This is a genomic window from Thermococcus onnurineus NA1, assembly GCF_000018365.1.
Lineage (GTDB): Archaea > Methanobacteriota_B > Thermococci > Thermococcales > Thermococcaceae > Thermococcus > Thermococcus onnurineus.
Genome location: NC_011529.1, coordinates 665012 through 719810 on the forward strand (window position 1 = coordinate 665012; position 54799 = coordinate 719810).

The 54799-nt window shown below is 52.6% G+C and carries 62 protein-coding genes, 2 tRNA genes and 1 pseudogene (1 of these 65 only partly in view); 29 read left to right on the forward strand and 36 right to left on the reverse strand.

What is annotated here, in order from left to right; genetic code table 11:
* Positions 1-1295: the 5' portion of a P-loop NTPase family protein gene (locus TON_RS03660; protein ID WP_012571671.1), read on the reverse strand. The gene continues 436 nt to the left of window position 1, outside the view; only the first 1295 of its 1731 coding nucleotides appear in the window; its start codon is at positions 1293-1295; its stop codon lies beyond the left edge, outside the window.
* Between the two features lie 142 nt (positions 1296-1437).
* Here TON_RS03660 and TON_RS03665 point away from each other — a divergent pair, with 142 nt between their 5' ends.
* Positions 1438-1944 (forward strand): hypothetical protein, encoded by a 507-nt coding sequence (locus TON_RS03665; RefSeq protein WP_012571672.1) that lies wholly within the window; start codon positions 1438-1440, stop codon positions 1942-1944.
* 13 nt (positions 1945-1957) lie between these two features.
* On the opposite strand, the gene moaC is transcribed toward TON_RS03665, so the two are convergent.
* From moaC to TON_RS03690, 5 genes are read right to left on the reverse strand one after another with little or no spacing between them, the layout of a single operon-like run.
* Complete coding sequence (gene moaC / locus TON_RS03670; protein WP_012571673.1) at positions 1958-2428, reverse strand: cyclic pyranopterin monophosphate synthase MoaC; 471 nt, start codon at positions 2426-2428, stop codon at positions 1958-1960.
* A gap of 31 nt (positions 2429-2459) precedes the next feature.
* Positions 2460-3899 (reverse strand): RtcB family protein, encoded by a 1440-nt coding sequence (locus tag TON_RS03675; protein WP_012571674.1) that lies wholly within the window; start codon positions 3897-3899, stop codon positions 2460-2462.
* Positions 3900-3958: 59 nt separating this feature from the next.
* Positions 3959-4405 (reverse strand): methyltransferase RsmF C-terminal domain-like protein, encoded by a 447-nt coding sequence (locus TON_RS03680; RefSeq protein WP_012571675.1) that lies wholly within the window; start codon positions 4403-4405, stop codon positions 3959-3961.
* Positions 4402-5340 (reverse strand): tRNA (cytosine(49)-C(5))-methyltransferase, encoded by a 939-nt coding sequence (locus TON_RS03685; protein ID WP_012571676.1) that lies wholly within the window; start codon positions 5338-5340, stop codon positions 4402-4404. The genes TON_RS03680 and TON_RS03685 overlap by 4 nt, the downstream gene beginning before the upstream one ends.
* 9 nt (positions 5341-5349) lie before the next feature.
* Positions 5350-5778 carry an archease gene (locus TON_RS03690; RefSeq protein ID WP_048055040.1) on the reverse strand — a complete coding sequence of 143 codons (429 nt, stop codon included), beginning with the start codon at positions 5776-5778 and terminating at the stop codon, positions 5350-5352.
* Positions 5779-5835: 57 nt separating this feature from the next.
* On the opposite strand from TON_RS03690, the gene panB reads away from it, so the two are divergent.
* Positions 5836-6693, forward strand: a complete 858-nt coding sequence (gene panB / locus TON_RS03695) for a 3-methyl-2-oxobutanoate hydroxymethyltransferase (RefSeq protein WP_012571678.1) — start codon at positions 5836-5838, stop codon at positions 6691-6693.
* Complete coding sequence (locus TON_RS03700) at positions 6694-7359, forward strand: glycosyltransferase family 2 protein (RefSeq protein WP_012571679.1); 666 nt, start codon at positions 6694-6696, stop codon at positions 7357-7359. It abuts the gene before it with no gap.
* Here TON_RS03700 and TON_RS03705 read toward each other — a convergent pair.
* The gene (locus tag TON_RS03705) at positions 7349-8191 is read right to left on the reverse strand and encodes a DMT family transporter (RefSeq protein ID WP_012571680.1); all 843 of its coding nucleotides are present in this window, start codon (positions 8189-8191) and stop codon (positions 7349-7351) included. The genes TON_RS03700 and TON_RS03705 overlap by 11 nt on opposite strands.
* 251 nt (positions 8192-8442) lie before the next feature.
* Between TON_RS03705 and TON_RS03715 the strand changes: the two genes are divergently transcribed.
* Positions 8443-8868 (forward strand): hypothetical protein, encoded by a 426-nt coding sequence (locus TON_RS03715; RefSeq protein ID WP_012571681.1) that lies wholly within the window; start codon positions 8443-8445, stop codon positions 8866-8868.
* A 215-nt stretch (positions 8869-9083) separates the two neighbouring features.
* Here the strand turns inward: TON_RS03715 and TON_RS03720 are convergent.
* Positions 9084-9160: transfer RNA gene (locus TON_RS03720), tRNA-Thr, on the reverse strand.
* A gap of 40 nt (positions 9161-9200) precedes the next feature.
* Complete coding sequence (locus TON_RS03725; RefSeq protein ID WP_012571682.1) at positions 9201-10016, reverse strand: phosphatase PAP2 family protein; 816 nt, start codon at positions 10014-10016, stop codon at positions 9201-9203.
* Between the two features lie 138 nt (positions 10017-10154).
* Here TON_RS03725 and TON_RS03730 point away from each other — a divergent pair, with 138 nt between their 5' ends.
* Together TON_RS03730 and TON_RS03735 are read left to right on the forward strand one after the other, a co-directional pair.
* Entirely contained in the window at positions 10155-10601 is a 447-nt protein-coding gene (locus TON_RS03730; RefSeq protein ID WP_012571683.1) for an HAD family hydrolase, read from the forward strand.
* A 3-nt stretch (positions 10602-10604) separates the two neighbouring features.
* Positions 10605-11222, forward strand: a complete 618-nt coding sequence (locus TON_RS03735; RefSeq protein WP_012571684.1) for a YigZ family protein — start codon at positions 10605-10607, stop codon at positions 11220-11222.
* 54 nt (positions 11223-11276) lie between these two features.
* Here the strand turns inward: TON_RS03735 and TON_RS03740 are convergent, their stop codons facing one another.
* A complete protein-coding gene (locus tag TON_RS03740) occupies positions 11277-13952 on the reverse strand; it encodes a DEAD/DEAH box helicase (protein WP_012571685.1) in 2676 nt (891 codons plus the stop codon).
* Positions 13953-14099: 147 nt separating this feature from the next.
* Between TON_RS03740 and TON_RS03745 the strand changes: the two genes are divergently transcribed.
* The 11 genes from TON_RS03745 to TON_RS03795 all read left to right on the forward strand — a co-directional run bounded on the left by TON_RS03745 (position 14100) and on the right by TON_RS03795 (position 21903).
* Positions 14100-14315 (forward strand): hypothetical protein, encoded by a 216-nt coding sequence (locus tag TON_RS03745; RefSeq protein WP_012571686.1) that lies wholly within the window; start codon positions 14100-14102, stop codon positions 14313-14315.
* Positions 14316-14409: 94 nt separating this feature from the next.
* Positions 14410-16185, forward strand: a complete 1776-nt coding sequence (locus TON_RS03750; protein WP_012571687.1) for a ribosome biogenesis/translation initiation ATPase RLI — start codon at positions 14410-14412, stop codon at positions 16183-16185.
* Between the two features lie 206 nt (positions 16186-16391).
* On the forward strand, positions 16392-17099 hold the full coding sequence (locus TON_RS03755; RefSeq protein ID WP_012571688.1) for a DUF4405 domain-containing protein: 708 nt from the start codon (positions 16392-16394) through the stop codon (positions 17097-17099).
* Positions 17099-17323: a hypothetical protein gene (locus TON_RS03760; protein ID WP_012571689.1), complete on the forward strand. Its 225-nt coding sequence runs from the start codon at positions 17099-17101 to the stop codon at positions 17321-17323. The genes TON_RS03755 and TON_RS03760 overlap by 1 nt, the downstream gene beginning before the upstream one ends.
* A 225-nt stretch (positions 17324-17548) precedes the next feature.
* On the forward strand, positions 17549-18733 hold the full coding sequence (locus tag TON_RS03765; RefSeq protein WP_012571690.1) for a cell wall-binding repeat-containing protein: 1185 nt from the start codon (positions 17549-17551) through the stop codon (positions 18731-18733).
* Positions 18734-18962: 229 nt separating this feature from the next.
* Positions 18963-19793: a DUF2202 domain-containing protein gene (locus TON_RS03770; protein WP_012571691.1), complete on the forward strand. Its 831-nt coding sequence runs from the start codon at positions 18963-18965 to the stop codon at positions 19791-19793.
* A gap of 53 nt (positions 19794-19846) precedes the next feature.
* On the forward strand, positions 19847-20149 hold the full coding sequence (locus tag TON_RS03775) for a hypothetical protein (protein ID WP_012571692.1): 303 nt from the start codon (positions 19847-19849) through the stop codon (positions 20147-20149).
* A gap of 29 nt (positions 20150-20178) precedes the next feature.
* Entirely contained in the window at positions 20179-20337 is a 159-nt protein-coding gene (locus TON_RS03780) for a hypothetical protein (RefSeq protein ID WP_238516352.1), read from the forward strand.
* Positions 20338-20412: 75 nt separating this feature from the next.
* Positions 20413-20709, forward strand: coding sequence for an ArsR/SmtB family transcription factor (locus tag TON_RS03785; protein WP_012571694.1), 297 nt, complete (start codon positions 20413-20415; stop codon positions 20707-20709).
* A gap of 2 nt (positions 20710-20711) precedes the next feature.
* Positions 20712-20909, forward strand: coding sequence for a hypothetical protein (locus tag TON_RS03790; protein ID WP_012571695.1), 198 nt, complete (start codon positions 20712-20714; stop codon positions 20907-20909).
* 1 nt (position 20910) lies between these two features.
* Positions 20911-21903 (forward strand): AIR synthase family protein, encoded by a 993-nt coding sequence (locus TON_RS03795; RefSeq protein ID WP_012571696.1) that lies wholly within the window; start codon positions 20911-20913, stop codon positions 21901-21903.
* Here TON_RS03795 and TON_RS03800 read toward each other — a convergent pair.
* Together TON_RS03800 and TON_RS03805 are read right to left on the reverse strand one after the other, a co-directional pair.
* Complete coding sequence (locus TON_RS03800) at positions 21900-22772, reverse strand: type I restriction enzyme HsdR N-terminal domain-containing protein (protein ID WP_012571697.1); 873 nt, start codon at positions 22770-22772, stop codon at positions 21900-21902. The genes TON_RS03795 and TON_RS03800 overlap by 4 nt on opposite strands.
* A gap of 1 nt (position 22773) precedes the next feature.
* The gene (locus TON_RS03805; protein ID WP_012571698.1) at positions 22774-23520 is read right to left on the reverse strand and encodes a Rossmann-like domain-containing protein; all 747 of its coding nucleotides are present in this window, start codon (positions 23518-23520) and stop codon (positions 22774-22776) included.
* 67 nt (positions 23521-23587) lie between these two features.
* Between TON_RS03805 and TON_RS03810 the strand changes: the two genes are divergently transcribed.
* Genes TON_RS03810 through TON_RS03820 form a run of 3 tightly spaced genes read left to right on the forward strand, consistent with a single transcriptional unit; the run spans position 23588 to position 26347 of the window.
* Positions 23588-24379 (forward strand): class II glutamine amidotransferase, encoded by a 792-nt coding sequence (locus TON_RS03810; protein WP_012571699.1) that lies wholly within the window; start codon positions 23588-23590, stop codon positions 24377-24379.
* Positions 24380-24422: 43 nt separating this feature from the next.
* Entirely contained in the window at positions 24423-24830 is a 408-nt protein-coding gene (locus TON_RS03815; protein WP_012571700.1) for a CBS domain-containing protein, read from the forward strand.
* A 5-nt stretch (positions 24831-24835) separates the two neighbouring features.
* Positions 24836-26347 (forward strand): metallophosphoesterase family protein, encoded by a 1512-nt coding sequence (locus TON_RS03820; protein ID WP_012571701.1) that lies wholly within the window; start codon positions 24836-24838, stop codon positions 26345-26347.
* Here the strand turns inward: TON_RS03820 and TON_RS03825 are convergent.
* Complete coding sequence (locus TON_RS03825; protein ID WP_012571702.1) at positions 26337-27227, reverse strand: 2-phosphoglycerate kinase; 891 nt, start codon at positions 27225-27227, stop codon at positions 26337-26339. The genes TON_RS03820 and TON_RS03825 overlap by 11 nt on opposite strands.
* Positions 27224-28522, reverse strand: a complete 1299-nt coding sequence (locus TON_RS03830) for a 2,3-phosphoglycerate synthetase (protein ID WP_012571703.1) — start codon at positions 28520-28522, stop codon at positions 27224-27226. The genes TON_RS03825 and TON_RS03830 overlap by 4 nt, the downstream gene beginning before the upstream one ends.
* A gap of 147 nt (positions 28523-28669) precedes the next feature.
* Here TON_RS03830 and TON_RS03835 point away from each other — a divergent pair, with 147 nt between their 5' ends.
* On the forward strand, positions 28670-28849 hold the full coding sequence (locus TON_RS03835; protein ID WP_012571704.1) for a hypothetical protein: 180 nt from the start codon (positions 28670-28672) through the stop codon (positions 28847-28849).
* 70 nt (positions 28850-28919) lie between these two features.
* The gene (locus tag TON_RS03840) at positions 28920-29798 is read left to right on the forward strand and encodes an MBL fold metallo-hydrolase (RefSeq protein ID WP_012571705.1); all 879 of its coding nucleotides are present in this window, start codon (positions 28920-28922) and stop codon (positions 29796-29798) included.
* A gap of 16 nt (positions 29799-29814) precedes the next feature.
* Here the strand turns inward: TON_RS03840 and cas4 are convergent, their stop codons facing one another.
* Both cas4 and TON_RS03850 read right to left on the reverse strand, forming a co-directional pair.
* On the reverse strand, positions 29815-30459 hold the full coding sequence (cas4, locus tag TON_RS03845) for a CRISPR-associated protein Cas4 (protein ID WP_012571706.1): 645 nt from the start codon (positions 30457-30459) through the stop codon (positions 29815-29817).
* A gap of 183 nt (positions 30460-30642) precedes the next feature.
* Positions 30643-30978, reverse strand: a complete 336-nt coding sequence (locus tag TON_RS03850; protein WP_012571707.1) for a hypothetical protein — start codon at positions 30976-30978, stop codon at positions 30643-30645.
* 127 nt (positions 30979-31105) lie between these two features.
* Between TON_RS03850 and taw2 the strand changes: the two genes are divergently transcribed.
* On the forward strand, positions 31106-31945 hold the full coding sequence (gene taw2 / locus TON_RS03855) for a tRNA(Phe) (4-demethylwyosine(37)-C(7)) aminocarboxypropyltransferase Taw2 (protein ID WP_012571708.1): 840 nt from the start codon (positions 31106-31108) through the stop codon (positions 31943-31945).
* A gap of 67 nt (positions 31946-32012) precedes the next feature.
* Here taw2 and TON_RS10430 read toward each other — a convergent pair whose 3' ends face one another.
* Positions 32013-32174 (reverse strand): hypothetical protein, encoded by a 162-nt coding sequence (locus TON_RS10430; protein WP_167711830.1) that lies wholly within the window; start codon positions 32172-32174, stop codon positions 32013-32015.
* Positions 32175-32351: 177 nt separating this feature from the next.
* Here TON_RS10430 and for point away from each other — a divergent pair, with 177 nt between their 5' ends.
* Together for and TON_RS03865 are read left to right on the forward strand one after the other, a co-directional pair.
* Positions 32352-34211: a tungsten-containing formaldehyde ferredoxin oxidoreductase gene (gene for / locus TON_RS03860; RefSeq protein WP_048055154.1), complete on the forward strand. Its 1860-nt coding sequence runs from the start codon at positions 32352-32354 to the stop codon at positions 34209-34211.
* 64 nt (positions 34212-34275) lie between these two features.
* On the forward strand, positions 34276-34506 hold the full coding sequence (locus tag TON_RS03865; protein ID WP_012571710.1) for a MoaD/ThiS family protein: 231 nt from the start codon (positions 34276-34278) through the stop codon (positions 34504-34506).
* 173 nt (positions 34507-34679) lie between these two features.
* Here the strand turns inward: TON_RS03865 and TON_RS03870 are convergent.
* The 17 genes and pseudogenes from TON_RS03870 to eif1A all read right to left on the reverse strand — a co-directional run bounded on the left by TON_RS03870 (position 34680) and on the right by eif1A (position 49489).
* Positions 34680-34766: transfer RNA gene (locus tag TON_RS03870), tRNA-Ser, on the reverse strand.
* An 18-nt stretch (positions 34767-34784) separates the two neighbouring features.
* Complete coding sequence (gene rpsJ, locus TON_RS03875; RefSeq protein ID WP_012571711.1) at positions 34785-35093, reverse strand: 30S ribosomal protein S10; 309 nt, start codon at positions 35091-35093, stop codon at positions 34785-34787.
* A 46-nt stretch (positions 35094-35139) separates the two neighbouring features.
* On the reverse strand, positions 35140-36426 hold the full coding sequence (gene tuf, locus TON_RS03880) for a translation elongation factor EF-1 subunit alpha (RefSeq protein WP_012571712.1): 1287 nt from the start codon (positions 36424-36426) through the stop codon (positions 35140-35142).
* A gap of 187 nt (positions 36427-36613) precedes the next feature.
* Positions 36614-37914 (reverse strand): annotated as a pseudogene (locus TON_RS10715) (ATP-binding protein).
* 149 nt (positions 37915-38063) lie between these two features.
* The gene (locus TON_RS03890) at positions 38064-40262 is read right to left on the reverse strand and encodes an elongation factor EF-2 (RefSeq protein ID WP_012571715.1); all 2199 of its coding nucleotides are present in this window, start codon (positions 40260-40262) and stop codon (positions 38064-38066) included.
* 144 nt (positions 40263-40406) lie between these two features.
* A complete protein-coding gene (locus tag TON_RS03895; protein WP_012571716.1) occupies positions 40407-41471 on the reverse strand; it encodes an HD domain-containing protein in 1065 nt (354 codons plus the stop codon).
* Positions 41472-41497: 26 nt separating this feature from the next.
* Entirely contained in the window at positions 41498-42304 is an 807-nt protein-coding gene (locus TON_RS03900; RefSeq protein WP_012571717.1) for a GTP cyclohydrolase IV, read from the reverse strand.
* Between the two features lie 25 nt (positions 42305-42329).
* Positions 42330-42494, reverse strand: a complete 165-nt coding sequence (locus tag TON_RS10435) for a hypothetical protein (RefSeq protein ID WP_238516356.1) — start codon at positions 42492-42494, stop codon at positions 42330-42332.
* Between the two features lie 6 nt (positions 42495-42500).
* The gene (locus tag TON_RS10665; RefSeq protein WP_012571719.1) at positions 42501-42626 is read right to left on the reverse strand and encodes a hypothetical protein; all 126 of its coding nucleotides are present in this window, start codon (positions 42624-42626) and stop codon (positions 42501-42503) included.
* 94 nt (positions 42627-42720) lie between these two features.
* Positions 42721-43122, reverse strand: a complete 402-nt coding sequence (locus TON_RS03910) for a hypothetical protein (RefSeq protein WP_012571720.1) — start codon at positions 43120-43122, stop codon at positions 42721-42723.
* Positions 43110-43520 (reverse strand): DUF1699 family protein, encoded by a 411-nt coding sequence (locus TON_RS03915; protein ID WP_012571721.1) that lies wholly within the window; start codon positions 43518-43520, stop codon positions 43110-43112. Before TON_RS03915 ends, TON_RS03910 begins: the two co-directional genes overlap by 13 nt.
* Before the next feature lie 4 nt (positions 43521-43524).
* Positions 43525-44772 carry a DUF530 family protein gene (locus TON_RS03920; RefSeq protein ID WP_012571722.1) on the reverse strand — a complete coding sequence of 416 codons (1248 nt, stop codon included), beginning with the start codon at positions 44770-44772 and terminating at the stop codon, positions 43525-43527.
* Positions 44769-45929 carry a DNA topoisomerase IV subunit A gene (locus TON_RS03925; protein ID WP_012571723.1) on the reverse strand — a complete coding sequence of 387 codons (1161 nt, stop codon included), beginning with the start codon at positions 45927-45929 and terminating at the stop codon, positions 44769-44771. The genes TON_RS03920 and TON_RS03925 overlap by 4 nt, the downstream gene beginning before the upstream one ends.
* Complete coding sequence (gene top6B / locus TON_RS03930; protein WP_012571724.1) at positions 45922-47613, reverse strand: DNA topoisomerase VI subunit B; 1692 nt, start codon at positions 47611-47613, stop codon at positions 45922-45924. Before top6B ends, TON_RS03925 begins: the two co-directional genes overlap by 8 nt.
* A gap of 2 nt (positions 47614-47615) precedes the next feature.
* Positions 47616-48320, reverse strand: coding sequence for a KH domain-containing protein (locus tag TON_RS03935; protein ID WP_012571725.1), 705 nt, complete (start codon positions 48318-48320; stop codon positions 47616-47618).
* 5 nt (positions 48321-48325) lie between these two features.
* Positions 48326-49105 carry a serine protein kinase RIO gene (locus tag TON_RS03940; protein WP_012571726.1) on the reverse strand — a complete coding sequence of 260 codons (780 nt, stop codon included), beginning with the start codon at positions 49103-49105 and terminating at the stop codon, positions 48326-48328.
* Between the two features lie 27 nt (positions 49106-49132).
* A complete protein-coding gene (eif1A, locus tag TON_RS03945; protein WP_012571727.1) occupies positions 49133-49489 on the reverse strand; it encodes a translation initiation factor eIF-1A in 357 nt (118 codons plus the stop codon).
* 180 nt (positions 49490-49669) lie between these two features.
* On the opposite strand from eif1A, the gene TON_RS03950 reads away from it, so the two are divergent.
* Genes TON_RS03950 through rnhB form a run of 3 tightly spaced genes read left to right on the forward strand, consistent with a single transcriptional unit; the run spans position 49670 to position 51970 of the window.
* On the forward strand, positions 49670-50464 hold the full coding sequence (locus tag TON_RS03950; RefSeq protein ID WP_012571728.1) for a metal ABC transporter ATP-binding protein: 795 nt from the start codon (positions 49670-49672) through the stop codon (positions 50462-50464).
* Positions 50461-51282, forward strand: coding sequence for a metal ABC transporter permease (locus tag TON_RS03955; protein ID WP_012571729.1), 822 nt, complete (start codon positions 50461-50463; stop codon positions 51280-51282). The genes TON_RS03950 and TON_RS03955 overlap by 4 nt, the downstream gene beginning before the upstream one ends.
* 4 nt (positions 51283-51286) lie before the next feature.
* Positions 51287-51970, forward strand: coding sequence for a ribonuclease HII (gene rnhB / locus TON_RS03960; RefSeq protein WP_012571730.1), 684 nt, complete (start codon positions 51287-51289; stop codon positions 51968-51970).
* Between the two features lie 28 nt (positions 51971-51998).
* Here the strand turns inward: rnhB and TON_RS03965 are convergent, their stop codons facing one another.
* Entirely contained in the window at positions 51999-53384 is a 1386-nt protein-coding gene (locus tag TON_RS03965; protein ID WP_012571731.1) for a membrane-bound dolichyl-phosphate-mannose-protein mannosyltransferase, read from the reverse strand.
* A gap of 59 nt (positions 53385-53443) precedes the next feature.
* Between TON_RS03965 and TON_RS03970 the strand changes: the two genes are divergently transcribed.
* A complete protein-coding gene (locus TON_RS03970; RefSeq protein WP_012571732.1) occupies positions 53444-54592 on the forward strand; it encodes a class I SAM-dependent methyltransferase in 1149 nt (382 codons plus the stop codon).
* Here the strand turns inward: TON_RS03970 and TON_RS03975 are convergent.
* On the reverse strand, positions 54587-54781 hold the full coding sequence (locus TON_RS03975) for a PCNA-inhibitor (RefSeq protein ID WP_012571733.1): 195 nt from the start codon (positions 54779-54781) through the stop codon (positions 54587-54589). The genes TON_RS03970 and TON_RS03975 overlap by 6 nt on opposite strands.
* Positions 54782-54799 lie beyond the last annotated feature (18 nt).

Below are 54799 nucleotides of genomic sequence, written 5' to 3' on the forward strand. Positions count from 1 at the left end.
AGCTCGTTGAGGGGTTCCACCCACGCTTTCTCCGCCGGAACTGGCAGCCCCATGTGGGCGAGAAGCGTTATCTGTGTGATCAGCTCTAGGAGTGAAGTTTTTCCACCGCTGTTCGCACCGGTGAGGATTACTACGGGCTCGTCCTTTACCTTCTCCACGCCGGGGAGATCAAAGTTCTCGGGCTTTCTCCCAACGACGTAGCTCACCGGCTGGGGATTTTCGATGAAGAGATGCCTTCCGTTGATGAACGCGATTCCACCGTTCCAGAGCTCGGGGAAGGTGAAGCCCTCCGCGAACTCCTTCACTGCCCTCAGGAAGTCCAGCTCGTAAACCCCAGCCAGCTCTTCCTTAAGCCTGGCCAGAAGCGGACGGATTTTTCCGAGAACCTCGCGGCTCTTGAGGTAGAGCTCCACCTTGAGTTCCTTCTCAAGTTCCTCTCTCAGCATTTCGACTCTCTCTGGGGGAACTGTGACGGGATAGAGATCCTCGCGGGAGAACAGCTCAACCGTGACGCCGAGCTTTTCGCTCAGCTCTTCCTCGGCCTCGTTGATGAGGTCCAAGATTCCACCCTCAACCTCACCGAAGTGCGAGAAAATCGCCTCGTAGTTCCCGGCTTTAAGCTCGCTCAGGAATTCAAGCAGTTCTTTCCCGCTCAGCGTCAGGCTGAACTTCTCGAGCTTTTCTGAAATCTTCTCGTTCAGCTCGCGCTCCTTGCCGGCTATCAGTTCTTCGAGCCCATCAAGGAGCCTCCTTTTTTCCATGACTTCTTCGAGTTCTTTAAGCGCCTCGAGAATTTCTTTCGCAACGCTCTTCTCTCCTGTGAGCTCACCTATACTCACGAGGGCTTGAAGCGTCTCTTTGTTCTCCCATAGAGGCATGATGTAGAGCTCAGGAGCTATATCGGAAGGTGTAAGCTCAACATCGATGCCGTAGCCAACGGTGCTGAGGACGAGGGGATAGCCTTCGGCATCCTCAAGGCTGGTCGAGACCGCACAGAGGTTTAAATTCTCTGCTTTTTCAAGCTCGCCCTCATCAACTATTAAAACCCTGTCGTGGAGGAAGTCGCGCCTGAACTTTATGGGCCGAACCTTCGAGAGATATTTCCTGAGTTCGGGCCGGATTTTCGGCAGGTTCTCTTTGAAATATGCCTGTCTGCGGAGGATTTCATCCCTCTCAGAAACCGGCCCAAACTCGTCAAGAAAAGCCGAGCTTCCAGGAAGGACTAACCGCCTCTTTATCTCCTCGAGTATCGCCCGGTAGATTGCCTTAGCCTCTGGGTTAAGCTTGAGGGTCATCGTTCAAGAAATGGGCCGAAGTCTAAAAAACCTTCCGACATTCACCGTCTCACACCAGCGCAATCCATCAAGGGAAATCCCGGGAAATTTTATAAGGATGAGTTGCACCAGTACTAACGATAACAGTAACACGGTGTCTTCAATGCTCCTCAAAAGACTCCTTAAGCCCAGCTACAGATTTAGGATATGGGAGCTGGAGTTTGATAGTAAGAAGTTCGTGGAAGGCCTGAGGCGAAAAGGCATTCACGTCGCCGAGCTGAGAGAAGACTGGGACGTCGAGCTGACGGTTGAGGCTTTTCTTGAGTCGACCTTTGGAGAACACGTCTACCTTATAAAGTTCAAGGACGGGATCAAACTGCTTGCGAGGACCACCGACCCTCTTACGAAGGAATTCAAGCTTAAAGAAAACGCATATCTAGTGAGGAACGAGGGAGCACTGAAAAAGCTCATCCTAAGCCAGACTTCAACAATGATGAAGATACTGATGGGCTTCCAACCTCTCGTTATCTGGGCGCCCCTAGTCTTCGGCCTTCAGTATTTAGACGAGAGATATCCGTTCGCAGGCTTCTTCCTCGTGCTCCTGGGCTTCTTCCTCAATGACCTGCTTAAAACCCTCGAATATTTTATCCTGGGATACTGCAGGGAATGAGAAAAGAAAGGCCTCAGCCTTCTTCCTTCACCTTTTCGACTACGTGGATGCCCTCAATTCTCGTGAACGGATACTGACCCTGCTCGTCTTTCTCGACGGCCTTAACCATGTCCCATATGGTCAGCAGCGCGAGGGTTACCCCCATCAGGGCCTCCATCTCGACTCCGGTCTTGTAGGTCGCGCGAACCTCGCAGGTGGCCTCGATGTAGTCCTCGCCGAACTCGAAGGAGATGTCCACGCCCGTGAGCGGTATCGGGTGGCAGAGCGGAATCAGCTCGGGCGTCTTTTTGACGGCCAGAATTCCAGCAATCTGCGCCGTCGCAATAACGTTGCCCTTCTTCGTCTTCCCGGCCTTTATCAGCTCGATAGTCTCCGGTCTGAGCCGTATCCTGCCCTTCGCGACAGCCTTTCTGAGGACCTCCCTCTTATGCCCAACCTCGACCATCTTGACACCTTTTTCATCGACGTGGGTTAGTTCCTTCATTGCAACGCCCCCAAAAGTTGAAAGAAAGGCATCAGCCCTTCGCAACACCCATCGGGCGCATCCTGGCGACGAGCTTGGCAATGCCAGCCTCGTGGACGACGTTAACAACGTTGTCAACGCTCTTGTAAGCGCCTGGGGCCTCTTCAGCGACGACCCTGAGGCTTGCCGCCCGGATATAGACGCCCTTCTGGAGGAGCTCGTTCTTAAGCCTGTCACCGCGATACTGTCTGGTTGCCGCTTTTCTGCTTAGGAGCCTTCCGGCACCATGGCAGGTTGAACCGAAGGTTTCCTTCATAGAACCTTCCGCTCCAGCAAGAACGTAGCTGGCGGTACCCATCGAGCCAGGAATGAGAACCGGCTGGCCAACGTCCCTGTAAGCCTTCGGCACATCTGGATGACCGGCTGGGAAGGCCCTGGTAGCGCCCTTCCTGTGGACGACGACCCTGACCTTCTTTCCATCAACCTCGTGCTCCTCGACCTTTGCTATGTTATGGGCAACGTCGTAAACGATGGTCATCTCCATGTCCTCGGCTTTGCGCTTAAAGACCTCCTCAAAGCTCTCCCTGACCCAGTGGGTTATCATCTGCCTGTTGGCCCAGGCGAAGTTTGCTGCCGCCTTCATTGCGCTGAAGTACCTCTGGCCCTCTTCGCTCTGGAAGGGAACGCTGACGAGCTCGCGGTCGGGCCATGGAACTCCGTACTTCCTGTTGGCCTTCTCCATCACGCGAAGATAGTCGCTTGCGACCTGGTGGCCGAGACCCCTACTTCCGGTGTGAACCATCACAACTACTTGGCCCTCGAAAAGGCCGTAGGCCTTCGCCACTTCCTCGTCGTAGATTCTGTCAATGACCTGAACTTCGAGGAAGTGGTTTCCCGAGCCAAGGGAACCGAGCTGTGGAGCTCCCCTCTGCTTGGCCTTCTGGCTGACGGCATTGGGATCCGCGCCCTCCATCCTGCCGCCTTCCTCAAGGTGCTCAAGATCATCCTTCCAGCCATAGCCGTTGTCAACTGCCCACTTGGCACCGTCGGCTAAAACATCATCCAGCTGGCTCCAGTGGAGCCTCACTCTACCCTTGCTTCCCAAACCGGAGGGAACGTTTTTGAAGAGCGTGTCGACGAGCTCCTTGATCTTCGGCCTGACTTCCTTTTCAGTTAGGTTCGTGCGGATAAGACGGACACCACAGTTTATGTCATAGCCGACTCCACCGGGGCTGATAACTCCTTCCTTAACGTCAAAAGCGGCGACGCCCCCTATCGGGAAGCCATAACCCTGATGACCGTCGGGCATGACTATGGAATACTTGTAGATGCCAGGAAGCATGGCAACATTTGCCGCCTGCTCAAGTGTTCTGTCCTGGCGCATCTTCTCTATGAGTTGGTCGTCAGCATAAACCCTGCCCGGAACGCGCATTCTTTTATCAAACTTCGGTATCTCCCACCTTATCTTGTCAATTCTCTTCAGCGGAATCATCCTCTCACCCCCGTTTTAAATCCCCCCGAAGTTATTTAAGCTTTAGCTGGACTGAAGTGTTACTCCAGCTTCAGTCTTCTCTCCTTCGGCACGTAGTTGATGAGCCTGCCCTCCTTGGCTTTGGCCGAACCGAGGTAGTAGCTCCCCCACTTGACAATGACCCAGCCGTGAAGGTCTTCGTCAATCTCAACGCTCTCGCCGGCAAGATAGCGCTTGGCTCGCTCTTTATCCAGCTCAACAATGTTCTTTGTCGCTTTTGGGCCAACCAGGAAGCTCCCTTCGATGGTGAGCCTTATACCGTCGCTCTCGATCCTGCCAAAATAGACCCCCTGTCTGTCCGTGCTTTTCACCTCAAAGTCACAAGGCTTGTATGCATAGACCTTATGGTATCTGCCGCGTATCTCGTAGATTAACTCCGGGGCGTAGCCATAATTCTCAAGTAAAAGCTTCTTCACAAGCTCGGTATCGTCCGTCTTCCCTATCTCTCCCCTAGGGTTCTCGCTCATGCTTCTCCCTCCCCGGGCTTCACTATCTTCGCAATGAAGAATGCTTCAGTGTCGTTGTCGTTGGGATGAATCCTGAGGGTTTTCCTAAGCTCTTCTGAGTAGGTTCTACCCTCCCACTCGAGAACGGGTTCGCTTGTCTTCACAGGCAGGTCTATATCATCCAGCCTCGCGTCCGTCTTCCTCAGGAGGTAGTCAACCACCTCCTCGTTCTCCAGCGGGTCTATGGTGCAGGTGGAGTAAACGAGCACTCCACCTGGTTTGAGGGCTTTGTATGCTGCAAGGATAAGCCTCTTCTGGATGTTCATGTATTTGACGACTCCCCTGAGCCTCCATCCGGTCAGGAACTTCCAGCTCTTTCTTATCATGCCAACGCTTGAGCAGGGGGCATCGAGTAGAACTCTGTCGAAGGTATTCTCAAACCTTCCGAAGTATGCACCATCGCGCGTCGTCACGCGGGTGTTCAAGACGCCCATCCTGTTGAGGTTCGCTATGAGTATATTTGCCCTGTCTATCTTGGGGTCATTGGCTATTATGCAACCCTCGTTTTCCATGTACTGTGCTATCTGCCCGGTTTTGGAGCCCGGCGCGGCGGCCATGTCGAGAACGAGCTCTCCAGGCTTTGGGTCAAGAACAACTGGCGGAATCATTGAGCTGGCTTCTTGCCCGAAGACCAGACCCAGACTGTGCTCCGGAACTCTGGCGAGGTTATCTACGTTGATAAAGAAGCCCTCCCTGACCCATGGGATCGGCTCGAGCTTGTAATCCTCACTCAGGCGTTCAACTACAACCTCAAGCGGGGCCTTGAGCGTGTTCACCCTTATGCTCTGCCGGAGCGGCTTGACTATGAACTCCCAAAACTCGTCAGTATCCTCTATCTGGGAATAGCGCTCGTAAAACTCCTGGTTGGCCTCCCTGATCTCGTCCCTCACGCTCATCTGACCACCTCATAAATCGGGCACGAGCTGGACCATCCATCTCCCGTCTGACAGTTTTTCAATCCTCATGTCGTGGTAGGTTATGGCCTTGACCTCTTCCTTGGGCTCGTGCTTCTCGTAATTGAGGGGCTCACCGTAGGCCCTGGCCCTGAGCCTATAGCCATCCTCAGTCTTCTCGATTTTGACCTTGAAGTCCCCAAAGACGAGACCGTCCATCTCATGAAGCACCAAGAGCTCCTCAAGGAACAGGTAGAGCAAAGCCTCCAGGTCTTCAGCCTCAACCTCAAGTTCTCTCACTTCCTTCGGCTCGACCTTCCTCACATCGACCATGACATCAAAGAGCGCCAACGCGACAGCTTCAAAGGCCTCCTCAAGGGTCTCACCGTACCCGCGGATTCCAATGTCCGCGGTGTGCTCGTAGTGTTCCCACTCGCGCATACCCTCACCTCCAGAAGACTTATAGGGACGAGGGTTTATTAGGCTAAGGGTGAGAGCATGAGGGAGATAACCCCAAGGACGATTATGGAGATGAAGGGCAAAGAGAAAATCGCCATGATAACAGCTTACGATTATCCTTCCGCGCTCATAGCGGACAGAGCAGGAATGGACATCGTATTCATCGGAGATTCTCTTGGCATGGTCGTTTACGGTGAGCCAAACACACTGGCTGTTTCTATGGATCAGATGGTTCTCCACACGAGGGCCGTTGCCAAAGCCGTCAAGCGGGCGCTCGTTCTGGCCGATATGCCCTTCGGAAGCTACGAGGTTGACGTTGAAGAAGGCATCAGGAATGCCATCAGGCTGATTCAGGCAGGTGCGGATGCCGTTAAAATAGAGGGCGGTTATGATCATAAAAAGCTCGTTAAGAGGCTCGTCCGCATGGGAATTCCAGTTATGGGGCATACCGGCTTAACTCCACAGCGCTACCTCAGGTTGGGAGGCTATCGCCTGATGGGCGAAACCGAGGAGGAGATCGAGGAAATCCTGCGCGATGCCAAGGCCCTCGAAAAAGCCGGAGCATTTGCTGTCGTTCTGGAGTTCACGCTTGCTGATGTTGCCAAGCTTGTAACCGAGGAGGTCTCCATTCCGACCATCGGCATCGGGGCTGGGCCATACGTGGATGGACAGGTTCTGGTCTGGCATGACATCCTCGGGATTTACGAGAACGTCCCGCCTTTCGTCAAGAAGTACGCTGACATAGGTGGGATGATCCGCCTCGCCCTTGAGAACTACCGCGAAGAGGTCAAGAACGGTTCTTTCCCCGCAAAGGAGCACTACTGGGAGTTCCTCGACAAAGAGGACTTCAGGAGAAAAACCAGGAATGTCCTCGAAAGATTGAGCGAGGATGATTGAATGCTGGAAGGCAAGAGAATAACCGTCATAATTCCAGCCTACAATGAGGCAAAACGGATCGGAAAAGTCCTCGAGAGAATTCCAGAGTTCGTGGATGAAGTAATCGTCGTGGACGATGGAAGCAACGACAACACCCACTGGGTAGCCGTTGAATACAGCAAAAAAGATTCCAGAATCAAAGCGTTGAGACTCGAGAAGAACAGCGGAAAAGGAGCGGCCATGAGGGAGGGCGTGAAGGAAGCTACTGGAGAGATCATAGTTTTCATGGACGCCGACGGCCAGCACAGGCCGGAGGAAATAATAAACCTCGTTGAGCCAATAGTTAGAGAGGACGCAGACTTCGTTATCGGCGCGAGGAAGTTTGAGGTTCAGGGTAAGAGACCGCTCCACAGAAGGCTGAGCAACATAATAACAACCAGGCTTTTGAGGCTCAAGCTGAGGCAGTACGTTTACGACACCCAGAGCGGCTTCAGGGCAATGAAGAGGGAGTTCGTGCCGACTATTGAAAGCGACCGCTACGAGGTTGAAACTGAGATGCTCATCAAGGCGACGAAGATGGGAGCGAGGATTAAAGAAGTACCCGTCAGTATGATTTACGGTATTGAAACAGGCCACTTCCGTCTTGAGGACGTCTTCCGTTTCCTCTGGGCCCTCCTCAAGTTCTGAGCTCACTCTTTACTTTTACTGCACCCAGCGTTCCGAGGGTTATGAGGAGAAAACCGATGGCATGATAGAGCGTGAAGCTTTCACCGAGGAGCACGCCTATTCCAATCGCCACTGCAGGAGCGGGCGTTATTATCGCCGTCGCCTTCGAAAGGTTGATGAGCTTTATCGACTTGTACCAGACTATCTGGCCTAAAGCTATTATCATGCCCTCGGCGATGACAAACCTGGAAAGCTCCAAACTAGTAGCAGCCGCCAGAGGGAAGAGCAGTAAAAAGCCGAAGGTGTTTCTCAGTGCTGCTATTATAATCGGACCGTATGAGAGCCTTTTGGCTATAACGTGGCCGAGCTGCCAGAAGAGTGGGACGAGCAGAAGCAGAAAGTCCCCAAGGTGAAGTTCCAGAGAACGGCCCTGGGTGATCACGAAGGTTAAACCGGCGAGTATAAAGAGAGAATAGCCCACTAGCCGCCGGGTTATCCGCTCCCCAAGAAAGAGCCACGAGAGGAAGAAGGAGAAGAGCACTTCGCTCCTTGTTATGAGTGCGGCATTTATGGCAGTGCTCATTCGCGCGCCGAAGGAATAGGCAAGATAAGCCAGTGCAGTTCCAAATAATCCCACAAAAAAGGCCTTCCTGAGGTCTCCTGGATTGTCCCGGATCTCCCGCCAATCCCCACTCAAAAACAGACTTCCCCAGAGTATCAGGGAGGCCGTGAGAGCTGAAAAGGCGGCAAAACTAATTGGGTTTGATGGGTTTGACTTTATCACGACTGGCTCAAGGCCGTAGATGAACATCCCAGTTATCGCCAGGAGTGTCCCGAGGGATTCCCTCTCCATGGTTTTCCTGTTCTCCTTTCTTGCTTATAAATCCTCAGGAGGGTTCGTAAGACCGCTTCTAATGTCCCAATAGCCCATATAGGGAAAGAGTAATAACTGCCATATCTTGGATTTTGTCCAATATGATGCTGAAGCTCCAGATTGTGAGGACAAATGTAACAATAAAATAATCAAAGTCCAACTTAACGTCACAACGCTTAAATAACGCTATACGGATAATAAAAAATAAAAAATGGGGAAAGACAGTGGCCATGATAGCTCTCAAATCAGCAACCATTAAGCGCATAGAAGCCCTGGGGTTCACCATAGTAGTGGTTACTGTTCTCATAATCGCGCCAATACTATGGGGGGCTTCATATAACTTCAAGGAGGATATCCTAATAGAGCCGGGGGATTACAAGGTCTACAAGCTAGACGGCTACGAGTGGAGCATGCTCCATTTTTTGATAGAGTCCGACAGACCTGTTACAGTATGCATCACCGATGAAACTGGCCTCAGAATGCTAAAATCTGGAGAAGGGATGATATGCCTCTTTAGGGTTGACAGCACCACCAGCGTGGAGAGAGTCTGGAGATTTCCCAAAAGAGGCCCCCTGTATCTGGTCATAATATCCGACTCGACCGATGAGCCAACCTCCGTCCATCTCCAGGTGGAGGGCGGCCTTATTCTGTGGTGAGGTGTAGATCAACGTTAGTTGATGGCAACAATGAAGGCTGTTCTGGAGAGGTTTTATAGATACATGCAGTCACACAAAAGTTCACATCACGCTTAGTCCGCAGGTCATCGAAATGCTTGACAAAGCCAATGTATAACAGGAGCCGTTTCATAGAAGACGCCATTTTGGCAAGGCTTTCTTCGAAAGGAAGGCTTTTCAGAAGGGAGGAACGGTTGTGGAGCCGGGAGCGGGATTTGAACCCGCGACCTGCGGATTACGAGTCCGCCGCCCTGCCGAGCTAGGCTACCCCGGCGTCCCATGTTAAGGGCTCTGGAGACCTTTATAAGTTTTTCTCAGGGAGTCCCAAGGAGATTGCTGATAAGCTGGCTCCAGTACTGAGGATCAGCGGCTAGAAAGAGGACGATTACACCAATGAAGAAGCTCAGAACCGCCAGCCGTCTTAAATATGAAAGCTCCAGCCCGCACAACATTGCTGGAAGTCTTGGAGAATAACCTGCTGTGAGCCTCGAAACGATCACTGCAAGGACCATTCCAGTTATTATGTCGTAGATCCAGTGGTGGCCAAGGAAGAGCGTCGTGAAGGGTATCAACGAGTTAAGGACAATGAGAGTCGCACCAATCTTCTCCTTCCGGTACCTCCAGAGTGTAATTATGTTGACCATAGCGAACGTGTTGTGAAGGGAAGGCAGGACGAACTCCTGTCTGGTCAAATAGGTGCTCTCCGAGATATATCCAGGCAGGTTGTAGACCAGATGGGGCGCGTGGACGTGGACGATCAAATATATTGACCCTGCCACGGTGTAGGAGAGGAGGTATCTAATGAAAAGCTCGTCCGAAGCTTCCAGATCCCTTTTGTAGAGGAGCAGATACGCAACGGCGAGGGCTATTGAGCCCGAAAAACCAAGGTAGTACACACCTTCAAAGAGCCAGTAAAGGAGAGGGAGACTTTTTGTAAATTCGATGAGGCCGATCACAAAATCTCTGGAGGTGAACGGGAGCTGTAGGAGGTAGTGGGTGACGTCAACGCTGTACCTACCGAGAAAACCGTAAGAGAGCCCAAATAGAAGCCACCCGAAGTAACTTATAAAGAAGGCGTTTAGCCTCACGAGGATCTCCCAGTCGTTGGTGAGCTCCCGCAGCTTTAACATAATATTACCCCCAGTGGTGAAATATTTAACCTTTTCGCCTTTAATATTTAACATTCAAGATATGAATTGCCCTTCTCTGTGGCGTTTGGAGTCCAAGCCCTTAAAAACTCTCCGAACAAAGGGATGGTGGTGAGACCAATGGAGATCCCGGGTTACGGAGAGATAGAAGCCGAAACAGTAGTGTTCGACCTCAACGGCACCCTTGGCGTCAGCGGCAGGGTGGATGAAGAAGTAAAACACCTCCTCGAGAGGTTGTCAGATAGGTACACCGTCGTCATTCTGAGCGCAGACACCTTCGGGACGCTGGAGGAAGAGTTCAAAGGCCTTCCAGTAAGGATCGAGCGCGTTAAAGATGGAAGTGAAAAACTCGAGAAGGCCATGGCCTATGGCTCCTACATAGCTGTTGGCAACGGAAACAACGATGTGGCAATGCTCGAGAGCGCTGAATTGGCCTTCTGCGTCATAGGGCCAGAAGGAGCGACCGTCGAGGCCCTCCTCGCAAGTGACATTGTTGTCAAAGATGTAAAAGATGCAATAGCGATGCTTCTCGATGATAGGAAGCTCACAGCGACACTGAGAGGGTGAGGTATGGAATACAGGACGCTCAAGGGAGTGGGCACTGCCGAGCTTGTTGTCAAAAAGTCCGTCTTCATTGGCTACGCCTCGCCGGCCAGCTCAGAAGAGGAAGCTAAAGCATTCATAGCCAGGATAAAGGCTCACCACAACGATGCGACCCATAATGTCTCAGCCTACCTCATTAACGATGGGAAGAACTTCGCCGTTCGCTACGATGACGATGGCGAGCCTAAAGGCTCAGCAGGAAAGCCTGTATTAAAGGTCATCCAGAACAAAGGTCTGAGCAATGTTGTTGTCGTTGTTACGCGCTACTTCGGCGGCATAAAGCTCGGCTACGGCGGGCTTGTTAAGGCCTACAGCGATGCGGCCAGCTTGGCCATAGATAATGCTGGCATCGTCGAAATCTACGAAACCGAGCGTTTTGAGGTTACCCTCCCCTACAACCTCTTCCACGTTGTAAAGGAGACCGTTGAGAAGGCTGGCGGCAGAATAGTGGAAGAGGAATACGGTGGGTTAGTTAGGTTCACGGTCGAGACGCGGAAGGGTGAAGCAGAGTCCCTGATGGAGCTCCTCACGGAGAGGACTAAGGGGAGAGTCAGACTGAGACCGCTGTTCATGAGGAGCCTGTGATTTTTTACATCTCATGTAAATTACATGGTATGTAAAAATCGCTCGAAGTTAACATTATTTCCCCAGAATTTTCTCCCACACCCTTATCGCCATCCATTTATCAAGGAACTCATTGAAGGTGCCGCACTTCGGCGAGAGGACGCAGACCGGGCAGCCGTCCTTACAGGAACAGCCGGTCAGGTGCTCGTAGCTCTTTTCCATAAGCTTCTCGACGTTCTCATAGAGTATCTCGGCCAGGCCGGCACCGAACTCATTGCCGTCATAGATGAAGACGAGGGGCCTCCCGATGTGGGGCGGATTGGGGAAACTCGCGTAGCTGTAGCCGCCGAGTTCGCGTGAATCTACGTAGGTGAAGATGGGCGCTATCTTGATAATGTTGTGTTCTATGGCATGAAGGGCAGAGCCTATTCCATCCTTGCTGTCCACCATCTTCTTTATCGCAAAGGCCAGCTCCTCCTCGTTTATTCCAAAACGCTGGAGGGCGTCGCCTATGGCCTTCCTGATGGTGTGGCTTGTGGCACCGAGGTAGATGGGGAAGAGCTTCTTTCTGTCCAGGTTCTCGTAGAGGGTGAAGGCGAGGTCTTCCCTACCTTTCTCTGCAGCTATGCTGAAAAATTCCCTGAACTCCTCGTTCGGAATCTCTCGTATCCAGTCGGGGAAGACGAGCCAGATTCCCTTAGTCTCGAACTCCCTAATGTGGGGCTCCTCAAACTCAACCCTGGCGAACCTTTCCCAGTTGAGTATCGAGAAGTCTTCATCGACCTTGACCCTCTCACCGCTCAGGGGGGAATAGATTTCACCCTTCAGGACTCCCGCTTCCTTCAGCCTCATCAGTTCAGCCACATAGTTGCCCACGTCGTTGCCCTTGACGGCGAAGCCAGTATGGATGTGCCTTACCCTGAGCCGGCCGAGGCCTATCTCTACGCCCTTATACGCTTTGCTCGCCGTTGTCTCAAGTATCTCTACCTCCTCGCGCTTGTTCACGAATGTCTCCACGCCCCAGAGGCGATTTAACTGCTTGGCGAAGACGAAGTGGAACTTTCCAAGGGTTAAGCGCTCTCCTGACATATAAAGCTCTCCGCGGGAAAAGTAAGTCATTCCGGGGAGGAGTGAGCGGTGATACTCGTCGGCATCGACTTCCTCGATGAGGTAACCCTTGATCTTGAGCCAGTTGACGAAGCGGAGAAGCTCTCCCATATCCCGCTTCTGCATCAGCTTTGCCCTTATCCAGGGCTCGTCCTTGAGAAGGAAGAAGCTCTCGTCGGTGGCCGTCCGGAGGGAGGAGTAGCTGAAAGCGGGCCTCAGAGGTCTGACCTCGAGCTTGCCTGTTATCGGGTTCTTCCTGAGAGAGGCCCTGCGCTCTATAACAAGCCTCTCCATCACCTTTCGCTCGAACTCGTCCAGTTCGTCCCATTCGATTACTCCTATTTCAGTGAGCAGGTAGTGCAGATGCTTTTCCGCTATGCGCTCGTTCTCTAGGCTGACTGGCATGTACTCGATTATGCCCTTCTCAAGCTTCTCGACGAGCTCATCGACGTGCTCCTTGTAGTAATAGTCGAGTCCGTTCTTCCTCAGGACGATACCGTTGATAGCCTCTCTGTCCGCTTTTCTCCCAGCCCTTCCAAAGCGCTGGATGAGTGAGAAGAGACCGTCGGGCGGAATGCCGTAGTTTATCACTACATCCAGATCGCCGATGTCGATGCCGAGCTCGAGAGCGTTGGTTGTGAGGAGAACGAGAAGCTTTCCCTCTTTGAAGTCCCGTTCTATCTCCCAGCGGATGTTTTTAGGCAGCGTTCCCTTGTAGGTGCTCGTCTTGTGAAAGACTGGCGAATTGAGGAGGAAGCGCATGAGCTTCTCCGTTCCTTTACGCGAGTCGAAGAAGACTAGGGTCTTGATCTTCTTCTCGGCGAGCCTCTCCACAACGGCCCTCAAAAGCTGTCTCTCGTCGAGGTTCTTGGGCTCGAAGAGGATTAAGTACCGCCTCGGAAAGGGATTCCTGGCTTCGCTTACCGGCTCGAACTCAGCTCTAAAAAGCTTCTCGGCAAACTCCCGAGGGTTTCTCAGTGTTGCTGAAAGGGCTATTATTTGAGGCTTCGCGCCGAGGCGCTTGAACCTGAAGGCCAGCCGTCTGAACAGGTAAGCCGCGTTGCTCCCGAAGACGCCGCGGTAAACGTGAAGCTCGTCCACGACGAGATAGCGGAGGTTCCTCAAAAGCCACTCGTAGTCACGCCATCTCCTGAGGATGGTGTAATGGAGCATATCCGGGGTCGTGAATATCACTCGCGGTCTCTCGCGGAGTATTTCGCGCCTCTCCTCCCACGAGACGTCGCCCGTCAGAATTCTTGCGTTGATGAACTCGCCGGTTAGACGGTAGAACGCGAGGTTCTCGAGCGAGAACTTCTCGAACTGGTTGTTGATAAGCGCGCGGGTGGGATAGACGAGCAGGTAGGTCGCGCGAGGATTGGATAGGTATGAGTCAAAGATCGCCAGCCTGAAAATCTCGCTCTTTCCGCTCGCGGTTGGAGTGGTTACCACGATGTTTTTACCTGAGTAGAGCTTTCCGAGTGCCTCAACCTGGTGCAGGTACAGTTTAAAGCCTAACTCATCAAGGAGAGAATTGACCTCGGGGTTATTAAACCGAAAATCGGAGAACTCGCCGCTTCTCAGGGGAAAAACGTGAACTTTGGCTATTTCGGACTTGAGGGATTTGAGGGTCTCGAAGAGGGACATGGGGGTATATTTGGGGGAAACCGCTAAAAAATTTCTGGAGGCTAGGGCACCAACACAATAAGTGATTTAAACACCGCCCTCAGAATGATTAGGGGGATCACCATGGAGGCCCACGAGGACGAATACGTTAGGATGTAGGCGGAGCAGATGAAGGCGAAGAAGCGAAGGAAGATAAAACTAATGCTCTTTATCCTGAGACTATGGATTATCATCCTGTTCACATCAAGAAACGTTCCGTCCCTGTTCTTCGCGGCGCTGTTCGGCGGTCTGTTCCTCCTGTTACTGATCTTCCTTGCCCCGACTACAGAAGGGGAAAACGGAGACTTCTGGATGAAGGAAGTTAAGAGACAGAGAAGGCCGTGAAGCCCATAGAAGCCTCTCAGCTATCGAAACAACAAGGATTATCCAACCCGCAATCCTTTAAAACCTTCTTCCTCAGCCTAACTCGGTGGTGAGGATGAGAATTGCGGTCATCGATTACGACAAGTGCAACCCCGACAAGTGCGGGCATTTCCTGTGTGAGAGGGTTTGCCCCGTCAACAGGATGGGAGGAGAGGCGATAATAATCGACGAGGAGAACTACAGACCGATAATCCAGGAAGCGAGCTGTACAGGCTGTGGAATCTGCGTTCACAAGTGCCCCTTCAACGCAATAACGATTATTAACCTCCCGGAGGAACTTGAAGAGGGCTGCGTCCACCGCTACGGCGTCAACGCCTTTGTGCTGTACCGCCTGCCGGTCGTCAAGGACGGCATGGTCGTCGGAATCCTTGGCCCGAACGGAACCGGTAAGACCACCGCGGTCAAGATACTTGCCGGCCAGCTCCTCCCGAACCTCTGTGGAGACAACGACAGCTGGGACAACGTTATCAGGGCCTTCCGCGGCAACGAGCTCCAGAACTACTTCGAGAGGCTGAAGAACGGAGAGATTAGGCCAGTGGTGAAGCCGCAGTACGTTGACCTAATTCCCAAAGCGGTGAAGGGTAAAGTGAGGGACTTACTCAAGAGGGCAGACGAGATTGGGGCCTTTGACAAGGTTGTTGATGAGCTTGAGCTCAGGAACGTTCTAGACAGGAACATAGACCAGCTAAGCGGTGGAGAGCTGCAGAGGGTTGCAATAGCCGCGGCTCTACTCAGGAATGCACACTTCTACTTCTTTGACGAGCCTTCGAGCTACCTTGACATAAGGCAGAGGCTCAAGGTGGCGAAGATAATCCGCCATCTGGCAGATTCAGGCAAGGCGGTTCTGACAGTCGAGCACGACCTAGCAGTCCTCGACTATCTGAGCGACATAATCCACGTTGTCTATGGTAAGCCTGGCGCTTACGGTATCTTCTCCCAGCCGAAGGGAACGAGGAATGGTATCAACGAATTCCTCAGGGGCTACCTGAGAGACGAGAACGTTAGATTTAGGCCCTACGAGATACGCTTCACCAAGTCCAGCGAAAGACAGAGCCAGGCGAGCGAGATACTCGTTGAATACCCGCGTCTCGTCAAGGATTATGGCGGGTTCAGGCTGGAGGCCGAACCAGGGACGCTCTACATGGGCGAAGTGGTTAGCATCGTTGGCCCGAACGGTATCGGTAAGACCACCTTCGTGAAAATGCTGGCCGGCGTGGAGAAGCCGACGGAGGGCGAGGTTGACTGGGAGCTCAAGGTCAGCTACAAGCCCCAGTACATCAAGGCAGACTATGAAGGAACGGTTTACGACCTCCTGAGCAAGATCGACGCCTCAAAGCTCCTCAGCAACTTCTACAAGACAGAGCTGTTAAATCCGTTGGGCATTCCAGACCTCTACGACAAGCAGGTGAACGAGCTGAGCGGTGGAGAGTTGCAGAGGGTCGCCATAACTGCAGCGCTCATACGCGATGCCGATCTCTACCTGCTCGACGAGCCCTCAGCTTACCTCGACGTTGAGCAGAGGCTTGCGGTATCAAGGGCGATAAGACACCTCATGGAGAAAGAAGGAAAGACTGCCCTCGTAGTAGAGCACGACGTCCTCATGATAGACTACATCAGCGACAGGATAATGGTCTTCGAAGGCGAGCCCGGAAAGTACGGTAAGGCTCTGCCTCCGACGGGAATGCGCGAGGGAATGAACCGCTTCCTGGCCAGTGTGGGAGTAACCTTCAGGCGCGATCCCGATACTGGAAGGCCGAGGGCCAACAAGGAAGGAAGCGTCAAGGACAGGGAACAGAAGGAGATGGGAGAATATTACTACGTCTCTGCATGAATTCTTTTTATTTTTCTGGAACGTTTAAAGTTCCTATGCCGAACTCTATATTTGTGTGGAACTATACAAAAGAGCCCATCCGAAATCTTTTTAAATCATTATACCATATGTAAGTTTGAACATACATATGTTGGTGATAGTATGATAGGGTTCGACAAGCACTCTAGGAAAGTACAGGTAATAAAATGCAAAGGGAGGTGCCGTCTATGAAGTGGAGGGCTGCTCCAGCCTGGCTTAGGGGTATAATAGACTTAGCACTAACGATCGTTTTTGCAATAATAGCACTCTCAGGAATAGCCCTTTACTTAGCGCCTTCCGGCAGGATAGCAAATACAGTCGGCTGGACCTTTCTGGGACTTGATAAAGACACTTGGACCAACATCCACACGTATTTAGGATTTGTCATGATAGGCCTCGTGGCGGTTCACCTGATAATTGGATTTAAGAGCATGATAACCATGCTCAGGATGGGCTTTAGAAAGACTAAGTGGAAGCCTGTGATCGGGTTCCTGCTGGTGATGGGCCTCATAGCTGGTGGATTCCAAGTCTACAGTGCATACTTCGTGGAAGAAGAGAGTGACTCCAGCGATACTGACTACGAGTACGTTTACACTCCAACCAATGACACTACCACTACATATACCTACGTTGAGATCACCGGAACGATGCTTAAGAGCTATACGTTACAACAGCTAGCGGATCTCTATGGGGTATCTGTGGACGATCTAGTTAAAGTCCTAAAGGATGATTACGGCATCGAGGCAGAGCCAGATGAGCTCCTCGAGGCCATCGAAATCAAAAACGGACTGGACAGAGAGGTCTTCAAAGAAGAGCTCGCCGCAGCTATTGAGAAGCTCCTGGATTTAAACACTCAAACTGAAGGAAACGAAACAGTTGAAGGAGGTGGAAGCTGATGGGCCCTTACCTTCCCCAATACTTTTATGCTGAAACTCCTGGCTACGTCGAGTACGTGAACATAGCCCTCTGGCTCGTTCTCTTAGTGGTGGTTCTATTCTCCATGTACTCTCTCCATAAGAACCTCAATGCAGTGCTCAGTGAAATGAAAGGTATAAACACAGTTGCCTCTGAGCTAAGAGAGCAGACTAATAGTGTTGAAAAGATCTTGGAGGAAGTATGAAAGTAGAGTGTCTTTCTTTAAACTTCCTCACGTCTTCTTTTCCTATTAACCTTCCCGGATGGCCATCTTAAACACAAATAAACGATGACTAACGTTGTTTAACAATGTCGACCAAAAAATCACAATAACCAGATCAAGGCTGAACAAACTTGAATCTATACAGACGATTTCATGAAGAAGGCTTAAATATGCCTTTTCACACAGGAATAACCGAGGTGATGTGACATGAGGTGGAAAAAAGCAATTGCACTGTTCCTTGGTTTGATGCTTATAACAACTACCCTATCTTTCGGAAGGGTTTCAGCCGAGGAAACTTCAGTAACAGTCATTCTTGTTAGTGATAACGAGGCCGACTGTGCACTGGCCCAGTACCTAGCAAACGTGACCGGTGCGGTTGTTGTGATGACTACGTGGGGTGTTTACGATCCGAACGTAACTGCTGAGATTATGAGCTACGCTCCGGATGAGGTCATAATAATAGGTGGTCCTGAGGCAGTGGTGGAGGAGTACGTTAATGATCTTCAAGAGCTGGGTATTACGGTGGAGCGCTGGGGTGGTCAAAACAGGTACGAGACAAACCTCATGGTCATGACCCAAGCCCAAATCAAGTTCGGCCTTAAGTTCAAGGATAAGCTCATCATGGTTCCAGGCAACGACACGGCCGGAATAAAGGCTGCCCTCAAGATAGCGGTCAGAGAGAGAGCGATGATTGCATTCGTCAATGAAACAACCAATGTGACCAAGCTGATGCTGAAGCTTCAGGTCAGAACCGGCAACGTGACCATCGTTGGGACTCCCTTTATGAACAGAACTCTGCTCAGGGTAAGGGAGCAGCTCAGAAACCAGTCCAGGGAGTGCAACTGTACCAGTGTTCATGTCAACATAACTGCGGAGATAGCTCTCGAAGCGATAAACGCGGGTGAGGAGAGGATCAGCACCGCCAAAGCCCTCCTTGAGAACGCGACCCTCACTCCAATGCAGGAGAGACTGGTGGAGAGGATGCTGACGCTTGCAGAGAAAGAGCTGTCAGAAGCCAAAGAAGCCTACAGCGAAGGTAAATACGGAAAGGCCTACGGGATGGCGATAGCGGCGAAGGCCCACGCGGAGTTCGTGATAAGAATAGCCTCCAGCGATTGGAGCATGAGGATGGGGCTCAACCCCATGATGAGGGCCAATGTAACACTCCACCGCCTGGAAGCCCAGATAAGAGTCCTAGAAAATGCTGGGATCGATGTCTCGGAATTAAAGAGCCTGGTTGAGCAGCTCAAGGTCGCCATCCAGAACAACGACGTGGAAATGGTCAACGTCCTCCTCATGAAAATCGAAGAGGCTCTTAGGGAGCTCTTCATGGGTGGCAAGTCCCACTTAAAGGCCCACGCTATGCCTTTTGCCCGTGGCGGAGCCCCATGATGTTTAATTTTGTTTTTGATCCTTTTTATTTATCTGACTTCTTGTCGCCCTAAATATGGAAGTCAGAGACCGAGAGAGAAAACAACCACTCCTCAATTAGTATTCTCTTCAGCTTGAGCCGCATGGTGTATGGGCCTAAGGCTACGTTTTTAACTGTATCTCCACCGAAAACTTTATAAAGTCTCCGACATATGTAATATTAGACTTACACATGGAGGAGGTTGAGAACATGATAAATATGAAGTTGTTTGGAGTTGGACTCCTCGCCCTGCTGGTTGGAATGACCCTTGGAGCGGTCGCGGCAATGCCGAGCTGGGCTGGTCCAAGGATGCCGGTTCAGGAGACCGCACCCCTCATGGACAGCACACTCACCACCTACTACGCTGATCTGAGCCAGGAGGAAATAGATGGCCTGCTCTGGATGAGAGAAGAAGAGAAGCTCGCCAGGGACGTTTACCTCACGCTCTACGAGATGTATGGACTGCCAATATTTTACAACATAGCCCAGAGCGAGCAGACGCACACTGACACCGTGCTTGCCCTGATAGAGAAGTACAACCTTACCGATCCGGCCACCGACGAGATAGGCGTCTTCACGAACCCGGAGCTTCAGGCCCTCTACGATCAGCTCATCGAGATGGGCAGCCAGAGCCTCGTCGACGCCCTCAAGGTCGGGGCATTGATAGAGGAGACCGACATAGTGGACCTCGAGGAGAGGATAGCCCAGACCGACAACGCCGACATAATCCAAGTCTATGAAAGCCTCAAGGCCGGAAGCGAGAACCACCTCAGAGCATTCACGAGCACCCTCGAGAACTACGGGGTAATCTACGAACCGCAGGTGGTCAGCGAAGACTACTACCAAGAGGTCATCAGCTCGGCAAACAGCCACGGCTTCGGCAATCCGATGGGCGACGTTGTCAGGGGCCACGGAATGTGGGGAAGCGCCGCGCAGGAGCCGGTTCAGGACACCAGCATTATTGCGGGCATCGTAAATGCCTTCAGGCACGCCTGGAGCTGGATGAACGGATTGGTCCAGAGACTCGGCATGCCGATTTGAAGCCTTTCTTTTTTCTTCCCTCTTAATGTGGTGGAAATCGAGGAGGCTTGAGTATGGAGGTCAAAGCCTGGCACTTTGTTGAATTTGGAGAGTTTCCCGTTGAAGAGATAGACGTTGATGAGGTCAAAGATGACGCCCTTGCCCTGCTGAGGCGTGCCAAAGTTGAGAGGTACGAAACACCACACGGAACTGTGCTCAAGCTCATGGACAGTTATGGAAACTACATTGGAAAAGTCGTAGGCGGGTGCAGTCTAGATAAGCTCACAATAGGAAGCGCTTACCAGACTCCGTTTGGAATCAAAGTAACGCTCGACTGCGGCGAAACAATCGTTGGATGGCTCTATCTGGAGGGATGAAAATGCCGAGGGGATTTGGTGGACCTATCATGAGGGGCCCAATGTTCGGAAGGCGGAGATGGGGCTTCGGATGGATGTGGTGGGGCTTTGGAATATTTGCAATCTTTTTCATATTTGCGCGCTTGGTATTCCTGCTCCTGCCCCTCCTCCTGGTAGGGGCGCTGCTTTACGCCCTCCTGAAGCGCTGATTTCGAAAGCTTTTTATTTTTCCCCTTCCAACTTATGCAAGAACCCTGCCCTATGGAAGGCCAAGCGTGATGAAGATGGTTGAGAGCATTCAAGAACTGGCAGTGATCGCGGAGGCATTGAGCTCTCCAATCAGAGTTAGGATACTCAAGATGCTCTGCGAGAAGGAGTGGTACGTTTACGAGCTCGCAAAGACCTTGGGCATTTCTCGCCAGCTGCTTTATCTCCATCTGAAAAAGCTGGAAAAGGCAAACCTCGTCGAAAGCGAGCTTCGCCTCGAGCCAAACGATCCAAGGGCAAAGAAGTATTATCGGGCAAAGCCCTTCAAGCTCGTCATCGATAACGAGATTGTGAAAAACCTGAAGGAGGTGTGATGATGCCGTATAACTCAGCCCCGAGCGGGTGGATATCCATAATTCTCGGACTGATCCTGATAGCCATAATGGTCTTCGCCTTCTACCAAATGAACAAGACGCTGGGTGAGCTGAAACTCGAGCTGTCAAACCTGCGGAACACTCTGGAGGAGACCAAGAGACACACTGAAGACGTCAAAAAGAAGCTTGAGGAAGTCTGAAATGCTGCCGCCAGGTAAAATTCCCCCAGAAAAACTCAGGGAGATAGTGTTCAACCGCTTAGGGGCACCTGGGGAGAGGGTAATAGCCAAATCAGACCTAGGTGTAGATGCCACTGCGATTGATTTCGGTTCTTCCGTTTTAGTTGCCTCAACCGACCCTATCACAGGAGCCGAAGAGAAAATAGGATTTTATGCGGTTCACATCAACGCTAACGACGTTGCCACCTTCGGGGCAAAGCCAAAGTGGTTTCTGGTCTCAATTCTCCTTCCGGAGAACTCAGATGATGCCCTGCTCGTCAAAATCATGGATGAACTCCACGAGAGCGCCAGTAAACTCGGCGTCGCAATAGTTGGCGGTCATACGGAGGTAACTCCCGGCCTCGATAGGCCGATAGTCGCAGGCACCATGCTGGGAGAGGTTCCGAAAGAAAAGCTCGTAACCTCGAACGGAGCTAAGCCAGGCGATGCAATAATCCTCACTAAGTGGGCCGGTTTGGAGGGAACGGCCATAATAGCAAGCGAGAGGGGTAAGGAGCTCGAAAAAGCTTTCGGAAAGGAGTTCGTGGAGAAAGCACAGTCCCTCATCGAGATGATAAGTGTCGTGGAAGACGCTTTAACTGCCAACGAGATCGGCGTCAATGCTATGCACGACCCCACTGAAGGCGGTGTGGCGAACGGCCTCCACGAGATGGCCGACGCTGCCAAACTCGGCTTCCGCGTTTACGCAGAGCGGATTCCGATAAGGAAAGAAACACTGAAAATCTGTGAGTTTTATGACCTCAATCCGCTCGCCCTCATCAGCTCAGGCGCGCTCATGATAGCCGCCCCCAAAGAAAAGGCAGATAGTATAATCTCCGCCCTCAAGAGGAAGGGCATAAACGCCTCGGTAATCGGGGAGTTCCTAGAAGACAAAGAATCGAGAGTAATGGTTGATAACGGAAAGGAAAAGCCTCTGGAGAGGCCAGAGAGCGACGAGCTCTGGAAGGTCGTTTAGAGCTCCACGGAAATTCTGAGCTTTTCTTCCTCCTCGAGCTTTCTCAGTATCTCTAGAGCAGTTTTTGGGTTCAGGGGCATCGTCCTGAGGTGCTCGTAGGCCTTCCTTATTTCCTCACGCTGGTAGCCTTGAGCCCTGCGCTCCATGTAGAGAAGAACCGCAAGCAGAACACCTTTGATGCTCTTCTCCGGCAATGGAAGGAGTTTCCAGCCACTGTCATAGACGTAAGCTGCTTTGGGCGTTTCGTCGCCTGTCAGATCCTCCACAGGAACGGTATTTGATCCCTCTTTTGAGGTCAGATACTCGATGAGCATCTTCTCAGGGTAGCCTTCTCTTTTCAGCCCTATGAAGCTCAACTCCATCGCCCTGAGAAGAGACGAGAGTCTCTCGATGTCATCTATGCGGGACTTCGACAGGATAGACAGCTTGAGAACGGCCTTCTCGACGGGTTCCTCCTCAACGTTGACCGTAAGCAGAACCCTGTCCCTCAGCCTAGAGCCTTCTTCAAATGCCTTGACCGCTATCCACATCGCACCGTTGGTGAGAATGCCGTAGCGAACACCTGAGTTGAAGCAGTAGCGGGCAAGCTGCCTCAGAGGCTCCTCGCGCTTGAGGATGTTCACACCAAGGTTCTTAGCTTCGACGTAGGCGAAGACCCCCCCGTTCAGAATGAGCGCGTAGTCAGCCCTCCCATCCTCGGTTCTCTCCTCTGGACGAACCTCCTCAGGGTTGTTCCAGTCCCACCCGAGGGCCTGAAAAATCTCGCCTATTAGGTGCTGCTTCACAGCCTCCTCGTTCTTCACGTAGAGCTCTCTGTGAGAGCGGATCTTTCTGATAACGTTCAAAACGGCCCTTCTCAGCTCGTCCATATCACCCACCGACCTCGATGATGTACTTCCTGCTTCCAGCCTCAAAACCCCTAAATGAGCCAAGCTTGAGCTTGGTGAGGGCCCCATCAACGTCGATTACCTTCATTGCCGCCAGGTGAGTAACTCTCGTACCCTTCAGGAACTCCGGTAAGAGCTGGGCCGTAGGGCCGGTCAGCACGAAGAGCTCTGCTTTTTTGGCCCTATCAAGCATCATATCGAGGGTACCGTTTAGAATTGCAGAACCGCTCGCTATTACGGCATCGACTTCTGGCAGAAGCCAGTACTCAAGGGCATCGCTGAAGGTGTTCCTGTCCCAGAGCTTCGGGTTGCGCTCGAAAACGAGGACATCAAAACCCTTCCCCTGAAGGGCCCTTACCACCGGAGGCATATTGCCGATAACGGCCACCTTCTCAAAACTCTCATCCAGGAGTTCAACGACGTCCACGTTCGGAGCTTCAGAGAGATCTAGGTAGTACTGAGAAACCGCGTTTATAGCGGCCAGGGCGAGCGTCCTCTCGATGATGTTCAGACTGTCGGCTTTTTCGATGAACGCCTCCAGAGAGGGCTCCTCGATTGAAGTCCTGTACCGTCCCACCTCCTCGGGCAGAGTCATGGCGACGCCGATGGATTTCCCGCGCTCACCCTCTATCAGAACATAAGTATACGGCAGTGCAAAGGAGAAGTCAATCAGCCTGAAATCTTCCCTGGTTAGGGTAAGTGCCTTCCGTTTTATCTCCCGTAACAGCATGAGGACATTTACGCACGAGACCTAAAAGCTTTTGGGGTTCTTGGGCTAGGCTCCTATGGTGGAAGATATGTGCCGGATACTCTTTGCGGCTGGCGATGGAAAGGGAATCATACCTCTAGTCGACGCAATCGTTAAGGCCTCGGAAAACGACCCATATAAGGAGCGCAGGGGAAAGGGAAGACAGCACAAGGACGGCTGGGGCTACGTCCTGCTGAAAGACGGGAGCGTGAGACACTACAGAAGTATGAAGCCAATATTTGAAGACTTCAAAGCAGTTGAATCCCTAAAGGCCGGGCTCAAGGGATTCTCCGTGCTGATGATCCACACGAGGGCAGCTAGCCAGGGGATTAAAAATCTCTTCAACGTCCAGCCCTTTGCCTTCTCGACAAGAAGGGGTTTCAACTTCTGGCTTCTCCACAACGGCGACCTCGACAAGGCGAAGATTATAGAGCTCGCCGAGCTTGATGAGAAAGACCTGAGAAACGCCTCCGACAGCTACACCTTCGCCACTTACCTCTGCAGAAGGCTTCCAAGTCCGAAGCTCGAGGATCTTCTAATTCACTACAAGATAATAGAGGAGACCACCAAGAGCGTTTTTAATACAATGACACTCTTTCAGAGTTCTGAAGGGGACTTCAGTGCCTTCATAACAGCCAAGATGGTCGATGAACTGCTTCAGAAACCGGAGCACTATGACTACTCAAAGCTGCTTCTCCTGAGGGAAGAGAACCTCTTTGCGGTCGCTTCTTCCACGGTGGAGCTCTACCACAAGGCTCATTATGAAGTTATACCAAACGAGACGGCCCTCTACGTTAAGGTACTCGAAGAGAACGTGGAAGTCGAAACTGTTCACCTGTGAAAGGTTATATAGGACGTCTCCCCATTTCCTTTTTGGTGATGGCATGGAAGAGAACGCCCCGATTAAAGTTTATATGACGAGAAAGCTCATAGGCGTTGAACCTGATGATACCGTAAAGCGGGCCTGCGAGGTCATGGTCGAGTTCGACATCGGTTCTCTGGTTGTCGTTGATAAAGGGAAAGTGATCGGCTTCTTCACGAAGAGCGACGTGATAAGGCGCGTTGTAATTCCAGGTTTACCGAACACGACACCCGTCAGGGAGATAATGAGCAGCGAGCTAATAACTGTTAACGCAAACACACCTGTGAGAGAGGTACTTGACCTGATGGCGAAGAAGGGCGTTAAGCACATGCTCATCGAGGAGAACGGTGAGATAATTGGCATCTTCAGCCTGAGCGACCTCCTTACCGCCAGCAGAAGAAGGCTTGAAACGGCCATAGCGGCTGAGTGATGCCTATGATCAGGATTGCCCACATAAGTGACACCCACATAACAAGCGAGTCAGCGTACAAGGGCTACGCCTATGACCTCATCGTGAACGAGATAAACCGTGGAAACTTCGACTTCGTTATTCACACAGGAGACGTGACCAACCAGGGGCTACGCGAGGAGTACGAGAGGGCCTCCTACGAGCTGAAGAAGATCCAGAAACCCCTCATTGTTATTCCAGGCAACCACGACGTCAGAAACGTCGGCTACGAGCTCTTCGAGAAGTTCATCGGGCCCCTAAACGGTGTCTTCGAGTTCAGGGACGGCGTTATAGTCTGGGTGGACTCGACGATCCCGGATCTGAGCGATGGCAGGATAGGCGGCTACAAGTTCAAGTGGCTCAAAAAAAGACTCGAGGAGTACTCTGACAGGAAGTTCAAAATCGTTGCCTCTCACCACCACATCGTCCCGCTGCCGGACACGGGCAGGGAAAGAAACGTGCTCTTCAACGCAGGCGACGTTTTGGACCTGCTCCTGAGACACGGGGTGAACCTTTACACCTGCGGGCATAAACATGTTCCCAACGTCTATCGCGTGGAGGACATGGTAGTTGCCAACGCGGGCTGTACTTCCTGCAGGAAGACGCGAAAGGGCGATGTTAACAGCTACAACATCATAACCCTCCACGACGACGGGAGGATAGAGGTAACGATCAGACGCGTTACGGGGGAAGAACTGAAGAAGGAGTACCCACCTGTAAGGCCGAAGATATTCGTTCCCCGGGGCAAGAGGCTTTTGAGGATAGTCCAGATGAGCGAGAGCAACGTCTCGGACAGGATTTATTTCAGGCGGAAGGTTCTCGAGAACGTCATACGAACGATAAACGAGAGGCTGAAGCCGGATATAGTGATCCACTGCGGCGACGTCGTCGATATGGGTATAGAGCGCTATTACGAGAAGGCCTACGAGTTCTATGAGAAGATAGGGGCAGAAAAGCTGGTCGTTCCTGGACACAATGACATAACCTATCTCGGCTACGACCTCTTTAAGGAGTACTTTGGCAAGCCGAAAATACTGGAACTCGGAAAGTTCACGTTCATCCCTGTGATAAGTGCCCAGTACGAGACGCCAATAGGTGTCGTAGGGAGGATAGGCCAGAAAAAGCTCGCCAGACATCTCGAGGACTACAGCGAGAGCTTCACCGTTGTAGTAATGCATCACAACATAGTGCCGATTCCAAAGAGCAGGGAAGTAGGCTTCCTGGAGGATGCTGGCGATGTGCTTAAGGTTCTGACGAGAGAAAAAGCAAATCTCGTTTTGACAGGTCACGGAGGCAACTCCTTCGGTGTGAAAGTGGAGAAAACTCCGTTAGTCAACGCCGGCTCTGTCAGCTGGGAGCTCCACAGGAACCCCTATGGAAACACATTCAACCTAATCGATGTCTACCGTGACATTGCGGTAGTCTTCGAGGTTCAGGCAACCTGGGGCTCGGGGAGGCTACTAGGAATATGGAAAATAAAGGGGCCCTTCAATCTTTGACCATTTCATCTATTTGTTCCATAAGCCTCTCCATTATATTTTCCATTATCGCGTTGACGGTGCTCTCGAGCTCAACGTTGTTTATTATCGGTATCCCGTACTCCTTTGCTCTCCCGACTATGAAGTCTTGTATCTCCAGGATGGCGTCTATATGCTTAAGGTAGTAGTCAGCCGATCTCTTGCTGTAGCGGGCTCTCTCGTAAAACCTTGCCTCAAAGTCCTTCTTGCCCTTGACGGTTATCACGTACATGAAGCTGTTCTCATTGAGCTTGATGTACCCTGGGACTAAATGAATGCCCTCGATTATCGTGTTGAAACCTTCTTTGTAGGCCCTCTCAAGAACGGCACTAACACCGACGGAAACATGCTGAACCTGATTCTCAAATCCCCGTATGAGGGGAGAATTATCGCTCTTCCGCGAGCTCACAACCTTCCATGCAAGAAAAGATGATGTGTGCAAATCAGGGAGAAGTTCCGGTGCTATTATCCTCTTCATAACCTCCCTTATGGTGTCCGTACCTATCACGCTTCGTATTCCAAGACGGAAGGCCAATTCGGTCGCTATGGTGGACTTTCCAACGCCCGTTGCTCCACCTAGGAGGATTGTTATTGGGATTTTAAGCTTCCGGAACTGGCGCCAGAATAAATAGCGCTTCGCAGCCTCATTAAGCCCGTGGTCGAGGAGCTTCTGATAAGTCAGCTCGCGTATCTCCTCAGTGGTCACTAGTTTGAGTTTCCTCTCCATCAGTTCCTTCTGAACCTCGGTAGCTATGATATAGGCTATTCCAACGTCAACCCCGGCGAGTGTTATAGAGCGCGTCAGTATGCCCCTCGAAAAGGGGAGGCGTATCTTCCTCTCGGGATCTGTCACGATTATCATGCTCTCCCCCCCAGCAGGGCGCGGCCGAGCTCAAGAACGGCCTTCCTCAGGTCTTTTCCATCGATGTTGACGGGCTCGTTGTCGAGGTAAATGACTTCGATTCCCTGCTCCAGTGCCCATCTCGTCACCACATCAACGGCGGCGGCTTTGAGCTCAACTGCGACTGCATCTATGCCTCTAAAGCCCTCGAGGTCCCTCCAGAGGAGGGGTCTCTTCGAAAGGTTGTCCGAGGTGTAGGGCACCTCTGCACCGAGCCCTTCGAGATGTTTCTTCGCCTTTGGCAGGGCCTCACTGGAAGTCATCACCAGGCCGAGCCGTTTGTCTGAAACATTACCGAGTGGCCTCGGGCGGAAGGCAATGAAGTGCAGGTCAACATCGGGGTTGATCTCCAGTATGGCATCTCTCAGGGCTTTCCACCTCTCTTCGCCCACGGAATCAGCCATCGTAACAACCACTATATCCGCCAGTGAGACCCTGAAGGTACCGAAGTATCCCCTGACGAAGTCGAGCTTTTGCTTGGCGCCCACCACGACAACGTATCTATCCGCCCTGTAAGGGGGAAACGTCGCCCCGCTGCCCTCGAGGATTATTAAATCGTTGGGCAAGTTCTCGGCAAGCTTCACACCCTCATCCACCACGTCGAAGAAAGGAAAGCCGGCCATTCCACCACCGCATCTTCTACAGCCAATGGTTGTTACGCGTGAGGTTAACGCATCCTCGAAGTGGTCGGAGGCGGCGTGTTTTCCACTCTCGGCAAACTTGAGCAAAAACTCGGGAGTTATTTCGAACTTATCGCCCTCTATCAGTTCGGGCTCTTCAGGGCCGCCGCGGCCCATGGTAACTATCACAGGCTTTGCTATCTCTTTCAGAGTTCTCGCGATGAAGCCACTCACGGCTGTTTTCCCAACCCTCTTGCCCGTACCTATAACGGCCAGGCTCGGCTTTTTGGTTTTTTTGAGCGGTTTTGGCTTGAAGTGGAAATCCGCTCCCCGGTAGGACACACCATAGAGCATGCACAGTGAAGCAATCCTAAAGCGGTCTTCATAGTTGAGGACGGGCTCATCGCTTAAGTCGACAACCTCGTCGACCTTGTTCTCCTCCAGAGCCCTTCTGAGGGCGTCGAGATAGTTGGGTGAGTGATAAACTTTAACCCCAATCTTTCTCTCAACTTCCCCAATGCTCCCAATCTTCTCACTTCCACCCAGGAAAACGGCACAACAGACGTCACCAAGTTTTTTTATCGCCCATGAGATGACGTCAGGATAGTGCTCGCCGTCAATCAAGACCAGCTTCATACCATCACCGTACTCAGTTAAACCAAGGGGATTTTAACCTTTGCCAGGGAAGAGTTTCTTGGGAGTTCCCAGGAAGGATTATAAACCTTCAAAACACCATAGTAATACGACGACCACCTTGGTGGTGTCTATCTGGAGGTGTAAAAAATGGCTGAGATGATAGTTAAGTCCAAAGTTAAGGAAGCCGTGAAGGCCATAGACCCCGAGATGAGAATTAACCCGGAGTTCTACGAGGCTCTTGAGGCCGAGATTAAGATTCTTATCGAGAAGGCCGTCAAGAGGGCCAAGGACGAAGGCAAGAAGACCCTCTACCCGAGGCACGTCTGATTTTTCTTTCCCTTCTTTTAATGAATCGGTGAGCTTTTATTCGTAGGTGCCTAACTTTCCCGGTGGTATCATGGGGCTGAGAAAATTTGGAGATTCAGCTTATCTTTATCCGGGCAGTCCGTCAACCCTCATCAGAATCTTTGATGGTATGGCGGTTCTTATTGACCCCGGTCACGGGAGCGGAAGGCATAAGGACTTAAAAATAGCGGTAAAAAAGCTCGGGCTGGAGATTAAAGCCCAATTAGCCACTCACGGTCATGCCGACCACGTCTCTGTTGCACCAGGGACAGACGCTCCGCTATTCATGCACCGCTTCGAGTTCTCCATAGCCGAGAACCCGCTCAATAGGGAGCTCTTAACCTTCGGCTCGAAAGCGCCAAAAGGTTTCCTCGTTTTCCAGTTCCCTGAGGAGGTAAAGGTTCACGCAGTCTTCGAATGGGGAGACGAACTCTTCGGAGTTAAAGCCATAAGGCTAAACGGCCACTCGCCGGGAATGACAGGCTTCCTCGACGAGGAAAACGGCTTGATCTACGCCGGTAACGCCTTCTTCGGCGAGAGAGTCATAGAAGCGGTCGGCCTTCCATACCTGGTCGAGCCAGAATTATTTAAAGCCTCAATTATGCAATTACAGAATTATGCAGAAAAGGGCTATACCCTGATTCCCTCCCATGGAAAGGCCGTTAGTAGTAAAGAGGCGCTTGAAATTCTTGACTTCAACCTCAAAAGAGTTAAGGAAGCCGAAGAGCTTATCTTAGGGCTCCCCAGAACGTCAAGAAGCCTCGACGAGTTGGCGTTCATGATAATGAGGCACTACGGCATTGAGATTACGCCCCAGAAGCTCGCCCTTAACCTCGTTCCGCTGAGGGCCTTTGTGGCGAAGCTCTACAATGAGGGTGTAATAGAGGCAACAGTGGATAATGGGCTAAAGTGGAAGGTCAGGAAAGGGTGAGTTTTGTGGCCCTCAACTACTCTCCACCGTCCGAATAGCAGAGGTAGCGATACGGGCAGAATTTACAGGCGTAGTCATTCCAGCCCTTGGGGGGCTTTCCTTTTTCGTAATGCCTCTTGACGTTGTAGAAGTGCTTGAGAGTTTCGCGGAACAGCTTGCCGTCGTAGGGCACTTCAAAAGCCCTAAAGTTCGGCCCCTTGACGATGGGGAAGCGGGAAAAGTCGATTTTGCGGATAATTTTCATAGGCTCCTCGTGGAGCTTAATGTAGTAGAGATAGCCGTACTCGGCTTCAGCCCAGCGGAGATATATGTTGAGCTGGGCAAGGTGATAGTCGTATGGGACTCTCGGCAGACTCGTCTTGCCTTTGATTTCGATGGGAAAGTCCCTTATAGCATCCACCCTTCCGTGTATCTCGAAGCCGAGCCTGGAGGAGCGGAGAATCATGTGCTTCTCAAGCTCGAAGCCGAAGCGGTTCTTTAAAATCTCACCGAGCACGTTGTGGGTGTTTATCCCCTGGTTCAGTCTCACTCTAACGAACTCTGGCCACTTCTCGGGGTAGCCCTTCAGGCGAAAGTATATCCTTCTCGGGCAGGTTAGGGCCTCGCTCGCGTAAAACTCCAGGAATCCATCGTTCTCTTGGCGCTGATTAAGACTCGTCATTTATGTCCCTCCAGGAAACAGGGCGGGTCATTGGCCCGCGAACCTCGCCGCCCCTGCGTCAGCTAATACCGACGTCATCACCCATCAGACTGGGCAAGGGTCGTCATCCGCTTGGAGAGTTAAAGCTTACCCACCATTTAAAGCTTTGGGGAAGAATTTGGGGAGCGAAGGGGGAGGGGAAAATCAGAAAATAGTCCCCTTCTTCCGCTTGAGCGAGTAGCTTAAGCCGTAGGCTGGCCAGAGGCTCGGCGGCTGGTTGTAGTGGTGCAGGTTGCGCAGTATCTTCTCCGCGGTCTTCCGGTTCTTTGCCTTAACGCGGAGAACATCACGCTCAAGCTCGACGGTTCCATTGGATAGTCTGATTGTGAGCTTCGAGCCGTCGACCTCTGGGCGGGCCTTCATCAAAAGCCGCCGGTAATCTTCGTAGGCTTCTTTGCTTAACTTCTGCTCAAGAAGGGCGGGTTTTTCACGTGGCTTAAACAATCTAGACAGCCAACTATTCGGGGGTTCTTCATCCATAGAGTCCATCAACCTCCGGAGGACTTCTCACTTTATATTCGCCCTCTATGTTTTTAAGGCTTTCTCATCGCTTTTTGCCGAAATGGCGAGAGGAAGGCTTTTAAGGTTTTCTTGATGAGTAAGGCCGATGGTGAGGACACAGCTCATAAAACCCCGAATCAGAGAGATTCTCTCACGCGAACTTCCGCCGGAGTTAGTTTCCATGCTCCCAAAGCACTGGGTTCAGATAGGGGACGTTCTGATTCTGCCGCTTAGGCCAGAACTGGAGCCATACAAACACCGGATAGCTGAGGTTTATGCGGAGGTTCTCGGCGTTAAAGCCGTCCTCAGAAAGGGCAGAATAGGCGGCGAGTTCCGGGAGACGAACTACGAGCTTCTCTACGGGAGCGACACCGTAACAGTCCACATCGAGAACGGGATTAGATACAAGCTCGATGTCGCTAAAATCATGTTTTCGCCGGCAAACGTCAAGGAAAGGGTGAGAATGGCGAAGGTTGCCAAGCCGGACGAGCTGGTTGTCGATATGTTCGCTGGAATCGGTCACCTCAGCCTCCCAATGGCAGTTCACGGAAAAGCTAGAGTGATAGCCATAGAAAAGAGTCCCTACACCTTCCGCTTTTTAGTTGAGAACATCGAGCTCAACAAAGTACATGACAGGATGACAGCCTACAACATCGACAACCGCGACTTTCCGGGTGAAAACATCGCCGACAGAATCCTAATGGGTTATGTAGTGAAAACCCACGAGTTCATTCCCAAGGCCCTGAGCATAGCGAAGGACGAGGCTATAATCCACTACCACAACACCGTTCCCGAGAGGCTGATGCCGAAGGAACCCTTCGAAACCTTCAAGAAAACGGCCAGGGAATACGGCTATGAGGTCGAGAAGCTCAACGAGCTGATAATCAAGCGCTACGCTCCGGGCGTGTGGCACGTGGTTCTGGATTTAAAGGTGTTCAAGCGGTAGTATAACTCCGATTGGTATAACTGCGATTATAATAATTTCCATCATACAAAATCAGCGGTTGTCTTCATCAAGCTTTTTCAAATCCATTCCACAGCGGTTTCCAGTCGTCGCAGATGAAGTTCATATGGACGGTCCTCATGTGCTTTCTGCATATCCCCTGCATCGGAAAGTATGAGTCGATTGCGCCGAACCAGAGGCAGTTCTTGCAGGCCTTTAACTTATCATCCACAGAGTTCACCAATGAAAGTTTACGCGCCTCCACATAAACTTTTGGTCGTTCCTGTTCTTTCAAGTTCCTGACAGTTAACAGATGGGCTTAACTTAACATGTTCTGTGAAATGCATCCTTTTGCGAATACCTTATATCCACCAAACCGAAAATCTTTCGAGGTGATTCTAACATGGCAATGAAGGGATGGTGGGGAAGGATCCTCAGGGTTGACCTGACCAACAACAAGGTCTGGGTGCAGGAGTATTCTCCAGAAATTGCCCAGCAGTTCATCGGTGGTAGGGGTCTCGCAATCAAGATCCTATGGGATGAAGTCAAAGGTGCCGACCCGCTCGGACCGGAAAACAAACTCATCTTCGCTTCTGGACCGTTCAACGGTCTTCCGACTCCAAGCGGCGGTAAGATGGTTGTGGCAGCGAAAAGCCCGCTCACCGGCGGTTACGGTGATGGTAACCTCGGTACCATGGCGACCGTCCACCTGAGAAAGGCCGGCTACGACGCTATTGTCGTTGAGGGCAAGGCCAAGAAGCCGGTTTACCTATACATAGAGAATGATAACGTCAGCATACTCAGCGCTGAAGGTCTCTGGGGCCTCGACACCTTCAAGACCGAAGAGGAACTCAAAAAGATACACGGCAAGAACGTCGGAATCCTCAGCATCGGCCCCGGTGGCGAGAACCTCGTCCGCTACGCCGTTGTCATGTCCCAGGAGGGCAGGGCCGCTGGAAGGCCCGGTATGGGTGCCGTCATGGGAAGCAAGAAGCTCAAGGCCGTCGTCATAAAGGGAACCAAGGAGATACCCGTCGCGGATAAGGCAAAACTCAGAGAACTCTCAAAGGAGGCCTATGAGGCCATCCGGAATTCACCGGCCTATCCGTTCTGGCACAGACAGGGAACCATGGCAGCAGTTGAATGGACCAACGAGAACTCGGCTCTGCCGACCAGGAACTTCAGCGACGGTTCCTTCGAGTTTGCCCGCTCGATAGACGGATACACCCTCGAGGGCATGAAGGTCAAGCAACGCGGATGTCCCTACTGTAATATGCCCTGTGGAAACGTTGTCCTCGACGCCGAGGCCCAAGAGAGCGAGCTTGACTACGAGAATGTTGCCCTACTCGGCTCAAACCTTGGCCTTGGCAAGCTCAACGAGGTTTCCGTTCTCAACAGGCTCGCCGACATGTACGGTCTCGACACGATCTCCCTCGGAGTCTCGATATCCTTCGTTATGGAAGCCGTCGAAAGGGGACTCCTTGAGGAGGGTCCGACCTTCGGTGACTTCAAGGGCGCTAAGCAGCTCATTGAGGACATAGCATTCAGACGTGGTGAACTCGGCAACTTCGCCGCCGAGGGTGTCATGAGGATGAGCCAGAAGCTCGGCGATGACAGCTTTGCCATGCACGTCAAGGGCCTTGAGACGAGCGGTTACAACTGCTTCATCTACCCGGCCATGGCGCTTGCCTTCGGTACCAGTTCAATCGGTGCACACCACAAGGAGGCATGGGTCATCGCCTGGGAGATCGGTACCGCACCGATTGAAGGCGAGCAGGCTAAGAGGGTCGAGTACAAGATCACCTACGAACCGGAGAAGGCCGCCAAGGTCATCGAGCTCCAGCGCCTCAGGGGCGGTCTCTTCGAGATGCTTACCGCCTGTAGGCTCCCGTGGGTCGAGGTCGGCCTGAGCCTCGACTACTATCCGAAGCTCCTCGAGGCCATCACCGGCGTCAAGTACACCTGGGACGACCTCTACAGGGCAGCTGACAGGGTCTACGCCCTCATTAGGGCCTACTGGGTTAGGGAGTTCAACGGAAACTGGGACAGGAAGAAGGACTATCCGCCGAAGAGGTGGTTCATCGAGGGCCTCAAGAGCGGCCCGTACAAGGGCATGCATCTCGAGGAGGACAAGTATGACAAGCTTCTCAGCGAGTACTACAGGCTCAGGGGATGGGACGAGCGCGGAATCCCGAAGAAGGAAACCCTCAAGGAGCTCGGCCTCGACTTCGTCATCCCGGAGCTCGAGAAGGTTACCAAGCTCGAGTGATTTCCTCTTTTTCTTCTCCAGCAAATTTTTACCCTTCGGAGTCCAAGTTGGCGCGGTGGTGAAAATGATCAGGATCAGACTAATGGGAGTTTTCGCTTATCTAGCAAAGGCGAGGGAGCTCAACGTGAGGATAGAGGACAAGAAAACTGTGGACGAGATTCTGAGAGAGGTAATTCCAAGGTACGACGAGTTCAAGGAGAAGATCATCTTCATCAACGGGCAACCTGCAAGAGGCGACGCCGAGGTTACCGACGGCGATGAGATCAAGGTGATGCCGGTTTTGAGCGGGGGCTGAGATTTCTTGCTTCTTTGACAATGCCCTTTCATTGAGTTCAAACTTTCTGTGATAATGAAACTCTGCAAGACCGCCTAATTGAACGACAAAACCTCTTCGAAAATCTTGCAAGTATAGAAGGACATGCTAGCCGTGATCAAACTTCGCGCAAGCAAAATTTGTTAGAAGGGTTTTGGCGCCGGGGCAGGGATTTGAACCCTGGCGGGCTGACGCCCACGGACTCTCCAGGCCCGCGCCTTCCCAGGCTAGGCTACCCCGGCGCGTAAAAAGGGGGAGAATCACGAGATGAGCTCGATCTCGATGGTGACGTCCTCAGGGACGCGAATCCTCATGATCTGGCGCATGGCCCTTTCGTCGGCCTCAATGTCGACAAGCCTCTTGTGAACGCGGAGCTCGAACCTGTCGAAGGTGGCGGTGCCCTCTCCGTCCGGGCTCTTCCTGGTGGTGATCCTGATCCTCTTGGTCGGGAGCGGGATCGGACCGCTCATCCTAACGCCGGTCCTCTCGGCTATCTGTTTTATCTGGTCGGTGACCTCGTTGAGGGCCTTAATGTTAGTGCTTGCGAGCTTAATCCTTGCCTTCTGCATTTCCGTCCCTCCTAAGAGCTAAGGAAGTAAAGGAAGGAGAAGGCCTTCACTCGGCCTTCTGGATGGAGATAACCATACCGGCAGCGACGGTCTGGCCCATGTCACGGATGGCGAACCTGCCCATCTGCGGGATCTCCTTGACCGGCTCGATGACCATCGGCTTGGTCGGCCTGAGGACGACGATGGCAGAGTCACCGGTCTTGATGAACTGCGGGTTCTCCTCGACGACGTTACCGGTCCTCGGGTCGAGCTTGGCAAGGAGCTGCTCGAACCTGACGGCGACCTGGAGGGTGTGGGCGTGGAGGACCGGGGTGTAACCGATGGTGATAGCGGTCGGGTGGTTGAGGACGATGATCTGGGCCTTGAAGGTGTCCTTCGGCCTGACAACGGTCGGCGGGTTGTTGGTGTGACCAGCAACGTCACCGCGCTTTATGTCGTTCTTACCGACACCCCTGACGTTGAATCCGATGTTGTCACCCGGAAGGGCCTCCTGCATTGGCTCGTGGTGCATCTCGATGCTCTTAACCTCACCCTGGATCGGCTTGTGGAAGATGGTGCTGGCCGGCTCGAAGATGACGACGTCACCGACGCGGAGGACACCGGTCTCGACACGGCCGACCGGAACGGTACCGACACCCTTAATGGAGTAGACGTCCTGGATCGGGATGCGGAGCGGCTTGTCGGTCGGCTTCGGCGGCTCTGGGATCTGGTCGAGGGCCTCGATGAGGGTCGGGCCATTGTACCAGGGCATCTTGTCGCTCTTCTTAACGACGTTGTCGCCCTCCCAAGCGCTGATCGGGATGATCGGGAAGTCCTTGTAACCGAGCATCATGAGGAGCTTCTTAACCTGCTCGGAGACCTGCTTGAACTTCTTCTCGTCGTAGTCAACCATGTCCATCTTGTTGATAGCGACGATGATGTGGCCGATACCAAGGGTCCTGGCAAGGAAGGCGTGCTCCTTGGTCTGCGGCATGACACCGTCGGTGGCAGCAACCACGAGAACGGCAGCGTCGGCCTGGCTGGCACCGGTGATCATGTTCTTAACGAAGTCCCTGTGGCCCGGAGCGTCGATGATGGTGATGTACCTGTGCGGGGTCTCGAACTTGGTGTGGGCGACGTCGATGGTGATACCTCTCTCCCTCTCCTCCTTGAGCCTGTCCATGACCCAAGCGAACTTGAAGGACTTACCCTTCTCACCCATCTCCTCGAACTTCTTGATGATGTTCTCCGGTATGTTGGCGGTGTCGAAGAGCAGCCTTCCGATGGTGGTGCTCTTTCCGTGGTCGACGTGGCCGATAAAGACTATGTTAACGTGTGGCTTCTCCTTTGCCATTTCCAAACACCTCCAAATTTTGGTCTAGTCTCGTTTGACTAGGATGGCTTTTTAAATCTTTCGAACTTCGGCTCCCTCGGGCGGGAAACCCGCCTTTTTCTCGGGGGAGCCTCATGAGTTCGGAGTGAACTTGAGGAATGAGTTTAAAAACTTAACTAATCGCCGTTGGGCAGGGATTTGTCAATTTTCAGGGCAGGCTTTCAAAATCCTTCAAATCCCATACGAGCCACCTTCAGCCCTTGGCTCAGCCTTACCCCCAACCCTCTTCGCTATGATTCCATAGTTCTTCTCCCAATTGTGCAAGCCAATAAGTTCTGCCTTCCGCCCCAAATCCTTCAAGATTCCCCCTCGCTTCCCTCTCGTTCAACTCTTCCCACTTGACTTCTATGAAGAGCGCTTTTTTCTCCTGCTCGTTCAGAGCAACCAAGTCAATTTCCTCGTTCTTGTGCCACCACCTTCCGATTTTCGTGAACTTAAACGGAAGCTCCCCCCGCCTGTTAAGCCCTACCAGAAACTGTCTTGCCACCTTTTCAAACACCCAGCCAAGATAGTGAGGATAGTCTTCCTTAATCTTCGAAACCTCAAAGGTCCCTTCCTCGATTCTCGACAGGTTCGGGTGAACAAAGTGGAACCAGAAGGCCAAGAAGTTGTCCGCAACGTAGTAGCGTCCCTTTTGGATGAGGGCTTTTCTGTAACTGGAACTTCCCTCACGACCAATCCCGTTTCAATAAGGTTGCGCAGGTAAGGGGTTATGTCAGAGTGTTTCATTCCAGTGAAGTCCTTTATCTTCTTTGGAGTTGTTTTGCCCAGTGCAATAGCTTCAAGTATGCGCTTGTATGTTCTGATCTCAGTGAACTCATACCTGAGGAGGAAATCAACCTCTTCCCTAAAAAAGCTCACCGGATTGAGTAGTTCCTTTTCAAGCCACTCCCAAAAGGGAAGCTCAAAATCTCAACGAGCTCTTCCAAGCTCGCCCTGGGAAAGAACTCCCTCAAGGTAAAAAAACTTCATCGGTTTTAACTTCATGGAGCCCGTTCTCCTACCGTAGAGTGGGCTTTTGTAACTCAACACCTTCTCAGTCATCATACTCACTGAAGAACCAAGGAGTATCAGTTTAGTCTTTGACCCCGAGAGATCAAGGCCAACCGCCCTCTGAAACAGGGAGAGTACTTCAGGATCTTCTTGGATCAGGTTAGGAAACTCGTCGATTATTATTTTCCCCTTCAACGCGTGCAGAAGTCCTTCCCAGTCCTCGCGGGCGTACCTTACCTTGAGAAACACCCTTTCAGCAGTCCCTCGAAAGTGCCTGAGGTTGTCGCCTTCAACCGCCAAGTAATACACGTGAGGAAAGTCTTTAACGGCCTCAAGTACGAGACGGGTCTTTCCAACACGCCTCCTTCCGTATATTACGATGAGTTTAAACTTCCCACTCATTAACTTCTCCTTTATGGCTCTCAGCTCGACCTCCCTGTTCACGAAGCGGTTCATTATGATAATCACCATATAATGCACGTTATCATCTTCAAGAATTTCGGTGGATTGAGAACCACGATCCGAACTCTAAACCACTTTTGGAAACTCAGAAAATGACACAACGAAGAAACGAAGGAGAGAAAAGTTCAGAGGGCAGAAAGCCCTCACTGCTGCGGGCAGACGTCCTGCTCCTTCGGCGGGTTCGGGTCGAGGCCCTTCCTCTGCCTGATCTGCCTGATAATGTTGACTGCCAGCTCGTTCGGGACACGCTTGAAGCCTGCATGTTCGGTGCTCCAGAGGGCCTTTCCGCTGGTGGCACCCCTGAGCGCTCCGGCGAATCCGAACATCTCTGCAACCGGAGCCTCTGAGATAATGATCATAACCTCTCCTTCCTGCCTCATGTCAATGAGCTGGCCGCGCCTCTGGTTGATCTCCCTGCTGACGGAACCCATGTACTCATAGGGTATGTTGATGATGACCTTCTGATAGGGCTCGTAGAGCACCGGACCTGCCTTCATCATGGCACAGTGGATGGCAGTCCTGATGGCCGGGTAGATCTGGGCCGGACCGCGGTGGACGTTGTCCTCGTGGATCTTAGCGTCGTGGAGCCTGACCATAACCTTCATGACCGGCTCCTTGGCGAGCGGGCCCTCGTCCATTGCCTGGTGGAATCCGTCAACAAGAAGATCCATAACCTCATTGAGGTACTGGATACCCTTGGTGTTGTCGAGGAATATGTTGCCGTTGTAGACGTCAACGATACCCTTGGCAATCTCGTAGTCAAGGCCGAGCTCGGCTAGCTTCTTGGCGACGGCCTTCGGGTCCTTCGGCCTGCCCTCTGGTATCTCGCCCTCGCGTATGGCCTCGTATATAGCGTCTGGGAGCGGCTCGACGGTGATGTAGAACCTGTTGTGCTTGTTCGGGGACTTTCCTTCGACTATCGGACTCTGCTTGGTGACGCTCTCACGGTAGACGACGATCGGAGGTGAGACATCAACATCGAGCTTCCACTCGGTCTTGAGCCTGTAGAGCTTGACTTCCAGGTGGAGCTCACCCATACCGCTGAGGAGGTGCTGGCCGGTCTCCTCGTCGATCTTGACGTGGAGGGTCGGGTCCTCCTTGGCGAGCTGCCTGAGAGCCTCGATGAGCTTCGGAAGGTCCTTGACGTTCTTGGCCTCGATGGCAACGGTAACGACCGGCTCGCTGGTGTAGTGGAGGGCCTCAAACGGCTCAATCTGCTCAACTGAGACAGTCTCACCGGCCATGGCGTCGCGCAGTCCTGTGACGGCGACGATGTTACCGGCCTGAACGGCCTCCATGTTAACCCTCTCGGGACCCATGTAGATACCGACCTGCTGGATTCTAGCTTTTCTCTTGCTGTTGATGAGGTAAACCTCCTGGCCAGTTTTGACGGTACCGCTCCAGACACGGCCGGTCGCGACCTCACCCGCGTGCTTGTCGAGGATGATCTTGGTGACGACCATGACCATCTTGCCCTTCGGGTCGCAGTTTATCATAGCCTGGCCGACGTCGCTGTTAATGTCGCCTCTCCAGAGGTGCGGGATCCTGTACTTCTGGGCCTCGAGCGGGTTCGGGAGGTGGCGGACGACCATATCAAGAACCACGACGTGGAGCGGGGCCTTCTGCCTGAGAGTCTTAAGGTCGCCGGCGTTGGTGAGCTCAACAATGTCCTTGAAGGTGACACCAGTTCTCTTCATGTAGGGAACACTGAGGGCCCAGTTGTAGTAAGCTGAACCGAAGGCGACGCTTCCATCCTCGACCTTGACGAGCCACTGGTTCTTGAACTCCTCTGGAGCATAGCGCTTGATGAGCCTGTTGACGTCAGTAATGATCTTGGCAAACCTGTTGAGGATCTCGTTCGGACCGAGCTTGAGCTCCTTGATGAGCCTATCGACCTTGTTGATGAAGAGGACCGGCTTAACGTACTCCCTGAGGGCCTGCCTGAGAACGGTCTCGGTCTGGGGCATGACACCCTCGACGGCGTCGACGACTATGATCGCACCGTCGATGGCACGCATGGCCCTGGTAACGTCACCACCGAAGTCAACGTGACCGGGGGTATCGATGAGGTTGATGAGGTACTCCTTGCCCTCATAGGTGTGGACCATTGAGACGTTTGCAGCGTTGATGGTGATTCCCCTCGCCTGCTCCTGCTCGTCGAAGTCAAGGACGAGCTGCTTTCCAGCGAGCTCCTCGCTAATCATGCCTGCACCAGCGAGCAGGTTGTCGCTCAGTGTAGTTTTACCGTGGTCAATGTGAGCAGCAATACCCATGTTCCTAATCCTCTCGGGCTGGGTCATGAGCTCCTTAATCTTTGCAATCATCTCTTCCCTTCTTCCCATTTACACCACCTTCTAACCTGATGAGCTTGTTCACCACTCACTTAAAAGGTGCGGTTATAAATCTTTCCCAGCGCAAAATCGAGGTCAGGCGAAAACGTTTAAACTACTTAAGGTTTTTGGAAGCAAAAAGAAAATCCAACCACTTCAGCCAAGGAAGTCCATCACGAATTGCCTGACCTCCTCCCTGACGTCCTCCCTTGCGTAAACCCCCCAGCGCCAGTGCGTGTCCTTGAGCTCCACCAGACTCCTGACGAGAGGGGAGACATTGCTTAACCTCTGGCCTCCCTCAACGAATGCATTCTTCTCCTCGAACTTCGGCTTCGGTGGGTAGTCGAGGATAGCCAAGTGGTTGAACTCATCTTCAAGAGCCTTTTTAAGCTCCTCGACATTCTTGAACTCTTCATTAGTATAAACTATGCGTTTATAGAGCCTCCTGTCATCGATGGCCTTCACCAGCTCCCTGACCTCATCGCGCTCGCTTCCCCTAAGGCGAGCGATTAAATCAACCTCGTCCATGGTGGCGACCTCTTTCTCACGTATTCTCTCAAGCTCGACTGCCTTGATGAGCATCGCCGACGCTATCCTGGAAACATGGTGCTGGTAGACGGTTGGATACATCATGCTCCTCGCGAGGAGCAGCGACTGAGCGGCCATTATCCCCTTCTGCCCGATGATGAGCTTTTCGCCGTCGTAGCGGAGGTTTCTTATAAGCCTGTCGAGGTCGACGAGTCCGTATGCAACGCCGGTGTAGTAGGCATCCCTCACGAGGTAGTCCATCCTGTCGGCGTCTATGTCCCCGCTCACTATCGGGTGCTTGAGAAGGCTGAGGAACTCTTTGAGAGAGTAGCGCTCCCCTATGACATCTCGGATTTCGCCCTCTTTCAGAGCCCGCCTCGTGTTCTCCTCATGGCTCCCGTAGAGTGCCTCAAGGGTGTGGGAGAATGGATAGTGCCCGAGATCATGGAGCAGTGCGGCGTACGCCACTGCCCCTTCAACTGTATCCCTGTTGTTCTCCGCTATCTTCTTCGCGAGCCAGAACGTTCCCAGGGAGTGCTCAAAGCGCGTGTGCCTCGCCGATGGATATGCAAGGTACGCCAGCCCAAGCTGGGTTATCCTCCTCAGCCTCTGGAACTCGGGCGTGTCAACAATCCTCAGCGCAAACTCGTCCAGGACTATGTCTCCGTGAATGGCGTCGCGGATGACTTTCACAAGGAACACCCCGAAAATTGAGAAAGTCAGCTCCACGTCTCCGCTATGACGTCGTGCTTATGGATGCTCTCGTTGCTGATGACCCTCACGTGAATCCTGCCCTTAAAGCGCTTCTTCGCCTTGGCGAATATCTCGCGCGCAACGTCCTCGACAAACTTCGGGTTCCTGTACATGCCCTGAACGACGGCGTTCTCATCTACCGTCTTGAGTAGCGTGTAGGTTGGGTGGCTGAAGGAGCTCTCAACGACGTCTATCATATCCTCAAGTGCTATCTCCTCGTCAAAGGCCGTTCTTACCTCAAGCTCGCCTATCGCCCTCTGTATGTGCGTCTTGCCGTTGTTGTTCGCCATAGCGTGCGGACAGGCGGTGTTTCCGATAACCTTAACCCTCAGAATCTTCTCAAAGCTTCCGTCCTCGTTCTTGATGACACCGACTTCAACGTCATAGGGCTCGTAGGTGGTCTTTTTGCTCGCCGGAGTCTCGCGAGGGATTATGAGGTGAGTCCTTATCCAGACCTCAGCCCTCTTGTGTGGGTGCTTGCCTTCGAGCCTATAAATGACTGCCTTCCCAAGCTCTTCGAGCGAGCTGTGAGCTTCCATCACCTCTTCCTCAACGGCCTCGCTCATCGCCTCTGTTATGCTCTCCACGAGCCTGCTCATGTGTATGCCCTTCTTCTCCTCCGGAACGTCGATAGTTATCTCAAAGAGCGGGAGGAAAGTGTACACCCTTCCTTTCCAGTTTATCTTTGCCACCGTTCGGAGATTTGTTATTCCGACACGGTGAAGGCGCTCTCTAATCTCGGGAATCTCTTCCTGGGTCTCGAATATCGGCATGAGTATCACCCTGAACTTTTTAGGGTTATCTAATCGGGGCCCCTTTTAAACCTACCTCAGCAGGCTCATCAGCCTCTCGTAGCTTTTCCTCGCGAGCTTTACATCCGTTCAGCCTTCCAGCGTATTTAGTCTTTTCAAAAATCCGTATGAGGACATCGAGGTCCTCCAGATCCGGGAAAATCTCCCTCAACATTTTCTAATGCTCCCTATGAGTCCAGCTCTTCCTGTAGGGGTAGCCCTTCATGATGAGACCGGCAACGACGTTTTTGTACATCTTTATGACCCTTTTGGCGGTGGTTCCCTCAAGGGCTTCGTAGCGCATTTCGGAAGTTAAACTTCATCTCGAACGCAACTTGCTTCTTTTCCGCCGTTTCACTGTGATAACCAGAATCAGAAAGACGATGAATGGAAGGAAGTTAAAAAACCGCCGGAAGCTCCTTCAGGACGACCAGAAAATCGCCGGATGTGACGTAGTACCAGACGCCCTCAATGCTTTTAACCGCACCGCCGCCCTCGAAGAGCTTTTCCGGTTTCTTCTCGAAGAACAGTTTGAGGACAACGAAGATGGCGAGGAGTGTTATAGCCCCGGTCAAGACGTTGCCTCTCTTGGTCTCCGTGCCGCCCCTTTCAAGGCTTTCCTCAAGCACGAGCCTGATGACGTAGCCGGCCATCCCCAGGAGGATAAGGTTCACAAAGAAAAAGAGCCATTCGATGTTGAACACCGTGACGCCACCGTAAACGGCCGTGCTTCCGAGAAGGGCTAAGGTGATAAGGAGAGTGGAGAAAAGGACCCCGTAGAGGGCCTTCATTCTTTCCATTGCCGAGCACCTATCTGCTCGATCATGTAGTAAACCGTCCTTAGCGGAATTCCCATGCGGGAGCTTATCTCCTTGGGGGTTATACCCTTCCGTATAAGGTTGTAAACCTCGCGGATAGTCCGCTCATCGTACTTCCGCGGCCTTCCACGGGGATAGCCCTCGGGAACGAGCTCTATGCCCATCTGCGCAAGGGCGTTTATCGCTTTTTTCGAGACCTTGGGATAGAGACTCGGCGGACAGGAGATTTTCCTAACGTTCGGCGCACGCTCAAGTATCCTCACGAGTATCTCCTTTGTCGGGCGGAGGTTGATGTAGACCTCGGTAACCTCGTCGTTTAAGACTTCATTGAGTTTCCTTATGAGCTCGGCGTTGTTTCTGGCCTTTATCTCCACCCTCATGTCCTCACCCCTGGAGGAGCGCTAGGAACTGCTTCGCCCTGTCGCTCTTGGGCATGAACTTCTCGAACTTCTTGGTGTCGGCGAAGAGCGTCTTGTGGAGGCCTGAAATCACGAACTTCTTTATGGCCTCGACAAGTTCGTCCTCGGGAATACCGAGGAGCTGGGCCACCTTCTCCTCGCTGTAGTCGCTCATGCCGTAGAGCAGAACTCCGCCGAGTAAATAGTTGGGGATGTTGGTTATGTCTCTCCTCCTGCCAACGAGGGCCTTCTCCATCTCACACTTCCGTATGAGCATCATGCTTCCATGGCCTGTCTTGAAGCCGGGCTCGTTCCTGAAGGGAAGATCGAAGATCGAGTAGTGGCAGTCGATGCAGAGCTTTATATCCGGGTAGAGGCCCAGGCCTTCCCTATCGTTCTCGGAGGTGAGGAAGTAGTAGCGGAAGAGGTCGAGGCCCAGAAGCTCTGCTCCTTTTTCGGGGTCGAGGACGGAATACGCTAAGGCAAGGTTGTCAACAGTGTAGTGGTTGTTTATGAGAACGCCCTTCGTCTTGACGAAGCTGAGAACTCTCCAGCGGAACCTTCTTCCGTAGCGCTGCCTCAGCTCAGCCTCTATGTCAGCATCAGTGGGCAAATCGATGCGCGCCTTCTTGAGTCTGTTGTTCTCCCAGTACTCGACCTCGATGCGAAGTCCCCTCGTTCTCACTGTCCCCTTCTCACGGAGCTTGCCCTTTATGAACTTGAAAGCCTCCCTGACCTCGATGCTCTCCCTTGCCAGAAGGCGAAGTACGTCACCGGAATACGCCAAATAAGGAAGCACCTCAACGCGTCCGAGCTGAACAGGCTTTTGGATGGCCTTAACCTTTGGAATATCCTCCCTCTTGAGCTCCCTGATTGAGAGCTCCCTCTTTCCAAGGGTGAAAGTATAGTTGGCCGCTATCAAAGCGAGGGCCATCTTGTGGGCGGTAATGGCCGAGCGAAGCCTTTCAAGGGCCAAAACACGGTTGCGCTTCTTCTTGTATATCCATTGGATGTGAGGATCCTTGTTCCTCTTGTCGAAGCCTCCCACCGAGGGAGTAGCCTCACCGACGCGCCTTGATAAATCCTCCTCAAGCTCTTGGAGGAGAGACAGGTTCTCCTTCAAACGGTAAGAAATGGACGGGACGTCGAAAGTCTCGAATAACCCGTCCATGTCTATTCCGATGTCGTCAAGTATCTTGTTCACCTGCGCGACGAGCTCTTCCGTCGTCGTCATGGCAGGAGCTCACCGTTGTTTATCTTTTCAGGCAAGTACTTCTTCGCCACGAACTCAAGGCTCTTGTTGGCCAGAGCCTGCTGCTCAATCCTGACGCCCATCTTGAGGGCCAGCTGGAGCTGCCTCTGCCACTCCTTGTTCTGGAACCATGGGTAGTTCATCTCCTCGATGATCCTCTTGTAGTCGCCCGTTGGACCGCCCTTCTTGTTTGGTGGTATGCCCTTGAGCTTTTCGGTAACGTTCTTGAGGCCATAGCGCTCTATATCGTCCATGGTCATGCCCACGAACTTGGCCTCAGGGGTTGCCAGCTTCTCGCTGAGGTATGCGAGGTTAATGGAGCCCTGCTTTATAGTGGAGTAGATGTACCAACCGTAGGGGTCTCCATCGGTGAAGACTATGATGGGCAGTCCTTCCTCGTAGTGGAGCCTGTGGATGAGCCTCCTGACTCCACGAGAGGCCTGTCCCTGCGTTGCTATGATTAGGGCGTTCTCCTTCTTCGGGAACTTTTCCTCGATGAGACGGTCGGCCATAGCTGCCGTCTCGACGACCAAAGCGTAATCTACGTTGACCTCGACGAACTGGAGGTGCTCAACCGTTCCTGGGACTGCCCAGCCACCCATACCGAGCTTGCTGGTGTTGAACTCGTCCTCGCCGTCGCGTATGACGATGTCGCCGTATATGTAGCCGCGCCTGTCGGCTGTGAGATGCATCTCCTCACGAAGAACGCCGAGCATTCTCTCAAGATCCTCGATAATCGGGTCACTCTCGCGCTGGTCCTCGAAGGTGTTCTCCTTCGTTCCCGGAATGGTGTGCTTGTTGGCGTAGTAGGCTTCACGGAGGCTCGCGTGCTTCCCTTCGCTGACGAGCCTTTTGACGTAGGCCATTATGAGCAGCGTCTGCATGAACTTTCTCGCGTGGGCGACGTTGAGGAAGTACCTTCTGGAGAGCTTGTCGCCCATCTTGATGACTCTTCTCTTCTCATCGAAGTAGACGTTGCTCAGCCCGCGCATGGGTATGTCGAAGTAGGGATTCTTACCGCTCTTTATGTCCTCCAGCACACGCCTTCCGTACTCCTCCAGCTTGTTGAGCACCTTAGTGGGGTCATAGGAGAAGCGCTCCCTTGGCTGGCTCCTCTTGACGGCCTTGGATTTAGGCATTCTCAGCCACCTCCTCTGCCTCAACCTCGCTCTGGGCGAACCTTTCCTCGATGAACCTCAGGAAGTAGTTCTTAACCTCCTCCTCGGGCTCGCCCGTTAATATACTCAGGGCCTTAGCTATCTCGGGCACGTACTTCTCGAAGGTCTTCTTCCTCTTCACCTGGTAGAGCCTTCTGTGCTTGCCACTCAGGTATGTCTGGAGCCTCCTCGCGGCGTCCATTATCGCCAGCCTGATCTCGTTGTGTATCTCATCAACGTTGGCTATGCTCTGCTTTCCGGTTCCGGTATAGGGAACGTGGACGCTGATGACGTTTATCATGAGCACTACCGGGGCACGCTCGAGGTCGTCAACCTTGTAGCGCTTCCAGTCGATGGAACGAGCCGCCAAAGTGGTCACACACGAGCCCGCATCGAAGAGGAGCGGGACGCGGTTGGCATAGCGGAGAAGATCAAAGCCGCTGCTTATCTCCCCGCCGTAGGCCAGGCCGACCTCAACCTGGAAAGGAATTCCACCGCTGTAGACCTTCGGAGGCCTCGTGACCGCCGTGACGAACTCAGGTTTGAGGATTCCCTTGAGACCCTTCTCGATGTTCTCCTCGCCTATCGGTCTGAGGCCGTGGGTTGGTGGAGCGAGGAACTTCATATACTTGAATGCCTCGACTATCTCCTCAGCCTCGTGCCAGCTGAGCTTCTCTGGCGGCTTCTCCATGAGCTTTGCCACCTGCTTGACGACCTTGGTGTAGCCCTTGAAGGAACGCAGAACCTTATCGACCTCACCATTCATCAGCCTTTCGTAGAGCTGATCCTGAACCGCTTTGTCCTTCTCCGTCTTAATGAGCCTGAGGGCGGCGATGTACTTTATCAACTCATCGACCTTCTTGTCACTTATCCTCGAGAACTCGCCTATTAGGAAGCGCCTGACGGTGTTTCTCCTCGTCTTCTTGGCCATTCTGTAAACGTCATCCGTGAGAACTCCCTTCGGGTGGGGCTTCATCTCGACGGGCGGCTTTGGAACTTCCTCACTCGAACGCGGGAAGACTATGAGCTTCCCGTCCGGCTCGATAAGCTCTATGTGGGCGTGCGGATTGGCTATGGCCGTGAGCTTGAGGTACCAGTAGACACCCTGCTTGGAACGGACGTAGCGGACGTTTTTAACCTCAAGCTCTATCCTAGTGCCCCGCCAGCCCTTTGGATTCGGGTGCCTTTCCTTCTTGACTATCTTACCTTCGTTCTTGTCGACGTCGATCTTGACCCAGGCCTCGATTATGTCGCCTCCGGTTGAGGTGATTACGCGCGTGGCCTTTCCGCTCGTTATCTGGGCGAACATTACCGCACCGGATATACCTATACCCTGCTGACCGCGGCTCTGTATGTTCCTGTGAGCCTTGGTTCCAGCGAGCATCTTTCCAAAGACGTGGGTTATGAACTTCTCAGGGATTCCGGGACCGTTGTCCTCGACTATAACCTTGTAGTGCTCCCTCCCTAGCTCTTCAATCTCAACGCGGACGTACGGCAGAATACCGGCCTCCTCACAGGCGTCGAGGGAATTGGTGACTGCCTCGTGGACGACGGTCGTGAGGGAGCGTATCTTGCCCGTGTAACCGAGCATTGCAGCGTTTCTTCTGAAGAACTCGCTGACGCTCTGAATCTTGAACTCCTTAAACAGCTGACTTGCCTCGGCCATTTTCACTCCTCCTCAAAGCCTTCAAAGTTTTCAGAGCCGCCAAGGGCCTCGTAGTAGGTGACGCTTTCAAGTTCCAAATCTTTCTTGCGCCTCTCAAGATACTTGTAAACCACCCCGTGGGGCGAACCCTTGGCGAGCTTTTCTATGGCTGTTTTGGCAACCTCAACCTGAATCGGGTTGCCGATTATAGCTACCGTCTTTCCGTAAACGCTAACGTCGGCACCGCTCATTTCCTCTATTATCTCCCTTGTTCTGCCCTTCCGACCGATTATCCTTCCCCTAACGCGCGGAAGAGCGTTCTTGTCGTTGCCTATGATGATGTCGGTGAGGTTGATTACCTCAAGAACCTCACCCTCGTTGAAGAGCCTGAAGGCCCTCTCTGGCGAGAAGCCCCTACCGATGGCGGTAACAACATCGCGGGCCTTCCAGACTGCTAAGGGATCGTCTGTATCCTTCGTGGCGGTGATGAAAACCTCCCCAGTCTCACTGTCTACCTCGATTCTCGTCTTCGTGCGTCTCTCTATCTCTTTCTTAGTCCGCCCTTTCTTTCCTATCAGAACCGCCACCCTGTCCTTCGGAATCCTAACGAACTCCTCCTGCTCGCCCAGGGCGGCATAGGTTATCTCCTCTTCCTCATTGTTCTTGAGGGGTCTTCCGTCCTTATCAACGCGCTCGTACTTCTTGAGCAGTCTCTCAAACTCGTCCATACCTCTCACCCGCTCTCAACGAGTTCCTTAAACTTCTCGTGGAAATCATCAACATCAACGCCCTTTTTACCAAAGTAATTGATGATGTTCCTCAAGTCTCTCTTCAGGAGCTCAACGCTCATCCTATTCCTCTTCACGGTCGCCTGGGACCAGTCTATAACCACAGGGCCATCATGGAGCAGGATATTGTACTCGCTCAGGTCCCCATGCACCATGTCTCCCCTCTTCCAGAGGCGCTCGATTACACCCATCGTAAAGTCGTAGAGCTCCTCGAAGTCCTCTTTAGCCAGCTCCCTTTCGACGTCCTTCAAGCGGGGAGCAGGAAGCTCCTCGCCTATGAACTCCATGACGAGGACGTTGTTGCGGAAGATTATCGGCTCGGGAACGCGGACCGCGTATTTAATCGCCCTCCGGAGGTTTTTATATTCCCTCCTCGTCCAGACAAAGACGAGCTTTCTCATATCCTTGGGCAAGTAGCCAACTCTCGGGTCGGCAGCTAGGTACTCCCATATTCTGCGGAACTCGGTGGTGTAGGTCCGGTATATCTTCACCGCCACCCTGTTGCCCTCGCTGTCTATTCCAGCGAAGACGTTAGCCTCCTTGCCAGTGCTTATCACACCGTAGAGGCTCTCTATCTTACCTCTGCGGTGGAGATAGGCGAGGGTTTCCTTGGTCGTCCTGTCGAAGACCTCGTTGGCTATCTTGTAGAGCTCGCTGTCCTTTTCGCGTCTCTCCGTGAGACCGAGCATCTCCTCGACTTCCCGCTCGATGAACTCCTCGCGCATCGCTATCACTCAAAGGGTTTTGAGAGCTCAGAAGAGCAGCTCGCCGCCCGTGAGGAAATCCTGGCTTATCTTGCCCTTCCTCAGGAGCCAGTCAACCTGTGTCTTAGTGTAGCGGTAGACTATGTCCCCTCTCTCGTCCGTCTGAACCGGCCAGGGCTGGACTATGACGACGTCGCCGACGCGCATCCACATCCTCCTCTTGAGCTTGCCGGGTATCCTGCATCTCCTGACCTTTCCGTCGGAGCAGCGAACGTCCATCCATCCGGCTCCGAGAGCCTGCTCGATAACTCCGAACAGCTGTCCCTCTTTTGGAAGGGGAACACGAATGACCTCATCCCCCTGAACCTGCCTGTTCTTCTTTTTACCACCCTTATGGTAGGCCATGAGCATCACCTCCTCCCCCTAGGCTTGAGCCCTTATAAGCTTAAGCCTTGCAAAAATTTTCCAATGACCCTTAGGCGACAGACTTTTAAAATTTTTGCACGAAGATTACCCAGAACTGCCCACTGATGACACATTAAAGTTTAAAAGCGCACCCCGCTAATGTACACTTTGGAGATAACCATGAGGGCAGTAAAAGCAGAAAATCTAACAATACTCTACGAGGAACAGCGGGCAGTGGAAGACGTGACCTTCGAGCTGGATGAAGGAGAGACAATGCTTCTACTCGGCCCCAACGGGGCAGGAAAGACCACACTTCTGAGAACCATAGCGGCGTTCCACAGGGAGTACACGGGAAAGCTTGAAGTATTCGGCAGAAAACCTGAAGAAGCCAGGGATCTTATCTCCTATGTACCACAGAGCCACGTCCTCAACGAGCGGGTCCCGCTTACTGCCATTGAGGTAGTTGCAATGGGCGGCATCTATAGGAAAGGTTTCGTCCATTTCAAGATCCCAAAGGAAATTCTCCAGAAAGCCGAGGAAGCTCTCGGTTTCGTTGGACTGGCTCACATTAAAGACAGGCTCTTTAGAGAGCTGAGCGGCGGCCAGAAGCAGAGGGTTCTTCTCGCGAGAGCACTCATAAGCGATCCAGGGCTTCTTCTTCTCGATGAACCACTCTCAGCCCTCGATCCGAGCGCAAGGGTCGAGGTGGCAAACGTTCTGGACAAGATAAAGCACGAAAGCGGAATAACGATGATAATCACCACTCATGATGTCAATCCGCTGATAGACATTGGAGATAAAGTTCTCCTTCTCAACAGGCGCCTCATAGCCTTTGGAACGCCCAGCAAAGTTCTCCGCGACGAAATAATCAAGACTGTTTATGGCCCGCTGGCTAGAGTGATCCCCATTGAAGGTAAACTCTTCTGCATCACGGGCGACACCCACCTCCACAGACATGGGGGTGGCGGTATATGATCCCCGAGTACCTCATCAGGGCTATCCTAGCGAGCGTAATGGTGAGCGTCCTCCTCGGAATGCTCAGCCCGCTCATCAACACAAAGGGGCTTGCCTTTCTCACTCACGCCATATTCCACGCGCTCCTCTTTGGAGCGGTTCTCGGCATGATTCTCGGCCTGTTTTTCGAGAACCTGGAACTCATTATGCTCGTTGCGCTTATTGTTACCGTTGCAATCGTCATCATAATCGCCCAGCTCGAAAAGCTTGGTTTTTCCCCCGATTCTGCTGTTGGTATAGTGGCCAGCTTCGTGGCTGGTCTGACGGTTCTCGGCTTTGGTGTACTCTACAAGGTGATGGCGACGAGGCCCTACTTCCCTCTCAGCGAGAGTATCGTTTCCTACCTTACCGGCGAGATTTTCCTCATAACCCTAAATGACCTCACCATCCTCGTCCTCGGTGGGACAGTTCTCTTCTTCGTTATGCTCTCTCTCTACCGCGACTTCCTCTATCTAAGTTTCGACCCCGAGGGGCTGGAGAGCTACGGCGGCAAAGCTAGGGCTTATCTCATGATTCTATACGTCCTCGTCGGGGCCATTGGAGCGCTCATCGTCCAGACGGTGGGCCTGATAACCCTCCAGGTGGTCGCGGTCTTGCCCGGAGCAATAGCCCTGATGGTGAGCGACAACATCAGGAAGATACTCGCGGTTAGCCTGTTCCTTACCCTCGGAATACAGCTGTCCTCAGTCATCCTAGCTTACTTCACGGACATACCGCCGAGCGGAATAGCAACGATAATGCTGGGAGTAATATACGGCTCCCTTCTCTTCAGGAGGTGAAAGCTTGAAGCTCGCTGGAATAGATGAGGCTGGCAGGGGGCCCGTTCTCGGCCCGATGGTCATCGCAGCGGTTGTAGTGGATGAAGGGAACGTCCCTAAACTCGAGGAACTCGGTGTTAAGGACTCAAAGAAGCTCACCCCAAAGAGGAGAGAAAGACTGTTCGATGAGATAGTGCAGCTTTTAGATGATTATGTAATTTTGGAATTATGGCCTGAGGAGATTGACTCCCGTGAGGGCACGCTCAACGAGTTCGAAGTCGAGAACTTTGTTAAAGCGCTCAACTCCCTCAAGGTCAAGCCTGACGTCGTTTACATAGATGCCGCCGACGTTAAGGAAGCCCGTTTCGGCGAGGAGATAAAGGCAAAGCTGGACTTCGAAGCAGATATAATAGCCGAGCACAAGGCCGACGACAAGTTCGTACCGGTTTCTGCGGCCTCAATCCTCGCCAAAGTTGCCCGCGACAGGGCGATTGAAAAGCTGAAAGATCAGTACGGCGAGATAGGCTCCGGCTATCCAAGCGACCCGAGGACGAGGACTTTTCTGGAGGAATACTACCGCAAGCACGGCGAGTTTCCGCCAATAGTAAGACGCACCTGGAAGACGCTGAAGAAGATAGAGGAAAAGCTTGCAAAGGAGATGAAGAAGAGAAGGGGACAGACGAGCCTGGAGGAGTTTTTCGGCAAGTAATGTACTCTTTTCGCTTTTTAGTCTTTCTTCACCTTCCCAGCCTCGACCTTACTCTGTCCTTCACATCCAGCAACCACTCCAGATATATCCACAGCGACTCCCTGAAGGCTTCCCACTTGAGGAGCTCGTTCAGTGCCACGCCCATGACCACGGCCGCGGGCGGAACGAGAACGGTTGCGTAGAAGCTGAACTGCGTCGTCCCCCCAAGGAGGTACTGAAGGGCAAAAAGGCCTACCGTGCTCCAGAAGACGCCAAAGGGGGCAAGGATTCCGGGCTTCCTCTTGTACAACCACGGCATGGAGAATATGAAGAGCACCATTCCAAGGAGAAGGAAGGGATCCGTCTGGGCAAAGATATTGGGGTCATAGTGGAGTGCAAAGGCCTTCTTGTTTATGAACCACTGCCAGAACGGGGAAGCCGCAGGGTGGCCGCCCTTGGAACTGAGGTGCCAGCGGAAGCTACCGAGGAACTCCCCGAACCACTTCTGGGGTCCAACAGCCACCATAGCAGGAACGTTTGGCAGAATGAAGCCGATGGCCGGGAAGACCGCTATCGTGAGGAGAAATCCCGGGAGACTGTTTTCCCGTTTGAATGCCCTTACCAAAAGCACCGGCCAGCCAAAGGCACCGCTGAGTTTTGCGGCCGCGGCTAAACCAATGGCAAAACCCGAGGCACGTCTCCTCTCAAAGACGAGCAGGGCCATGAAGAGCGCCACAAAGAGGGCAACGTGGATGTCGAGCATCGCAGCCACTGCAGTCGCCTGAAGCGTCGGGTCTGCAGCGGAAAAGAGAAGCGCTATGAGCGAAGCGAGATAGCTCCTGCTTATCCTGTAGGTGGTGAGCACGATGAGAATCTGGATAATGGCAAAGGCGATAAGGCCCGGGAGGCGCCAGTTGATGGGTTTGTCCTCAAGAATCATGCCGAGCATTATGAGGTCCTTCCCAAGGAACGGGTGCTCCAGGTTGAGATAGTTCTGGATGTTATTCTTGTCCGGATACCAGTAGCCTGGGACGACGTAATACGCGTCCGAAGGAATCTCGCTCGAGAGTTCATCGAGGAACGGCTCAAGGTTCTCAACCGGAATCTCGAAGTAAACGGCCGGGAACTTGAGATACTCCTTTTCATAGGTTGCGTTGTAGCGGAGGGCAATTTTCTCAACGGGATACTGGTACTTTATCCGCATGCTTGTGTTGATGAATATTATGTTAACCCCTGCAGAATTAGTTGTCTCGTTGATGTAGTGCAGCTCCACGCCGAGCCTGTGGAGGACGTTCCTAGAGGCCGGGACGTACCATACCTCGTCGCCTATGTAATCCCTCAGCTTCGGCTGAGAGGCGAAGTCGTACAGGTACCAGAAGGAGCCGATGATTAGGAGGCCAGAGATGAGAATGAACGCTGTTCTCTTCCAGTCCATTATATCACCGAGAAGATTAGCGCGGCAACGTTTTTAAGCCTCTCCCCGAGGTTAGAAACATGAGCGAGATAACCGAGGAACAGATAGGCCTCGCCGTCGAGATGATCAGGAAGGGCCTGGACGAGAGAAAGATTCGCGCCAAGCTTGGCGAGAACTGGGAGGAAATAGTCGAGATAGCCCGCGCGAGGATAAGGGCCAAAGACAAGTTCTCGCGTGACGACCTCTGGATGGATCTGGAAGGCCTCCGCTACGCCACCCATGAAGTTGTTGCAAAATACCGCGCCGAGAGGCTGGCAGAGTTTGGAGTTAAAAGCATAGCCGACGTTTCGTGCGGAATAGGCATACAGCTCATCTTCTACGCGATGAAGGTAGAGAAGGCCTACGGAGTTGATATAGACCCCAAGAAGATAGAGTTCGCGAGGAAAAACGCCGAGAAGTACGGCGTTAGAAACATCGAGTTCATAAACGCCGATTCCCTCGCACCCGAAACGATAGAACGCATCGATGCCGAGGTGATCTTCTCTGACCCAGCCCGTCCTCCGGAGATGCCGGAGAGAAGGCTCGAGGATTTACTTCCAAGTCCCCTGGCGATTTATGAATCATACAAGCACAAAACCGATTCCTTCATCTTCGACCTTCCGCCGCAGATAAGGCGCGAAAAGGTTCCCTGGAAGGGCGAGTTCGAGTACATCGACCTGTTCGGCCACCTGAACAGGCTGACCTTCTACACGGAGCCCCTGGCAAAGGCAGAGCGGAGCGCGGTGGTTCTGCCAAAAGGGGTTCGCCTTGAGAGCAATCCCAATCTCGAGGACATCGTAACCTGGACTGAGGAGCCTAAGCAGTACCTCTATGAGATTCCGCAGGCGGTAGACTACGCCGATTTGCTGAACGAACTATTTCATAGCGTCAATGGCGAGCTGAAGATGCTCCTCCGCGAGAAGAGGCGCGTTCTGGCGACGAGCGACGAGAGAGTTGAGAGCGACTACTTCAAGCGCTCCTACACCGTCGTTGGAGTCACAAAATTCCACCCGCTCAGAATCAACGATTTCCTCAGGAGAGCAGGCTTTGGAAGGGCCACGCTGAGGATAAGCATCCCTGAGAACGAGTACTGGCGGTTCAGGAAGCGCATCGAGGCAAACCTGAAGGGTGACAGAAGGGCCTTTATCTTCCAGTTCAAGGACAGGGCGATAATAGCCGAGGCCCTATAACTCCTCTATCTTTGCGTTCCTTATCTTCTTCGAACCTATCCGGAGCTTTTTGAAGTAAACCACATGTTCTTCAGGCAGAAAAGATTCCAGGCTTGTGGATTTTAGGCGCTTTTTCTTTTTGCGGGGGGTATCGCTTCCGGAAACCTTCGGCGCGGCGTTGGCTATGAACTCGTCAAGCTTCCTGTCCATTGGCCCACCCAAATGGGA

Coding starts and splice junctions, on each gene's coding strand:
- TON_RS03665 (WP_012571672.1), top strand. CDS start 1,438: ATGCTCCTCAAAAGACTCCTTAAGCCCAGCTACAGATTTAGGATATGG.
- moaC (WP_012571673.1), bottom strand. CDS start 2,428: ATGAAGGAACTAACCCACGTCGATGAAAAAGGTGTCAAGATGGTCGAG.
- TON_RS03675 (WP_012571674.1), bottom strand. CDS start 3,899: ATGATTCCGCTGAAGAGAATTGACAAGATAAGGTGGGAGATACCGAAG.
- TON_RS03680 (WP_012571675.1), bottom strand. CDS start 4,405: ATGAGCGAGAACCCTAGGGGAGAGATAGGGAAGACGGACGATACCGAG.
- TON_RS03685 (WP_012571676.1), bottom strand. CDS start 5,340: ATGAGCGTGAGGGACGAGATCAGGGAGGCCAACCAGGAGTTTTACGAG.
- TON_RS03690 (WP_048055040.1), bottom strand. CDS start 5,778: ATGCGCGAGTGGGAACACTACGAGCACACCGCGGACATTGGAATCCGC.
- panB (WP_012571678.1), top strand. CDS start 5,836: ATGAGGGAGATAACCCCAAGGACGATTATGGAGATGAAGGGCAAAGAG.
- TON_RS03700 (WP_012571679.1), top strand. CDS start 6,694: ATGCTGGAAGGCAAGAGAATAACCGTCATAATTCCAGCCTACAATGAG.
- TON_RS03705 (WP_012571680.1), bottom strand. CDS start 8,191: ATGGAGAGGGAATCCCTCGGGACACTCCTGGCGATAACTGGGATGTTC.
- TON_RS03715 (WP_012571681.1), top strand. CDS start 8,443: ATGATAGCTCTCAAATCAGCAACCATTAAGCGCATAGAAGCCCTGGGG.
- TON_RS03725 (WP_012571682.1), bottom strand. CDS start 10,016: ATGTTAAAGCTGCGGGAGCTCACCAACGACTGGGAGATCCTCGTGAGG.
- TON_RS03730 (WP_012571683.1), top strand. CDS start 10,155: ATGGAGATCCCGGGTTACGGAGAGATAGAAGCCGAAACAGTAGTGTTC.
- TON_RS03735 (WP_012571684.1), top strand. CDS start 10,605: ATGGAATACAGGACGCTCAAGGGAGTGGGCACTGCCGAGCTTGTTGTC.
- TON_RS03740 (WP_012571685.1), bottom strand. CDS start 13,952: ATGTCCCTCTTCGAGACCCTCAAATCCCTCAAGTCCGAAATAGCCAAA.
- TON_RS03745 (WP_012571686.1), top strand. CDS start 14,100: ATGAAGGCGAAGAAGCGAAGGAAGATAAAACTAATGCTCTTTATCCTG.
- TON_RS03750 (WP_012571687.1), top strand. CDS start 14,410: ATGAGAATTGCGGTCATCGATTACGACAAGTGCAACCCCGACAAGTGC.
- TON_RS03755 (WP_012571688.1), top strand. CDS start 16,392: ATGAAGTGGAGGGCTGCTCCAGCCTGGCTTAGGGGTATAATAGACTTA.
- TON_RS03760 (WP_012571689.1), top strand. CDS start 17,099: ATGGGCCCTTACCTTCCCCAATACTTTTATGCTGAAACTCCTGGCTAC.
- TON_RS03765 (WP_012571690.1), top strand. CDS start 17,549: ATGAGGTGGAAAAAAGCAATTGCACTGTTCCTTGGTTTGATGCTTATA.
- TON_RS03770 (WP_012571691.1), top strand. CDS start 18,963: ATGATAAATATGAAGTTGTTTGGAGTTGGACTCCTCGCCCTGCTGGTT.
- TON_RS03775 (WP_012571692.1), top strand. CDS start 19,847: ATGGAGGTCAAAGCCTGGCACTTTGTTGAATTTGGAGAGTTTCCCGTT.
- TON_RS03780 (WP_238516352.1), top strand. CDS start 20,179: ATGAGGGGCCCAATGTTCGGAAGGCGGAGATGGGGCTTCGGATGGATG.
- TON_RS03785 (WP_012571694.1), top strand. CDS start 20,413: ATGGTTGAGAGCATTCAAGAACTGGCAGTGATCGCGGAGGCATTGAGC.
- TON_RS03790 (WP_012571695.1), top strand. CDS start 20,712: ATGCCGTATAACTCAGCCCCGAGCGGGTGGATATCCATAATTCTCGGA.
- TON_RS03795 (WP_012571696.1), top strand. CDS start 20,911: ATGCTGCCGCCAGGTAAAATTCCCCCAGAAAAACTCAGGGAGATAGTG.
- TON_RS03800 (WP_012571697.1), bottom strand. CDS start 22,772: ATGGACGAGCTGAGAAGGGCCGTTTTGAACGTTATCAGAAAGATCCGC.
- TON_RS03805 (WP_012571698.1), bottom strand. CDS start 23,520: ATGCTGTTACGGGAGATAAAACGGAAGGCACTTACCCTAACCAGGGAA.
- TON_RS03810 (WP_012571699.1), top strand. CDS start 23,588: ATGTGCCGGATACTCTTTGCGGCTGGCGATGGAAAGGGAATCATACCT.
- TON_RS03815 (WP_012571700.1), top strand. CDS start 24,423: ATGGAAGAGAACGCCCCGATTAAAGTTTATATGACGAGAAAGCTCATA.
- TON_RS03820 (WP_012571701.1), top strand. CDS start 24,836: ATGATCAGGATTGCCCACATAAGTGACACCCACATAACAAGCGAGTCA.
- TON_RS03825 (WP_012571702.1), bottom strand. CDS start 27,227: ATGATAATCGTGACAGATCCCGAGAGGAAGATACGCCTCCCCTTTTCG.
- TON_RS03830 (WP_012571703.1), bottom strand. CDS start 28,522: ATGAAGCTGGTCTTGATTGACGGCGAGCACTATCCTGACGTCATCTCA.
- TON_RS03835 (WP_012571704.1), top strand. CDS start 28,670: ATGGCTGAGATGATAGTTAAGTCCAAAGTTAAGGAAGCCGTGAAGGCC.
- TON_RS03840 (WP_012571705.1), top strand. CDS start 28,920: ATGGGGCTGAGAAAATTTGGAGATTCAGCTTATCTTTATCCGGGCAGT.
- cas4 (WP_012571706.1), bottom strand. CDS start 30,459: ATGACGAGTCTTAATCAGCGCCAAGAGAACGATGGATTCCTGGAGTTT.
- TON_RS03850 (WP_012571707.1), bottom strand. CDS start 30,978: ATGGATGAAGAACCCCCGAATAGTTGGCTGTCTAGATTGTTTAAGCCA.
- taw2 (WP_012571708.1), top strand. CDS start 31,106: ATGGTGAGGACACAGCTCATAAAACCCCGAATCAGAGAGATTCTCTCA.
- for (WP_048055154.1), top strand. CDS start 32,352: ATGAAGGGATGGTGGGGAAGGATCCTCAGGGTTGACCTGACCAACAAC.
- TON_RS03865 (WP_012571710.1), top strand. CDS start 34,276: ATGATCAGGATCAGACTAATGGGAGTTTTCGCTTATCTAGCAAAGGCG.
- rpsJ (WP_012571711.1), bottom strand. CDS start 35,093: ATGCAGAAGGCAAGGATTAAGCTCGCAAGCACTAACATTAAGGCCCTC.
- tuf (WP_012571712.1), bottom strand. CDS start 36,426: ATGGCAAAGGAGAAGCCACACGTTAACATAGTCTTTATCGGCCACGTC.
- TON_RS03890 (WP_012571715.1), bottom strand. CDS start 40,262: ATGGGAAGAAGGGAAGAGATGATTGCAAAGATTAAGGAGCTCATGACC.
- TON_RS03900 (WP_012571717.1), bottom strand. CDS start 42,304: ATGCCGATATTCGAGACCCAGGAAGAGATTCCCGAGATTAGAGAGCGC.
- TON_RS10665 (WP_012571719.1), bottom strand. CDS start 42,626: ATGCGCTACGAAGCCCTTGAGGGAACCACCGCCAAAAGGGTCATAAAG.
- TON_RS03910 (WP_012571720.1), bottom strand. CDS start 43,122: ATGGAAAGAATGAAGGCCCTCTACGGGGTCCTTTTCTCCACTCTCCTT.
- TON_RS03915 (WP_012571721.1), bottom strand. CDS start 43,520: ATGAGGGTGGAGATAAAGGCCAGAAACAACGCCGAGCTCATAAGGAAA.
- TON_RS03920 (WP_012571722.1), bottom strand. CDS start 44,772: ATGACGACGACGGAAGAGCTCGTCGCGCAGGTGAACAAGATACTTGAC.
- TON_RS03925 (WP_012571723.1), bottom strand. CDS start 45,929: ATGCCTAAATCCAAGGCCGTCAAGAGGAGCCAGCCAAGGGAGCGCTTC.
- top6B (WP_012571724.1), bottom strand. CDS start 47,613: ATGGCCGAGGCAAGTCAGCTGTTTAAGGAGTTCAAGATTCAGAGCGTC.
- TON_RS03935 (WP_012571725.1), bottom strand. CDS start 48,320: ATGGACGAGTTTGAGAGACTGCTCAAGAAGTACGAGCGCGTTGATAAG.
- TON_RS03940 (WP_012571726.1), bottom strand. CDS start 49,105: ATGCGCGAGGAGTTCATCGAGCGGGAAGTCGAGGAGATGCTCGGTCTC.
- eif1A (WP_012571727.1), bottom strand. CDS start 49,489: ATGGCCTACCATAAGGGTGGTAAAAAGAAGAACAGGCAGGTTCAGGGG.
- TON_RS03950 (WP_012571728.1), top strand. CDS start 49,670: ATGAGGGCAGTAAAAGCAGAAAATCTAACAATACTCTACGAGGAACAG.
- TON_RS03955 (WP_012571729.1), top strand. CDS start 50,461: ATGATCCCCGAGTACCTCATCAGGGCTATCCTAGCGAGCGTAATGGTG.
- TON_RS03965 (WP_012571731.1), bottom strand. CDS start 53,384: ATGGACTGGAAGAGAACAGCGTTCATTCTCATCTCTGGCCTCCTAATC.
- TON_RS03970 (WP_012571732.1), top strand. CDS start 53,444: ATGAGCGAGATAACCGAGGAACAGATAGGCCTCGCCGTCGAGATGATC.
- TON_RS03975 (WP_012571733.1), bottom strand. CDS start 54,781: ATGGACAGGAAGCTTGACGAGTTCATAGCCAACGCCGCGCCGAAGGTT.